Annotated in this window: 62 protein-coding genes (2 of these 62 running past the window's edge); 31 read left to right on the forward strand and 31 right to left on the reverse strand. The window is 68.5% G+C overall.

Annotated elements, in window-relative coordinates; translation table 11 throughout:
* Positions 1-1,161, forward strand: the 3' portion of a protein-coding gene (locus RF701_RS09600) for a lipopolysaccharide biosynthesis protein (RefSeq protein ID WP_308814797.1). Its footprint begins 321 nt before the window's first position; the window shows 1,161 of its 1,482 coding nt (coding positions 322-1,482); the start codon falls outside the window, past its left edge; it ends in the stop codon at positions 1,159-1,161.
* A gap of 4 nt (positions 1,162-1,165) precedes the next feature.
* On the opposite strand, the gene RF701_RS09605 is transcribed toward RF701_RS09600, so the two are convergent.
* Complete coding sequence (locus tag RF701_RS09605; protein ID WP_308814798.1) at positions 1,166-1,591, reverse strand: CBS domain-containing protein; 426 nt, start codon at positions 1,589-1,591, stop codon at positions 1,166-1,168.
* Positions 1,592-1,680: 89 nt separating this feature from the next.
* Between RF701_RS09605 and RF701_RS09610 the strand changes: the two genes are divergently transcribed.
* A complete protein-coding gene (locus RF701_RS09610; RefSeq protein ID WP_210357761.1) occupies positions 1,681-1,962 on the forward strand; it encodes a hypothetical protein in 282 nt (93 codons plus the stop codon).
* An 80-nt stretch (positions 1,963-2,042) separates the two neighbouring features.
* On the opposite strand, the gene RF701_RS09615 is transcribed toward RF701_RS09610, so the two are convergent.
* The 4 genes from RF701_RS09615 to hisS form a co-directional block, all read right to left on the reverse strand.
* Complete coding sequence (locus tag RF701_RS09615; RefSeq protein ID WP_210357760.1) at positions 2,043-2,882, reverse strand: DUF4167 domain-containing protein; 840 nt, start codon at positions 2,880-2,882, stop codon at positions 2,043-2,045.
* 290 nt (positions 2,883-3,172) lie between these two features.
* Positions 3,173-3,994: a peptide chain release factor N(5)-glutamine methyltransferase gene (prmC, locus tag RF701_RS09620; RefSeq protein WP_308814799.1), complete on the reverse strand. Its 822-nt coding sequence runs from the start codon at positions 3,992-3,994 to the stop codon at positions 3,173-3,175.
* A 153-nt stretch (positions 3,995-4,147) separates the two neighbouring features.
* The gene (gene prfA / locus RF701_RS09625) at positions 4,148-5,221 is read right to left on the reverse strand and encodes a peptide chain release factor 1 (protein ID WP_210357758.1); all 1,074 of its coding nucleotides are present in this window, start codon (positions 5,219-5,221) and stop codon (positions 4,148-4,150) included.
* Positions 5,222-5,342: 121 nt separating this feature from the next.
* Complete coding sequence (gene hisS / locus RF701_RS09630) at positions 5,343-6,587, reverse strand: histidine--tRNA ligase (RefSeq protein ID WP_308814800.1); 1,245 nt, start codon at positions 6,585-6,587, stop codon at positions 5,343-5,345.
* A gap of 49 nt (positions 6,588-6,636) precedes the next feature.
* On the opposite strand from hisS, the gene RF701_RS09635 reads away from it, so the two are divergent.
* The 3 genes from RF701_RS09635 to ppa all read left to right on the forward strand — a co-directional run bounded on the left by RF701_RS09635 (position 6,637) and on the right by ppa (position 9,886).
* The gene (locus RF701_RS09635) at positions 6,637-7,290 is read left to right on the forward strand and encodes a DUF1345 domain-containing protein (RefSeq protein ID WP_210357756.1); all 654 of its coding nucleotides are present in this window, start codon (positions 6,637-6,639) and stop codon (positions 7,288-7,290) included.
* Positions 7,291-7,355: 65 nt separating this feature from the next.
* Positions 7,356-9,275, forward strand: coding sequence for a peptidase M61 (locus RF701_RS09640; RefSeq protein WP_308814801.1), 1,920 nt, complete (start codon positions 7,356-7,358; stop codon positions 9,273-9,275).
* Between the two features lie 29 nt (positions 9,276-9,304).
* Positions 9,305-9,886: an inorganic diphosphatase gene (gene ppa / locus RF701_RS09645; protein ID WP_210357755.1), complete on the forward strand. Its 582-nt coding sequence runs from the start codon at positions 9,305-9,307 to the stop codon at positions 9,884-9,886.
* A 114-nt stretch (positions 9,887-10,000) separates the two neighbouring features.
* Here ppa and RF701_RS09650 read toward each other — a convergent pair whose 3' ends face one another.
* From RF701_RS09650 to RF701_RS09660, 3 genes are all read right to left on the reverse strand, one after another.
* Positions 10,001-10,861 (reverse strand): S1/P1 nuclease, encoded by an 861-nt coding sequence (locus RF701_RS09650; protein ID WP_308814802.1) that lies wholly within the window; start codon positions 10,859-10,861, stop codon positions 10,001-10,003.
* Between the two features lie 134 nt (positions 10,862-10,995).
* Complete coding sequence (locus RF701_RS09655; protein ID WP_308814803.1) at positions 10,996-11,925, reverse strand: isoaspartyl peptidase/L-asparaginase; 930 nt, start codon at positions 11,923-11,925, stop codon at positions 10,996-10,998.
* A complete protein-coding gene (locus tag RF701_RS09660; RefSeq protein WP_308814804.1) occupies positions 11,922-13,130 on the reverse strand; it encodes an acyltransferase family protein in 1,209 nt (402 codons plus the stop codon). The genes RF701_RS09655 and RF701_RS09660 overlap by 4 nt, the downstream gene beginning before the upstream one ends.
* Positions 13,131-13,193: 63 nt before the next feature.
* Between RF701_RS09660 and ispG the strand changes: the two genes are divergently transcribed.
* The 5 genes from ispG to RF701_RS09685 are packed head-to-tail and all read left to right on the forward strand — an operon-like array spanning position 13,194 to position 16,353.
* Entirely contained in the window at positions 13,194-14,321 is a 1,128-nt protein-coding gene (ispG, locus tag RF701_RS09665; RefSeq protein WP_308814805.1) for a flavodoxin-dependent (E)-4-hydroxy-3-methylbut-2-enyl-diphosphate synthase, read from the forward strand.
* A 52-nt stretch (positions 14,322-14,373) separates the two neighbouring features.
* Positions 14,374-14,619 carry an AbrB/MazE/SpoVT family DNA-binding domain-containing protein gene (locus RF701_RS09670; RefSeq protein ID WP_203311380.1) on the forward strand — a complete coding sequence of 82 codons (246 nt, stop codon included), beginning with the start codon at positions 14,374-14,376 and terminating at the stop codon, positions 14,617-14,619.
* Positions 14,616-14,996, forward strand: coding sequence for a type II toxin-antitoxin system VapC family toxin (locus RF701_RS09675; protein WP_210357751.1), 381 nt, complete (start codon positions 14,616-14,618; stop codon positions 14,994-14,996). The genes RF701_RS09670 and RF701_RS09675 overlap by 4 nt, the downstream gene beginning before the upstream one ends.
* The gene (locus tag RF701_RS09680; protein WP_308814806.1) at positions 14,993-15,886 is read left to right on the forward strand and encodes a DMT family transporter; all 894 of its coding nucleotides are present in this window, start codon (positions 14,993-14,995) and stop codon (positions 15,884-15,886) included. Before RF701_RS09675 ends, RF701_RS09680 begins: the two co-directional genes overlap by 4 nt.
* Positions 15,883-16,353, forward strand: a complete 471-nt coding sequence (locus RF701_RS09685) for a GNAT family N-acetyltransferase (protein ID WP_210357750.1) — start codon at positions 15,883-15,885, stop codon at positions 16,351-16,353. The genes RF701_RS09680 and RF701_RS09685 overlap by 4 nt, the downstream gene beginning before the upstream one ends.
* A 2-nt stretch (positions 16,354-16,355) precedes the next feature.
* Here RF701_RS09685 and pal read toward each other — a convergent pair whose 3' ends face one another.
* The 6 genes from pal to RF701_RS09715 form a co-directional block, all read right to left on the reverse strand.
* Positions 16,356-16,886, reverse strand: a complete 531-nt coding sequence (gene pal / locus RF701_RS09690) for a peptidoglycan-associated lipoprotein Pal (RefSeq protein WP_203311384.1) — start codon at positions 16,884-16,886, stop codon at positions 16,356-16,358.
* 52 nt (positions 16,887-16,938) lie between these two features.
* The gene (gene tolB / locus RF701_RS09695; protein ID WP_374758607.1) at positions 16,939-18,348 is read right to left on the reverse strand and encodes a Tol-Pal system beta propeller repeat protein TolB; all 1,410 of its coding nucleotides are present in this window, start codon (positions 18,346-18,348) and stop codon (positions 16,939-16,941) included.
* A gap of 167 nt (positions 18,349-18,515) precedes the next feature.
* Positions 18,516-19,541, reverse strand: coding sequence for a cell envelope biogenesis protein TolA (locus tag RF701_RS09700; protein WP_308814810.1), 1,026 nt, complete (start codon positions 19,539-19,541; stop codon positions 18,516-18,518).
* A complete protein-coding gene (gene tolR, locus RF701_RS09705; RefSeq protein ID WP_308814812.1) occupies positions 19,541-19,996 on the reverse strand; it encodes a protein TolR in 456 nt (151 codons plus the stop codon). The genes RF701_RS09700 and tolR overlap by 1 nt, the downstream gene beginning before the upstream one ends.
* Positions 19,997-20,009: 13 nt before the next feature.
* Positions 20,010-20,702, reverse strand: a complete 693-nt coding sequence (gene tolQ / locus RF701_RS09710) for a protein TolQ (RefSeq protein ID WP_203311388.1) — start codon at positions 20,700-20,702, stop codon at positions 20,010-20,012.
* Positions 20,699-21,163: a YbgC/FadM family acyl-CoA thioesterase gene (locus RF701_RS09715; RefSeq protein WP_308814814.1), complete on the reverse strand. Its 465-nt coding sequence runs from the start codon at positions 21,161-21,163 to the stop codon at positions 20,699-20,701. Before RF701_RS09715 ends, tolQ begins: the two co-directional genes overlap by 4 nt.
* 128 nt (positions 21,164-21,291) lie before the next feature.
* Here RF701_RS09715 and RF701_RS09720 point away from each other — a divergent pair, with 128 nt between their 5' ends.
* From RF701_RS09720 to RF701_RS09730, 3 genes are read left to right on the forward strand one after another with little or no spacing between them, the layout of a single operon-like run.
* On the forward strand, positions 21,292-21,711 hold the full coding sequence (locus tag RF701_RS09720; protein ID WP_203311390.1) for a hypothetical protein: 420 nt from the start codon (positions 21,292-21,294) through the stop codon (positions 21,709-21,711).
* Between the two features lie 40 nt (positions 21,712-21,751).
* Complete coding sequence (locus RF701_RS09725) at positions 21,752-22,186, forward strand: hypothetical protein (RefSeq protein ID WP_210357746.1); 435 nt, start codon at positions 21,752-21,754, stop codon at positions 22,184-22,186.
* Positions 22,183-22,392, forward strand: coding sequence for a helix-turn-helix transcriptional regulator (locus RF701_RS09730; protein ID WP_203311392.1), 210 nt, complete (start codon positions 22,183-22,185; stop codon positions 22,390-22,392). The genes RF701_RS09725 and RF701_RS09730 overlap by 4 nt, the downstream gene beginning before the upstream one ends.
* Here the strand turns inward: RF701_RS09730 and RF701_RS09735 are convergent.
* From RF701_RS09735 to RF701_RS09745, 3 genes are all read right to left on the reverse strand, one after another.
* The gene (locus RF701_RS09735; RefSeq protein WP_308814815.1) at positions 22,386-23,141 is read right to left on the reverse strand and encodes a hypothetical protein; all 756 of its coding nucleotides are present in this window, start codon (positions 23,139-23,141) and stop codon (positions 22,386-22,388) included. The two genes, RF701_RS09730 and RF701_RS09735, sit on opposite strands and share 7 nt — an antisense overlap.
* A 148-nt stretch (positions 23,142-23,289) precedes the next feature.
* A complete protein-coding gene (locus RF701_RS09740) occupies positions 23,290-24,276 on the reverse strand; it encodes a nitronate monooxygenase (RefSeq protein ID WP_308815647.1) in 987 nt (328 codons plus the stop codon).
* A 139-nt stretch (positions 24,277-24,415) separates the two neighbouring features.
* Positions 24,416-25,672 carry an aspartate kinase gene (locus tag RF701_RS09745; RefSeq protein WP_210357744.1) on the reverse strand — a complete coding sequence of 419 codons (1,257 nt, stop codon included), beginning with the start codon at positions 25,670-25,672 and terminating at the stop codon, positions 24,416-24,418.
* 53 nt (positions 25,673-25,725) lie between these two features.
* On the opposite strand from RF701_RS09745, the gene ubiG reads away from it, so the two are divergent.
* The 3 genes from ubiG to RF701_RS09760 are packed head-to-tail and all read left to right on the forward strand — an operon-like array spanning position 25,726 to position 28,712.
* Positions 25,726-26,487, forward strand: a complete 762-nt coding sequence (gene ubiG, locus RF701_RS09750; RefSeq protein WP_210357743.1) for a bifunctional 2-polyprenyl-6-hydroxyphenol methylase/3-demethylubiquinol 3-O-methyltransferase UbiG — start codon at positions 25,726-25,728, stop codon at positions 26,485-26,487.
* A 60-nt stretch (positions 26,488-26,547) separates the two neighbouring features.
* Positions 26,548-27,990: a hypothetical protein gene (locus RF701_RS09755; RefSeq protein WP_308814816.1), complete on the forward strand. Its 1,443-nt coding sequence runs from the start codon at positions 26,548-26,550 to the stop codon at positions 27,988-27,990.
* Positions 27,987-28,712 carry a DUF2334 domain-containing protein gene (locus tag RF701_RS09760; RefSeq protein ID WP_203311397.1) on the forward strand — a complete coding sequence of 242 codons (726 nt, stop codon included), beginning with the start codon at positions 27,987-27,989 and terminating at the stop codon, positions 28,710-28,712. The genes RF701_RS09755 and RF701_RS09760 overlap by 4 nt, the downstream gene beginning before the upstream one ends.
* Here RF701_RS09760 and RF701_RS09765 read toward each other — a convergent pair.
* Genes RF701_RS09765 through RF701_RS09775 form a run of 3 tightly spaced genes read right to left on the reverse strand, consistent with a single transcriptional unit; the run spans position 28,688 to position 31,372 of the window.
* Positions 28,688-29,884: a glycosyltransferase gene (locus tag RF701_RS09765; RefSeq protein WP_210357740.1), complete on the reverse strand. Its 1,197-nt coding sequence runs from the start codon at positions 29,882-29,884 to the stop codon at positions 28,688-28,690. The genes RF701_RS09760 and RF701_RS09765 overlap by 25 nt on opposite strands.
* Before the next feature lies 1 nt (position 29,885).
* The gene (locus RF701_RS09770; protein ID WP_210357739.1) at positions 29,886-30,422 is read right to left on the reverse strand and encodes a DUF2141 domain-containing protein; all 537 of its coding nucleotides are present in this window, start codon (positions 30,420-30,422) and stop codon (positions 29,886-29,888) included.
* Positions 30,419-31,372 (reverse strand): hypothetical protein, encoded by a 954-nt coding sequence (locus tag RF701_RS09775; RefSeq protein WP_246848045.1) that lies wholly within the window; start codon positions 31,370-31,372, stop codon positions 30,419-30,421. The genes RF701_RS09770 and RF701_RS09775 overlap by 4 nt, the downstream gene beginning before the upstream one ends.
* A 114-nt stretch (positions 31,373-31,486) precedes the next feature.
* Between RF701_RS09775 and RF701_RS09780 the strand changes: the two genes are divergently transcribed.
* A complete protein-coding gene (locus RF701_RS09780; protein WP_210357738.1) occupies positions 31,487-32,584 on the forward strand; it encodes a glycosyltransferase in 1,098 nt (365 codons plus the stop codon).
* Here the strand turns inward: RF701_RS09780 and RF701_RS09785 are convergent.
* The 6 genes from RF701_RS09785 to pyrE are packed head-to-tail and all read right to left on the reverse strand — an operon-like array spanning position 32,529 to position 37,489.
* A complete protein-coding gene (locus tag RF701_RS09785) occupies positions 32,529-33,587 on the reverse strand; it encodes an AI-2E family transporter (protein WP_308814818.1) in 1,059 nt (352 codons plus the stop codon). The two genes, RF701_RS09780 and RF701_RS09785, sit on opposite strands and share 56 nt — an antisense overlap.
* Before the next feature lie 10 nt (positions 33,588-33,597).
* Entirely contained in the window at positions 33,598-34,563 is a 966-nt protein-coding gene (gene lepB, locus RF701_RS09790; RefSeq protein ID WP_308814819.1) for a signal peptidase I, read from the reverse strand.
* Complete coding sequence (gene acpS, locus RF701_RS09795) at positions 34,560-34,970, reverse strand: holo-ACP synthase (RefSeq protein ID WP_308814820.1); 411 nt, start codon at positions 34,968-34,970, stop codon at positions 34,560-34,562. Before acpS ends, lepB begins: the two co-directional genes overlap by 4 nt.
* A 10-nt stretch (positions 34,971-34,980) precedes the next feature.
* Entirely contained in the window at positions 34,981-35,724 is a 744-nt protein-coding gene (locus RF701_RS09800; RefSeq protein WP_308814821.1) for a pyridoxine 5'-phosphate synthase, read from the reverse strand.
* Complete coding sequence (locus RF701_RS09805) at positions 35,721-36,911, reverse strand: serine hydrolase (protein WP_210357733.1); 1,191 nt, start codon at positions 36,909-36,911, stop codon at positions 35,721-35,723. The genes RF701_RS09800 and RF701_RS09805 overlap by 4 nt, the downstream gene beginning before the upstream one ends.
* A complete protein-coding gene (gene pyrE / locus RF701_RS09810) occupies positions 36,908-37,489 on the reverse strand; it encodes an orotate phosphoribosyltransferase (protein WP_210357732.1) in 582 nt (193 codons plus the stop codon). Before pyrE ends, RF701_RS09805 begins: the two co-directional genes overlap by 4 nt.
* A 258-nt stretch (positions 37,490-37,747) precedes the next feature.
* On the opposite strand from pyrE, the gene coxB reads away from it, so the two are divergent.
* The 4 genes from coxB to RF701_RS09830 all read left to right on the forward strand — a co-directional run bounded on the left by coxB (position 37,748) and on the right by RF701_RS09830 (position 43,944).
* Positions 37,748-38,923: a cytochrome c oxidase subunit II gene (gene coxB, locus RF701_RS09815; RefSeq protein ID WP_308814823.1), complete on the forward strand. Its 1,176-nt coding sequence runs from the start codon at positions 37,748-37,750 to the stop codon at positions 38,921-38,923.
* Between the two features lies 1 nt (position 38,924).
* Positions 38,925-40,595, forward strand: coding sequence for a cytochrome c oxidase subunit I (ctaD, locus tag RF701_RS09820; protein ID WP_203311407.1), 1,671 nt, complete (start codon positions 38,925-38,927; stop codon positions 40,593-40,595).
* Between the two features lie 252 nt (positions 40,596-40,847).
* Positions 40,848-42,560, forward strand: coding sequence for a DUF1800 domain-containing protein (locus tag RF701_RS09825; RefSeq protein WP_308814825.1), 1,713 nt, complete (start codon positions 40,848-40,850; stop codon positions 42,558-42,560).
* Between the two features lies 1 nt (position 42,561).
* Positions 42,562-43,944 carry a DUF1501 domain-containing protein gene (locus RF701_RS09830; protein WP_308814827.1) on the forward strand — a complete coding sequence of 461 codons (1,383 nt, stop codon included), beginning with the start codon at positions 42,562-42,564 and terminating at the stop codon, positions 43,942-43,944.
* Positions 43,945-43,972: 28 nt separating this feature from the next.
* Here RF701_RS09830 and RF701_RS09835 read toward each other — a convergent pair whose 3' ends face one another.
* The gene (locus RF701_RS09835) at positions 43,973-44,866 is read right to left on the reverse strand and encodes an iron-containing redox enzyme family protein (RefSeq protein ID WP_308814829.1); all 894 of its coding nucleotides are present in this window, start codon (positions 44,864-44,866) and stop codon (positions 43,973-43,975) included.
* A 150-nt stretch (positions 44,867-45,016) separates the two neighbouring features.
* Here RF701_RS09835 and RF701_RS09840 point away from each other — a divergent pair, with 150 nt between their 5' ends.
* The 8 genes from RF701_RS09840 to RF701_RS09875 are packed head-to-tail and all read left to right on the forward strand — an operon-like array spanning position 45,017 to position 50,873.
* Complete coding sequence (locus tag RF701_RS09840; protein ID WP_210357727.1) at positions 45,017-45,922, forward strand: heme o synthase; 906 nt, start codon at positions 45,017-45,019, stop codon at positions 45,920-45,922.
* On the forward strand, positions 45,919-46,053 hold the full coding sequence (locus RF701_RS09845; RefSeq protein WP_282596416.1) for a hypothetical protein: 135 nt from the start codon (positions 45,919-45,921) through the stop codon (positions 46,051-46,053). The genes RF701_RS09840 and RF701_RS09845 overlap by 4 nt, the downstream gene beginning before the upstream one ends.
* Positions 46,050-46,607 carry a cytochrome c oxidase assembly protein gene (locus RF701_RS09850; RefSeq protein WP_203311412.1) on the forward strand — a complete coding sequence of 186 codons (558 nt, stop codon included), beginning with the start codon at positions 46,050-46,052 and terminating at the stop codon, positions 46,605-46,607. The genes RF701_RS09845 and RF701_RS09850 overlap by 4 nt, the downstream gene beginning before the upstream one ends.
* Positions 46,608-46,644: 37 nt before the next feature.
* The gene (locus RF701_RS09855) at positions 46,645-47,577 is read left to right on the forward strand and encodes a cytochrome c oxidase subunit 3 (RefSeq protein WP_203311413.1); all 933 of its coding nucleotides are present in this window, start codon (positions 46,645-46,647) and stop codon (positions 47,575-47,577) included.
* A gap of 23 nt (positions 47,578-47,600) precedes the next feature.
* Positions 47,601-48,005: a DUF983 domain-containing protein gene (locus tag RF701_RS09860; protein WP_308814832.1), complete on the forward strand. Its 405-nt coding sequence runs from the start codon at positions 47,601-47,603 to the stop codon at positions 48,003-48,005.
* 5 nt (positions 48,006-48,010) lie between these two features.
* Positions 48,011-48,613 carry an SURF1 family protein gene (locus RF701_RS09865; RefSeq protein ID WP_308814833.1) on the forward strand — a complete coding sequence of 201 codons (603 nt, stop codon included), beginning with the start codon at positions 48,011-48,013 and terminating at the stop codon, positions 48,611-48,613.
* Positions 48,613-50,007, forward strand: a complete 1,395-nt coding sequence (thrC, locus tag RF701_RS09870; RefSeq protein WP_308814834.1) for a threonine synthase — start codon at positions 48,613-48,615, stop codon at positions 50,005-50,007. Before RF701_RS09865 ends, thrC begins: the two co-directional genes overlap by 1 nt.
* Positions 50,004-50,873, forward strand: a complete 870-nt coding sequence (locus tag RF701_RS09875; protein ID WP_308814837.1) for a class I SAM-dependent methyltransferase — start codon at positions 50,004-50,006, stop codon at positions 50,871-50,873. Before thrC ends, RF701_RS09875 begins: the two co-directional genes overlap by 4 nt.
* A 126-nt stretch (positions 50,874-50,999) precedes the next feature.
* Here RF701_RS09875 and RF701_RS09880 read toward each other — a convergent pair whose 3' ends face one another.
* The 3 genes from RF701_RS09880 to RF701_RS09890 are packed head-to-tail and all read right to left on the reverse strand — an operon-like array spanning position 51,000 to position 52,590.
* Complete coding sequence (locus tag RF701_RS09880; RefSeq protein ID WP_210357901.1) at positions 51,000-51,626, reverse strand: heme exporter protein CcmB; 627 nt, start codon at positions 51,624-51,626, stop codon at positions 51,000-51,002.
* A gap of 2 nt (positions 51,627-51,628) precedes the next feature.
* Positions 51,629-52,183, reverse strand: a complete 555-nt coding sequence (gene ccmA / locus RF701_RS09885; protein ID WP_308814839.1) for a heme ABC exporter ATP-binding protein CcmA — start codon at positions 52,181-52,183, stop codon at positions 51,629-51,631.
* The gene (locus RF701_RS09890; protein ID WP_374758608.1) at positions 52,180-52,590 is read right to left on the reverse strand and encodes a metallopeptidase family protein; all 411 of its coding nucleotides are present in this window, start codon (positions 52,588-52,590) and stop codon (positions 52,180-52,182) included. Before RF701_RS09890 ends, ccmA begins: the two co-directional genes overlap by 4 nt.
* Before the next feature lie 47 nt (positions 52,591-52,637).
* Between RF701_RS09890 and RF701_RS09895 the strand changes: the two genes are divergently transcribed.
* On the forward strand, positions 52,638-52,943 hold the full coding sequence (locus RF701_RS09895; RefSeq protein WP_308814841.1) for a 4a-hydroxytetrahydrobiopterin dehydratase: 306 nt from the start codon (positions 52,638-52,640) through the stop codon (positions 52,941-52,943).
* Positions 52,944-52,998: 55 nt separating this feature from the next.
* On the opposite strand, the gene RF701_RS09900 is transcribed toward RF701_RS09895, so the two are convergent.
* Positions 52,999-53,787: an SDR family oxidoreductase gene (locus tag RF701_RS09900; protein ID WP_308814843.1), complete on the reverse strand. Its 789-nt coding sequence runs from the start codon at positions 53,785-53,787 to the stop codon at positions 52,999-53,001.
* Positions 53,788-53,841: 54 nt separating this feature from the next.
* Here RF701_RS09900 and RF701_RS09905 point away from each other — a divergent pair, with 54 nt between their 5' ends.
* On the forward strand, positions 53,842-54,405 hold the 5' portion of the coding sequence (locus RF701_RS09905; RefSeq protein WP_308814845.1) for an ATP-binding cassette domain-containing protein. 189 nt of this gene lie beyond the right edge of the window; the window shows 564 of its 753 coding nt (coding positions 1-564); it begins with the start codon at positions 53,842-53,844; its stop codon lies off the right edge, out of view.

Here is a 54,405-nt window from a genome sequence, read left to right on the forward strand (position 1 = left end):
CTCGCGCTCGCGCCCGTCGCCGCCCGCTATTACGGCCAACCCGCTGTCGCTCACCTGCTGCGGGTGCAGGTGCTGATCTACTTCATCACACCGTTCGCCGCGCTGCCCTATGCGCTGCTCAGCCGCACGATGGACTTCCGCCGGCAAGCGACGGCCAACGTCGCCGCCTCGATCGTCGGGGCTTGCACTGCGCTGGGCGGCGCGCTCGCCGGCTGGGGGGTCTGGGCGCTCGTCGCCGCGCCGATCGCGCTCTTCGCGGCGCGCGCCATCGTGCTCACCTGGAATGCGCATTCGCTGATGTGGCCGAGCTTCGACTTCCGCGGCGCGGGCCATCTAGCCCGGTTCGGGGGGATCATGGCGGCCGGGCAGTTCTTCTGGTTCCTGCAGAGCCAGGCGGATGTCTTCATCGCGGGCCGTCATGTCACGCCGCATCTGCTGGGCATCTATACGACGGCGCTGTTCCTTGCGCAGATCTTCGTGTCGAAGTTCGTGCCGCCACTCAACGAGGTCGCGTTCAGCGCCTATGCGCGCATGCAGGATGACGCCGCGGCGATCCCACGCGGCTTCCTGCGCGCGCTCCGGGTCATCATGCTAGTGGCGATGCCCTTCTACATAGGACTGGCGACGACCGCGGACCCGCTGGTCCTCAGCGCGCTCGGCGACAAATGGGGCGAGGTGGCACCGATCGTGCGCCTGCTCGCACTCGCCATGCCGCTGATGACGCTGCACGTCCTCTATGCCCCCGCCTGCGATGCGCGGGGGCGGCCAGATATCAGCGCGGGGAACGGCGCCTTCGCCGCGGGCGTGCTCACGATCGCCTTCCTCGTCAGCATCCGCTGGGGCATCACGGGACTCGCCTGGAGCTGGATCGCGTCCTACCCTCCCCTGCTCGCGATCATCAGCTGGCGCTCGATACCCGTGATCGGCGTCTCCGCGCGCGATGTCGCGGCGGCTGTCGCACCCTCCGCGATCGCGGCGCTCGGCATGGGGGCGGTGGTCCTCATGGCCGACCGCGCGCTCCCCGCCATGCCGCCGCATCCCCATCTGGCGATCCTCGTTGCGACCGGTGCGGCGACCTACGGCCTGTGGCTCGCGCTGTTCGCGCGCGGTACGTTGCGCGAGCTGGTGGCGCTGGTCCGCAAGCGACCGCTGCCGGCTTGAGGCGCTATTGCTGGATATAGTCGCGCATCGCCGAGGCCTCCGCCTCGATGCGATCGATGCGGTATTTGACGAGATCACCGATCGATACGAAGCCGATCATCCGGCCGTCCTCCACGACGGGCAGGTGCCGGATCCGCCGCCGGGTCATCAGCGACAGGGCCGCGATCACCGCCTGATCGGGTGCGACGCTTTGGACGGGACGGGTCATCACCTCCGCCAGCGGGCGATCGAGCGCGGCCGCCCCATCCCGCGCGATGCCATGGACGAGGTCGCGTTCCGAGAAGATGCCCGCCACCAGGTCGCCGTCCATCACGGGAACGGCGCCGATGCGCCGCTCCGCCAGCAGCGCCACCGCCGCCGCGACGGTGGCCGTCATCGGGAGCGATGCGACCTCATCGCCCTTCGTCCGCAGGATTGCCGCAATCGTCATCCTCGCCTCCTCCGTTCGCCGGCGACCGGTACGCGCCGGCCTGCTTCAGGTGATTGAGCAAATCACGTTTTGACGGCACATGCAAAGCCATGGATTATCCCGGCCTCGACGATCCCTATCAGGCGGCACACGCCTGGACCCGCTTCCGCACGATCATGGCGTGGATGACGCTGGTCGCTGCGATCGCGAGCGCCGGGACGATCGTCACGCTCGCCTGGGTCCAGGGGCCGCTCCATCTCGTCACGATGCTCGCGGTTCTGGGCGGCGTCGGCGGTTCGATCATGATGGCGGGTGCCCTGATGGGTCTCGTTTTCCTCAGTTCGGGCACGGGACACGACGAGTCGGTCCAGCGTTTCGACAAAGACGCCTGACCGAAGGCTTGATACAAAAAGGGCCGGTCCTCCCGCGACGGGAGAACCAGCCCCTTGGCCAAACCGGACCGACGGACCGCTTATTCCGCGGCGGGTGCCTCCACCGCGCGGGTGGTGCGGCGGCGCCGCGGCTTGGGCGCGTCGTCCGCATCGTTGGCGACCAGGGTCAGCGACGGCGGAAGGCGATCGGCATCGACCCCGTTGCTTTCGCCCTCGGCCTGCGCCGCCTCGACCTGCGCGTCGCGGCGCGGACGGCCGCGACGGCGCGGCGCCGCCGGCGCATCGGCAGCGATCACCGCCTCGCTGCGCGCCTCGGGCGTTTCGCCCTCCGCGAACGGCTCGGCGCGATGCTGCCCCGCGACCTCGACCGGCCGCTCGTCTGCCGAGGGGTCGGCCGCGGCCTCCGCGCGACGCGGCCGGCGCTCGTCCCAGTTGCGGCCCTGACGCGTCTCGCCCTCGTTGCCCCGCTGCTCGCCACGGTCGTTGCCGCGCTCGCGGCGACGCTGCTGCCGATTCTCGTCGAACCCGCGCTCGGTCTGGCGGAACTCGCCACCGTCCTGCTCACCCACACGGATCGGCTCGCCCTCGTCGCCGAACTCGTCGTCGCCATCGAGATCGAACGGCTGCTGGCGACGCGGCTGCTGGTCCTCGAACCGGCCGCGCTGATCGGCGAGCACGCGGAAATAATGGTCGGCGAACTGCAGATAATATTCGGTGTTGATCCGGTCGCCCTGACGCTGCGCCTCGGCCGCCAGGTTCTTGTACTTCTCGAGCAGCTGATTGGCGTTGCCGCGCGCGCGGCTGTCGATGCGGTTGCCGTTGTCGGGACGCCCCTGGCCACCGCCACCCTGGCGCGGACCATTGTTGTTGCCACCACCACCACGGCCGCGACGACGACCGTTCTGCCGATTGTTTATCAAGCTACTGTCCTATGATCCGAGTATGTGGTCCGTGAAACCAAACTGGTCCAAGCTCCTGCCCACCAAGGGCTTCCCGACCCGATGGCGCAAACCTCCGGCACCGGCGCCAGGTTCACCGCGACGCGCGGGCCTTGCCAGGGCCGCTGGATCGCAGCGGCTTCCATGACGAAGGATGCGGGCCATCGCCCTGCAATCAACCACATGACGGTGATGATGCGTGCCCCGACGCTTGCAATAGCGGCCGGCAGGGCGGTCCTACAAGCGAAATATGCGTCCTGGCCCGGCAATATTCAAGTCGTGACCAGCAGACAGCGGTCGTGCCCGGCGAGGTCGCGATGGACCCGGCAGTCGAGGCCCGCGTCACCGAACAGGCCGGAGACGGCCGCAGCCTGCCGATGGCCGATCTCAACGGCGGCGCAGCCGCCCGGCGCGATCAGCCGCGGCAGCTGCTGCGCCAGGGTCCGATAGTCGTCGAGGCCATCACTACCCGCGAACAGCGCCGCGGCGGGCTCGTAGGCGCGGACCTCGTCGGGCAGCGGCTCGTCCGTGCCGATATAGGGAGGATTGGCGAGCACCAGGTCGAACCGCGCCGCGATCGCCGCCGCCCAGTCTCCACGTGCGAAGGTCGCACGGTCGGCCATGCCGAGCGCCGCCGCATTGGCCCGCGCATAACGAAGCGCGATGTCGGAACGATCGACACCCAATCCCCGCCCCGGCCATTCGTCGAGCGCGGCCAGCAGCAAAGTCCCCGGCCCCGTACCCAGATCGAGGATGCTGCCGGGCGGGCGGCCGGCGAAATGCGACGCGGCGGCGACGAGCAACGTCTCGCTGTCGGCGCGCGGCACGAGCACGCCCGGCCCGACCTTGAGGTCGATCGTCCAGAAACCACGCGTGCCGACGATATAGGCGACCGGCTCCTGCGCCTCGCGCCGCGCGACGAGGTCCCAGAATGCGGGGGGAACGGCGCGCTGCATGTCGAGAAGCAGCGCGTTGCGATCGATGCCGAGCGCATGCGCAAGAAGCAGCTCGGCGTCGAGCCTGGGCGTGTCGGAGAAGGCGAAGCGGGCGGCGGCCTCGGCGAGGGCGGTGCTGGCCGCGTGAGACGCGCTCATCTCCCTTCGTCATCCCGGCGAAACCCGGGACCCATGGGCTCGGAATGGCGCACGGAATCACGCACCATCGGCCGTTCGCGGCCATGGGTCGCTGCTTTCGCCGGGATGAGGGGGAAGGACGGAGCGCCGCCGGCTCTCAGCCCTCGCACACCCTCACGCATCCAGCGCCGCCAGCCGCTCCGCCTCGTCCTCGGCGATCAGTGCGCCGAGCAATTCCTCCATCTCGCCCTCGATGATCTCGGGCAGGCGGTGCAGAGTCAGATTGATACGGTGGTCGGTGACGCGCCCCTGCGGAAAGTTGTAAGTGCGGATGCGCTCCGATCGGTCGCCCGACCCGACCATCGCCTTGCGCGTGCCGGAGCGTTCCGCCGCCAGCCGCTCGCGCTCCGCCTCGTACAGGCGCGTGCGCAGAACCTTGAGCGCCTTGGCCTTGTTCTTGTGCTGCGACTTTTCGTCCTGCTGGATGACGACGAGACCGGTAGGCAGGTGCGTGATGCGCACGGCGCTGTCCGTGGTGTTGACCGACTGGCCGCCCGGCCCTGACGATCGATAGACGTCGATGCGCAGGTCCTTGTCGTCGATCTGCACGTCGACCTCCTCGGCCTCGGGCAGAACCGCCACCGTCGCGGCGGAGGTATGGATGCGCCCGCCGCTCTCCGTCGCCGGCACGCGCTGGACGCGGTGCACGCCGCTTTCGAACTTGAGCTTCGCGAATACGCCCTGCCCGGTAACGGAGGCGACGACTTCCTTGTATCCGCCCGCATCCGAGCTGGAGGCGCTGATCAGCTCGACCCGCCAGCCCTGCGATTCCGCATAGCGCTGGTACATGCGAAAAAGATCGCCGGCGAACAGCGCCGCCTCGTCGCCACCGGTGCCGGCGCGGATTTCCAGCATCGCTGCGCGGCTGTCGGCCGCGTCGCGCGGCAGCAGCGCGAGCGCCAGGCTGCGATCCGCGCTTTCCAGCGCCGCCTTGTTGGCGTGGAGTTCCTCCGCCGCCATGGCGCGCAGTTCCTCGTCGCCATCTTCCGCCATGAAGGCGAGGCTGTCCGCCTCCTGCCGCAAGCGCCGGACTTCGGCCGCCGCGCGAGCGACGGGTTCCAGCTCCGCATATTCCTTCGACACCTGCACGAAGCGGTCGGAGGGCAGGTCGCCGGTCGCCATCAGCGCCTGCAGCTCGTCGCGGCGCGCCTCGATCTGCGCGATCCGTTCGGCAGAGATAGTGGTCATGCGCGCGGCACCCCCGCTCCGTCATTCCCGCGCAGGCGCGAATCCAGGCGCGCGGACGGCGTGGCCCTTGCGGCGTGACAGCGGCTCTGGATCCCCGCCTCCGCGGGGATGACGAGCGGGGTCACCGTAACGCCTCCGCCACCGCGTCCAGCGGCACCTGACGCTGCTCGCCGTTCGACAGCGTCTTCACCGCGACGACGCCTGCCGCCAGCTCATCGTCGCCGAGGATAAGCGCATGGCGCGCGCCCAGCGTATCGGCTTTCGCCAGACGCTGCTTCATCTTGCCCTTGTACGCCATGTCGACCGCCAGTCCGCAGCGTCGCAGCTCGGCGAGCAGTCCGGTCGCGCGCACTTCGGCGGCCTCGCCCATCGGTACGATGACCGCGTCGATGGTGGGCCGGGTCAATTCGTCCAGCAGCATCGCGAGCCGCTCGACGCCCGCCGCCCAGCCGACGCCAGCGGTCGGCGCGCCGCCCAGGCTCTCGATCAGCCCGTCGTAGCGGCCGCCCGCCAGCACCGTGCCCTGCGCACCCAGCCGGTCGGTGACGAACTCGAAGGCCGTATGCCGATAATAGTCGAGGCCGCGCACAAGTCGCGGATTGCGTGTCCAGGCGACGCCTGCCGCGTCGAGTCCCGCGGTCACCGCGTCGAAGAAGGCACGCGCTTCGTCGGTCAGGAACGCGTCGATGTCCGGCGCGGCATCGGCGATCGGTCGGTCGCGCGGGTCCTTGGAATCGAGGATGCGCATCGGATTCTTGTCGAGCCGGACGAGGCTGTCCTCCGACAATGTGCCGCGATGTGCCTCGAAATGCGCGACCAGCGCACTACGCCAGGCGTCGCGGGTTTCGGCGTCGCCCAGCGTGTTGAGCTGCAGCGTCACGCCGTCCGCGATGCCGAGCTCGCGCAGCAGCTGGTCCGCCATCACCAGCAGCTCGACGTCCGCCGCGGGTTCCGCCGCGCCCAGGATCTCCGCATCGATCTGGTGGAACTGGCGGTACCGTCCCTTTTGCGGACGCTCGTACCGGAAGACGGCGCCGCTGGTGGCCAGCTTGAGCGGCACATATTGCTGCCACCCTTCCGTCAGGAAGGCGCGCGCGATGCCGGCGGTGAATTCGGGCCGCAGCGTCAGCGAGTCGCCGCCCCGGTCCGGAAAGGTGTACATCTCCTTGGACACGACATCGGTCGTCTCGCCGATCGAACGCGCGAAGACCGCGGTATCCTCGAAAACCGGCACGTCGACGCGGCCGAAGCAATAGAGGCGCCGGACGCGGTCGAACGTGTCGAGCACGTGCCCGAATCGCCGCTGGTCCTCGCCGAAGATGTCCTGGGTGCCGCGTATGCGTCGCGGAGTTTCTATTCGGGCCATGATCGGCGGGTATCTAGGCGAGGCGCGCCGGAAGCGCTAGCGCCACCATATGACAGAAAGACCGCGCTGGTGGGGAATCGGCAAACGGGTGGCGCCGCCGCGCTTCGCCCTGTTCGCATTGCTGTTCGCGGTCGGGCTGGTTCCGCTGATCCCGTGGCTGGGACGGGCACGGGGGTGCATGATCGCCTTCGACATCGCCAGCGCGGTGTTCCTCGTCTCGCTGATCCCCCTGTTCAGACGCGGCAGCGTCGAGCACATGCGCCGTGCCGCTCGCGACAATGACGCCAATCGCGCGGTGCTGCTCGGCATCACGGGGGCGACGATGCTGGTCATCCTGGTAGCGGTCGCGGACGAGCTGAAGGGCAAGAACGACGCGATCGCCATCCTCATCGTGATCGTCACGCTCGCCCTCGCGTGGCTGTTCTCGAACATGGTCTATGCGCTGCACTATGCGCATCTGTTCTACAGCGCGAACGAGGAGGGCAAGGACGCGGGCGGCCTCGACATCCCCGAATGCGGCCAGCCCGACTACTGGGATTTCCTCTATTTCAGCTACACTTTGGGCATGACCTTCCAGACCTCGGACGTACAGATCACCTCCCGTCGCATCCGCCGCGTGGCGATCGGCCAGTGCCTGGCGGCGTTCGTGTTCAATCTCGGCGTCATCGCCTTCACGATCAACGTACTCGGGGGAGGGAGCTAAGGGGCTGGACGGCTGACGTTTTCCGCGCAACATTCGTACATCGTCTTCAGCCGCAAAGGCCTTCCATGCACGCCAAGCTTTTCGTCGCCTCCCTTCTTGCGTCCGCCATCGCCGTTCCCGCGATCGCGCAGGTGCCCACCGGCAACACCGCGCCGCAGCCTATTCCCTTCGTCGACACCATCCCCGTCGCCGTCGACGCGCCTTATCCCGGCACGATCAAGCTGGACGTCGACGCGACCGACACGGAACGCGGCATCTTCCGCGTGAAGGAGACGATTCCCGTGACGAAGAGCGGGCCGATGGCGCTGCTCTATCCGAAGTGGCTGCCCGGCAATCACGCGCCGCGCGGAGAGATCGAGAAGCTGGCCGGCCTCGTCATCCGCGCGAACGGCAAGGTGCTTCCCTGGACGCGCGATACGGTCGACGTCTACGCCTTCCACATCGACGTGCCTGCGGGCGCCAAGTCGCTCGACGTCGAATTCCAGTTCATCTCGGCGACGCAGGGCAACCAGGGCCGCATCGTCGCCACGCCGAACCTGATCAGCCTGCAGCCCAATTCGGTCAGCCTTTATCCGGCCGGCTATTTCACCCGCCAGATCCCGATCCAGATGACCGCGCGCTTCCCGACGGGCTGGACCGCGGCGGGCGCGGTGCCGGCGAACGCGAACGGCTCCACCTATGCCTATCAGACGACGAACTACGAGATCCTCGTCGATTCGCCGGTGCTCGCCGGCCGCTATGGCAAGACCTGGCCGCTGTCTTCGCGCGTCAACCTCAACGTCTTCGCCGACTCGCCCGAACTGCTCGCCGCCACGTCGGAGCAGATCGACGCGCACAAGCGTCTCGTCGATCAGGCGGTGAAGACGTTCGGCGCGCAGCATTACGACCATTACGAATTCCTCGTCTCGCTGAGCGATCAGCTCGGCGGGATCGGCCTCGAGCATCACCGCTCGTCGGAAGACGGGACGGCGAAGACCTATTTCACCGAATGGGATTCGAACGTCGCCGCACGCAACCTGCTGCCGCACGAGTTCACGCACAGCTGGGACGGCAAGTTCCGCCGCGGCGCCGACCTGTGGACCCCGGACTTCCGCACGCCGATGCGGGACTCGCTGCTGTGGGTGTACGAAGGGCAGACGCAATTCTGGGGCTATGTGCTCCAGGCGCGCTCGGGCCTCGTCAGCAAGCAGGATACGCTCGACGCCTATGCCGCGATCGCCGGCTCCTATGCGCTCGCGCCCGGCCGCCAGTGGCGCGACCTGCTCGACACGACCAACGATCCGATCATCTCGGCGCGGCGGCCGAAGGGCTGGACCAGCTGGCAGCGCAGCGAGGATTATTACAACGAAGGCCTGATGGTGTGGATGGAGGTCGACGCGATGCTCCGCCAGAAATCCGGCGGGACCAAGTCGATCGACGATTTCGCGCACGCCTTCTTCGGCATTCGCGACGGCGACTGGGGCGAGGTCACGTACACGTTCGATGATGTCGCGCGCACGCTGAACGGCATCGTTCCCTACGACTGGGCCGGTTTCCTCAACAAGCGGCTGACGGAAACGGGCAAGCCCGCGCCCGTCGACGGTTTCGCGATGGACGGCTACAAGCTCGTCTATACCGACACACCCACCAAATATTTCAGCAGCCTGGAAAAGACCCGCGGCACCGACGTCACCTATTCGATCGGGCTCAACGTCGCGCCGGACGGCAACGTCAACGGCGTGATCTGGGATTCGCCCGCGTTCAAGGCGGGACTGGACGTCGGCACCCAGATCCAGGCGATCAACGGCGAGGCCTATAGCGGCGACAAGCTCAAGGCGGCGATCCTCGCGGCCAAGACGTCGAAGGAACCGATCCGCCTGTTGGTCAAGAACGGGCCACGCTTCCGCGATGTCGCCATCGACTATCACGGCGGCCCCCGCTATCCGCGGCTCGAGAAGGTCGGAACCGGCGAAGGCGGTCTCGATCGTCTTCTCGCCCCGCGGTAAGCGGCGGCAGGTCTTAACAAGGGAAAAGCATGCGCATCGATCTGATCCCGGTCGGCAAGTCGCCGCCCGACGACCTCAACGTCATCATCGAGGTGCCGACCGGCGGCGAGCCCGTGAAATACGAGTTCGACAAGGCAAGCGGCGCGCTGTTCGTCGACCGCATCCTGCACACGCCGATGCGCTATCCCGCGAACTACGGTTTCGTGCCGCACACGCTGTCGCCGGACGGCGATCCGCTCGACGCTCTGGTGATCGCGCGCTCGCCGTTCATCCCGGGCTGCGTCGTCCGCGCCCGGCCGATCGCCGTCCTCAACCTCGAGGACGAGGCGGGCGGCGACGAGAAGCTGGTCTGCGTGCCCGTCGACCAGGTCTTCCCTTACTATTCCAATGTCGGCGAACGGGCCGACGTGCCGGAGATCGTCTTCGAGCAGATCGAGCACTTCTTCACCCACTACAAGGACCTGGAGAAGAAGAAGTGGGTGCGCGTCGGCACCTGGGGCGACGCCGCCGAGGCGCGCCGCATCACGGTCGAGGCGATCGATCGCTACAACGCCGCCAAGGCGAAGGGCGAGGAACCGCACGATCACGACGTGCCGGGCCGCGAAGGATAACGACGTCGTCCTCCCCGCGCGCGGGGAGGAGGTCGCCTGCCGTACTTTGTGGAGGGACGGTTCGTCGGCGCACCGCCGCGCGTCCCTCCGCCCCCTCGTTCGCGGCAGGGTCGATCAGCCGAGCGCCTCGTCGAGCAGCTTCGCCAGCCTCAGCCCGCCGCGCTCGACCTCGAGCCGTGCGACGGGCACGATCTTCGCCACCGTCGCATCGTCCAGCGTCACTTTCGCGGGGGTGGGGCCGCAGGGGTCGCCGTGCAGCGCGCTGGCATAGACGACGTCGTGCGCGACCTGCCACGATTCGCGGCTCCAGTCGTCGACACCGCCCCGGGCGATCCGCGCCTTCTCCGCAGGCGAATACCGCCGGACGAGGTTCGGCCCGCTGGTGATCGCACGTTCGGCCAGCGTCCCGTCCCAGACGGAGTGCAGGTTGAACCGCTTGGGGCTGTACACGCCGTAGGCCGCTGCGACGTCGTTGCCGCCCTTGTCGCCCTTCTCGCCGGCATGCAGCGGCTGGTGCAGGTCGCCGACGAAGTGGATCAGGAAGACCAGTGCCTGCGCCCGCTCCTTCGCTCCGGCACGCTTGTCCTTGAGCACTGCGACATCACGCTTGATCTGCGCGGAGACGCAATTGCCGTCCTTGCACGCCTCCTCCAGGCTGAACGGCGCGCAGATGTTCACGTCCTGGAAGTGCCAGTTGTAGGCATAGCCGAACCGCGGCTTGCCTTCGGCAGTCTTCAACGGCTTGACGCAATCGGCCCAGGTGCTCGCCCCCTCGATGGTGGTCGCGGGACAGGTGGGCGTATCCAGCTTCGGCGTATCGGCAAGGATGCGCCGGATGGCCGCGCGCGTCCGCGGCGCGACATTGGCGTATGCGATCCGCGCCACCGTCTGATGCCCGAATTCCCAATAGGCGTGGGCCGGTGCGGCGACGACGAGCGCAGGCAGCGCGGCGAGACAAAAGCGAAGCGTTTTCATGGACTCACGCTGTAGCGAGAAGCGGCCCCGGACAGAAGGGTCAGGATCGCTGAAGCGCTTGCGCCAGAGTTTGAATTACGGGCGTGGAAGCGGCACCGCCCCGATCCAGCCGCGCCGGATCGCACGCCAGCCCCTCATGTCGCGCTTTCGCCATACAGCGCCACGTCGCGCACCCCCGCCGAGGTGGCGCGGGCACGGTACATGCCGGGCGTGGTGAAGTGCCACAACGCCTCGCCCGATGGCGTGACGACGATGACGCCGCCCGTGCCGCCCAGCGCCCGGACGTCCGACAAGGCGGCGGCGGCGGCGATCGCGGCGGCGTCTCCGGCCAGACGGATGCGCGCGGCGATCTCGTGCGCGACGCCCACCCTGATGAACTGCTCGCCCGACCCGGTGCAGGAAACCGCGCAGGCGCGATCGTCGGCGAACGTCCCGGCGCCGATCAGCGGCGAATCGCCGATGCGCCCCCAGCGCTTGCCCGTCACACCGCCGGTCGAGGTCGCCGCGGCGAGATGGCCGTGCACGTCGCGCGCCACGGCACCGACGGTGCCGTATTTCATATCGACGTCGAACGCGTTGCCGCCGCGTGCGACCAGTTCATCGAGCTGCCGTCGCCGCTCCGTCACCGCGAACCAGGCGGGATCGACCGTCTCGACTCCCAGCGTCGCGGCGAAGGCTTCCGCGCCGTCTCCCGACAGCAGGACGTGCGGGCTGTCGCTCATCACGCGGCGGGCCAGCGTGATCGGGTTGCGGATGCGCGTCAGTCCCGCGACCGACCCTGCCGCGCGCGTCGTGCCGTCCATGATGGCGGCGTCGAGCTCGATACGTCCGTCCAGGGTGAAGGCGGCCCCGCGCCCCGCATTGAAGTGCGGATCATCCTCCAGCACCCGCACCGTCGTCTCGACCGCGTCGAGCGCGCTGCCGCCGCCGGCCAACACCGCCGCCCCGGCGTCGCGCGCGCGGGCAAGTGCCTCGCTCGCTCCGGCTTCGGCCGCGCCACCGATCCGCGCGGGGGTGATCGTGCCTGCGCCGCCGTGCAGGACGAGGCTCCAGGTCTGGGTCATGATGCGGGCACCTTGTGCTGGGAAAGACGGCGAAGCCCGATCAGCGGGCGCAACGGCTCGACCTTTCGGCCGATCAGATAGAAAGCGAGCGAACCCAGCACCGTGGCGGCGACCAAAATCGCGAATTCCGCGCCCCCGGCCAAACCGGCCGGGATCAGCCAATAGGCGACGACGACGATGATCGTCTGGTGGACGAGATAGAAGGGGAAGACCGCCTCGGTAAGAAGCGGTCGCAAGCGGTGATCGCGGTTCCAACGCCGTTCGGCATGCCCGATCAGCGCGACGATCGCGCCCCATTGCTGGATCGCATGCGCGGCGCCGTAGGTGGGGTAGAGCCAGCGCGGCGGCTCGGCCGCATCGGGGGAAAGTTCGATGCCGACGATCATCGCATAGCCGAGGATCGCCGCGATGCCCGCCGGCCAGCGATAGCGCACGCAGGCGGCCAGCACGCGCGGGGCGCCGGCCAGTGCGAAACCGAACAGGAAGGCGGGCAGATAGATCAGGTGCGCCATCAGGTCGTGCGCGGGATCATGCGTTTCATAGCCCATCGGAAACCACCAGGCATGGACGCCGATCAACCATGCCGTCGGGACCAGAAGCACCAGCGGCCCGGCGAAGACGCGCTCGAACAGGTGCTGCATGGTGCCTGCGCGGACCAGCGCGCCGTGGGCCGGTCCGGCCGCAGTCACGCTCGCCACCCCGACCAACGCGGCGAGCACGACCGTATACAACCAGAGATAGAGCACGAACCAGAGGTGGTTGAGCGCCGGCAGGCCGATGCCCGCGAGCTTTCCGAAGCGGAAATAGTCGTGAAGCCAGAAGGTCGCAAAGCTCGCGCGATAGCCGTGCTGGGTCACCAGTTCGACGAAGGATTGCGGCGGCACGAGGACAGCCACGCCGAACGCCAGCGGCACGAGCAGCCGCATCGTCCGTTGCCCCAGGAACCCGCCGACGCCCGTCGCACGCCCGAGCAGGGCCCGGCTGGCATAACCGGAGACGACGAACAAAAGGCTGAGCCGCCAGGCGTTGACCGCAAGCATGGGCAGCACCGCCCAATCCGCGCCATGCGGGCTCTTCGCATGGAAACCCCATGGCACGAACACCATGCCGACGTGATAGGCGATCAGGATCGCAAAGGCCGCGATACGCAGCCAGTCCAGGCCGAAATGCCGTGGGATCGGCGATGTGGGAAGGGGGCGCGCCATGGCAGGCGTGCTTCCCTACACCAGCGTCTTTGAACCGCAACCCGCGCGCTGTATATGAGGGCCATGTCAGTACGTCCGTGGCGCGACATCGTCCGCCGTCCGAGCCGCCAGATCATGGTCGGCAATGTTCCCGTCGGCGGCGATGCGCCGGTCACCGTCCAGACGATGACCAACACGCCCACGCCCGACATCCGCGGCACGGTCGATCAGATCCGCCGCTGCGAGGAGGCGGGCGTGGACATCATCCGCGTATCCTGTCCGGACATCGAATCGACGACCGCGCTGAAGCAGATCGTGCGCGCGAGCCACGTGCCGATCGTCGCCGACATCCATTTCCACTACAAGCGCGCGCTGGAGGCGGCGGACGCGGGCGCCGCCTGCCTACGCATCAATCCGGGCAATATCGGCAGCAACGAGCGCGTTGCGGAGGTCGTGCGCGCCGCCAAGGCGAACGGCTGCGCGATCCGCATCGGGGTCAACGCCGGCAGCCTCGAGAAGGACCTGCTCGAAAAATATGGCGAGCCCTGCCCCGATGCGTTGGTCGAAAGTGCGCTCGACCACATCAAGCTGCTGCAGGATCACGACTTCCACGAATATAAGGTCGCGGTGAAGGCGTCGGACGTCTTCCTGGCGGTCGCCGCCTATCAGGGTCTGGCCGAAGCGACGGACTGTCCCCTGCACCTGGGCATCACCGAGGCGGGCGGCCTGATCGGCGGCACCGTCAAATCGTCGATCGGCATCGGCAGCCTGCTCTGGTTCGGCATCGGCGACACGATCCGCGTGTCGCTGTCGGCGGAGCCCGAGGAGGAGGTCCGCGTCGGCTTCGAGATCCTCAAGGCGCTCGGCATCCGCAACCGCGGCGTGCGCGTGGTGTCCTGCCCAAGTTGCGCCCGACAGGGATTCGACGTGATCCGCACCGTGCAGGCGCTGGAGGAACGGCTGCAGCACATCCGCACGCCGATGAGCCTGTCGGTGCTGGGCTGCGTCGTCAACGGCCCCGGCGAGGCGCGCGAAACCGACATCGGCATCACCGGCGGCGGCAATGGCAAGCACATGGTCTATCTGTCCGGCGTCACCGACCATCACGTCCAGGACGCCGATATGATCGACCATATCGTCAAGCTGGTCGAGGCGAAGGCGGCGGAGATCGAGGCTGCGTCGGTACCGTCGGAGCCGGTCGCAGCGGAATAGTCCTGACGCCCCTTGGTACCTATGCTATGATACAGGTACTGGAGGCTTCGACATGACCTATCATGCCAAGGTGATCGCGGGCGGCAAAGTGGTGATTCCGGCGGATATCCGCCGCGAACTCGGCATCAAGGACGGCGATTCGCTGGTCGTCGACCGCACGGATGATGGTGGCGTCAGATTGATGACGTTCGATCAGTCGGTCCGCAACGCGCAGGCCAAAGCGCGCGCCATCTTCGGTGAGGATTATACGGTCGATACGTTTCTGAGGGAACGACGCGCCGACTGGGGCGAGGAATGAGCGCGGTCGTCGATGCATCCGCGGTGATGGCGCTGATGCTCGGCGAAACGGGGGCAGATATCGTTGCCGGGATCGTCCGGGGCAGCCGGATGTCGACCGTCAACGTCGCCGAATGCTGCGCACGTGGGGTGGAACGTGGCGCGAGCGCCGAGGCGGTGCTGGCTATCCTCGGCAGCTACGAGATCGCGGTCGTCCCCTTCGATCTGCCGATGGCGCTCGAGGCGGCACGGCTGCGGGAGCCGACCCGCGCGCAGGGCGCGTCGCTCGGCGATCGGGCATGTCTGGCCCTGGGTCTTCTGCACCGCCTGCCTGTCTATACGAGCGATCGCCGTCTCGCGGAGGTCGATCTCGACATCGACATCCGGCTGATCCGGTGACCCGCGCCGCATCGCCCCTTCTCGCCTTCGGCGTCGCCGCCGGGGGGATCGCGGTCTATTCGGCGATGGACGCGCTGATGAAAGGGCTGTCCATCACGAGCGGCGCTTACAATGCCGTGTTGTGGCGCTCGATCGCGGGGGTGGCGCTGATGCTGCCGGTGTTCCTCGTCCGGCGGCGCCCCTGGCCGACGCGCGCGGCGCTGAAGCTTCACGCGGCACGTGGATCTGTAGCCGGAGCATCCGTGCTGCTGTTCTTCTGGGGCCTGGTGCGCGTGCCGATGGCGCAGGGCGTCGCGCTGACCTTCCTCGCGCCGCTCATCGCGCTGTTCCTCGCCGCGCTCACCCTGGGCGAGCGGATCAGGCGCGCCGCGATCGGTGGTTCCCTTGTCGCCAGCCTCGGCGTCCTTGCCATCGCGATGGGCGAGGTCCAGGCGCGCGCGTCGCAGGACGCAATATTCGGCAGCGTGGCGGTGGTCGCGGCGAGCATCCTCTACGCGGGTAGCCTGATCCTGTTGCGTCGTCAGGCGCAGGTGGCGGACCCGCTGGAAGTCGCGCTGTTCACCAGCGTCGTGCTGAGCCTGCTGCTGCTCGTCGGCGCGCCCTGGTTCGGCAGCATGCCCGCCGCCGGACAATGGCCCGAAATCCTGGTCGCGGCGCTGCTCGGTTCGGCGTCGGCGGTCGCGCTCGCCTGGGCCTATGCGCGGGCGGAGGCGCAGGTACTCGCGCCGGTCGAATATACCGCCTTCGTCTGGTCGGCGCTGTTCGGCTGGCTCGTTTTCGCCGAGGTCGTCTCGGCATGGACGGTGGCGGGGGCGGCACTGATCATCGCGGGCTGCATCGTCGCCGTGCGCCGCCCCTTCCCCGCCCCGCAGACCGAGGCTTCCGCATGATCCGACCCGCCACATCCGCCGACATTCCCACGATCCTCCACCTCGTCCGCGAACTGGCAGCCTTCGAGCGCGAGCCCGATGCCGTCACCGCGAGCGAGACGGACCTGCATGCCGCTCTGTTCGGGCCACGACCCGCCGCTGAGGCCGTGATCGCGCAGGAGGACGACGCCGTGCTCGGCTTCGCGCTCTTCTTCCACAATTTCTCGACCTGGACGGGGAAGCGCGGCCTCTACCTGGAGGATCTGTACGTCACGCCCGCCGCGCGGGGCCAAGGTATCGGCACGGCCCTGCTCCGCCATCTCGCGCAGGAAGCAGTGGCGCGGGGCTGCGCACGATTCGAATGGTCGGTGCTCGACTGGAACGCCGACGCCATCGCCTTCTACCGGGCGATGGGCGCGGTCGGCATGGAGGAATGGACGATCCAGCGCGTGACGGGCGAAGCGCTGGAGCGCCTCGCCCGCGGCTGAATTCAGCCGACCACGACGGTCACGGCGCGCCGGTTCTGCGCCCAGGAGGCGTCGTCGGACCCGAGCGCGACGGGGCGCTCCTTGCCGTAACTGATCGTGGTCAGGCGCGACGGGTCAATCCCCTTGGCGACCAGATAGTTCTTGGCCGCATTGGCGCGACGATCGCCGAGCGCCAGATTGTATTCGCGCGTGCCGCGCTCGTCGCAATGGCCCTCGATCGTCGCGCGGACGTTCGGGTGGCTCGCCAGCCACTGTGCCTGCGTGTCGAGGATCGTCCGTGCTTCCGGATCGATGTCGTACATGTCGAGGCCGAAATGCACCGTGTTCGAGCTGACCGAGCGGCGGAAATCCGCGTCGGAGCCCGGCACCGTCGCGTCGCCGACCTGACCATTGTTCGACGGCGGCAAGTTGCCGGTGTTCATCCCGCCAGTGTTGTCGACCGGCGGCGGCGGCAGCTGCTTCGGCTTGTGCGCGCAGGCGGCGAGCGACAGCATCGCCGCAGCGGTCATCAGCGTCGTGGAAAGCTTGGCCATCATCGTATCTCCCTAAGAATCGTCCCGCCCCCGAAACGCCCCCAATTCGGCGTCACGGCCTGATCGGCCCCCAGGCCGGATCCGAGCCGTCGAGCGGCGTCGGGATCTTGCGTTCGACCTGACCGGTCAGGTCGACCATCCACAGATCCGCCTTGCCCGATCCGCCCTGCGTCGAGCGGAAGAAGGTGATGGCGCGGCCGTTCGGCGACCAGCTCGGCCCCTCGTCCTGCCAGCTGTTGGTGAGCAGCTTCTCGCCCGACCCGTCCGGCGCCATGATGCCGATCCGGAACGCGCCACCCAATTTGGTGAAGGCGATGAGATCGCCGCGCGGACTCCACACCGGCGTGCCGTAGCGGCCGCCGCCGAAGCTGATGCGATGCTGGTTCGACCCGTCGGCGTTCATCACGTAGAGCTGCTGTCCGCCGGAGCGGTCGCTCTCGAACACGATCCTCGATCCGTCGGGCGAATAGCTGCCGCCGGTGTCGATGCCGGGCGAGGTCGTCAGCCGTTGCGGCGTGCCGCCGCTCGCCGCGACACGGTAGATGTCGGTATTGCCACCCTGCGCCATCGAGAACAGGATCCAGCGACCGTCCGGCGAGAAACGCGGCGCGAAGGTGAGCGACACGTTCTGCACGACCCGGCGCGGCCGGCCCGAGCCCAGGTCGTAGACGTAGATCGACGGCCGGTTGTCCTCGTAGCTCATGTAGACGATCGACTGCTGGTTCGGTGCGAACCGCGGCGTCAGCACGATCGCCTGGCCGTTGGTCAGGAAGCGGTGGTTGAAGCCGTCCTGGTCCATGATCGCCAGCCGCTTGATCCGCTTCGCCTTCGGCCCCGTTTCGGAGACGTAGACGATGCGGCTGTCGAAATAGGGGCCCTCGCCGGTCAGGCGCGCATAGACCATGTCGGCGCATTTGTGCCCCGCGCGACGCCAGTCGGCCGGCGGCACGACGAAGCCGGTGCGCGTCAGCTCGACCTTGGAGAAGACGTCGTACAGGTAGCAGCCGACCGTCAGATTGCCGTCGGCACCGGCGCGCACGAAACCCTGCACCAGCGCCTGCGCGCCCGTGCCGCCCCAATAGTCGAACGCCGGCGCGTTGACCTCCTGGAAGCCGACCGGCCGCAGCTTGCCCGGCGCGAGCGGGGTGAAAAGCCCCGAATTCCTGAGGTCGTTGGCGACGATGTCGGCCAGCTGCCGGCCGAGCACGTCGGTCGATCCCGCCGGCGTGTCGACCACCTGCGCGGTGGGCATCACGGGGATGGCGATCGGCATCGGCTCGGACACGCCGCCGGTCACCGACACTTCGAGCGGCGCGGCGTTCTGATCCTGCGGCTGGCCCGCCGGCTGCTGCTGCTGCGGCGGCGTGGAGGCGGGTGCCGTCTGCGCCGCTGCCGGAAGAGCAAGGGCCGAGAGGGCCGCGGTGGCGGCCAGCGCCGCGAAGACTTTTCCAATCATGGGCATGTTCCTGTTGGCATCCCGGCCTGTACCACTTCCGGCGGGTCCGGACTTTCCTGCTGCATCCGCGCCAGATCCGCGCCGCGCGTGTCGAAGCCTCGCTCTTCCACGCGACGAGGAGGAAAGCCCGTCGACGGACGCACGGCGAACGGCCGGAAGATGCCCTCGGGCCATCACCGGATCGTCCAATGGAAGTTGATGTTATTCCACCCGCCGGTTGGCGTCGAATAATATTCGGCCGGGAGCTTCAGTGGCGAACATGCCTTCAAGGCAGCGATGCCGAGATCGATCACCCGCTGCTTATACCGATCGTTTTCGTCGGTGACGCCGGTCTGGCGCACCATCCGCGGGGTCGCCGCGAGCGAGCCGTCCTGATTGAGTCGCAGATTGAGGACGGACACGATGGAATTCGCCCCGGGCATGCCCGTGGTCGCCTGCCGGTCCGCGCACGGCTGGATCTGGCGCTTGATGGCGTCCTCGATCCCCGCCATCGCTCGCGCATCGATCTTCGCTGCCTTCGGCGCGGGCGACGTGCTCGTCGACGCCTCGCTGGTCAGGCCTTTCAGAAAGTCGCTGCCGAGCCGCGAGCCGCGAGGACGCTCGGCCTTGCTCGCCTCATCGCTGCCGCGACCCGCCTTGGCGGCAGGCTTGGCTGCGGCTTGTGGCTTGGCCGCCGGCTTCGACGGCGCTGGACGATCGGCCGGCTTCGCTTCCGCTCTCGGCTTGGCGGCGGCCTTGTTCGGCTTGGGCGACCGCTTGGCCATTTCCTCCGCCGCCTCGGGCTTCGGCTTGGGTTCGGGTTTCGGCTTGACCGGGGCCGGCTTGGGCTTCGGCTGGGGCTTGGCCGGCGCGGGCTTCGGCTCAGGCTTCGGTTCAGGCTTGGGCTGGGGCTTCGGCGGCGCGGGCTTGGGTTCGGGCGGCGCGGGTTCGGGCTCCGCCGCCGGCTCCGGCTCGGCCGCCGCGGGCGGTGCCGCATCCTCGGGCTCGCCGGCGTCGGGCGCCCTGGATTGCGCCGGCGGGGTCACCGCCTGTGGCGCGGTCGCCTCCAGCGCGACGTCCTTGACCAGGCTGACCTCCATCGGCGTCTGCTGGAGCTTCGCCGGATTGGGCGTGGCGAGGAAACCGACCGACAGCAGGCCGAAGAGCACGACATGCCCGACGACCGCCACACCAAGGCCGATTTTCTCCGCCCGATCCATCAGCGCGTTCCGCCGCCCTCACCGGTGCCCTCGACGGTCAACAGCGACACGCGATTCAGCCCTGCCCGGTTCAGCTCGCCCATCACCCGCATCACGCGGCCATAATCGAGCGCGCGGTCGGCGCGCAGGAATATCTGCGGCGGCTGGCCTCCGGCCTCCGGCTTGGCCGCGATCGCTTCGAGCCGCTGCGGCAGCGCGTCCTCGGCGACTTCCTGGTCGTCGATATACAGCCGCCCTTGCGCGTCGAGCGAGATCTGCACCGGCTTCTGGTCCTGATCCAGCGCCTTGGCCCGGCTGTCGGGCAGGTTGACCGGGACGCCCGCCGTGAGCAGCGGCGCGGTGACCATGAAGATGATCAACAGCACCAGCATGACGTCGACCAAAGGGGTGACGTTGATGTCCGCCACGGGCGCCCGGCGTCCACGTCCGCGCTGCGAGGGAAGGTTCATCGCCATGGCGCGCGCTCCCTTACCGGCCCGAGTCCAGCTGGCGGCTGAGCGTCGTGTGGAAGCCGTCGGCGAAGCGGCCCAGCGCCGCCTCGATCCGGTTCACGCCATGGCTGAAGCGATTGTAGGCGATCACCGCCGGTATCGCCGCGAACAGGCCGATGGCGGTCGCGAACAGCGCCTCGGCGATCCCGGGCGCGACGACCGCCAGCGAGGAATTCTGCGCCTGGGCGATGCCGGTGAAACTGCGCATGATGCCCCAGACGGTGCCGAAGAGGCCGACGAAGGGCGCGACCGAGCCGATCGTCGCGAGGATATTCAGCTTGTCGCTGATCCGGTCGATCTCGCCCGCCGCCGCCGCGCCCATCGCGGTCGCCAGCCGTTCGCGGGTGCCGCCCTTGTCGATGCTGCCGCCCGCCGTCGACCGGCGCCATTCCTTGACGCCGGCGGCGAACACCTTGGCGGACGGAAGATCCTGATCCGCCTCCGCCTTGTAGAAGGCGTCGATATCCTCCGCCTTCCAGAAATCGCGTTCGAACCGCGCCATGCCCTTGCGGATACGCCCCAGCCGCCGCCAGAAGGCGACGATCAGCGTCCAGGTCCAGATGCTGGCGACGAGCAGCCCCGCCATCACCACCTTCACGACGACGTCGGCCTGCAGGAACAGGGCGACGGGCGACAGGGTCGCCGCATCCATGTTGAACACCGGATTCATTCGTTGGTCCCCTGCCACACCAGGCGTTGATAGATGTCCGTCCACGCGGCCGGCTGGCGACGGGGGCGGCCGTTCGCGGCGACGAGCGCCGCTGTCACCTCCGCCTCCGTCAGAACAAGCGGACCGCGCCTGACTGTCTGATGAATGACGACGCTGGCCGCGCGCACGGACGTCACGCGGCTGACCACCAGCAGCGCGTCGTCGAGATGCGCGGGCGCGCGATAGCGGATGGTCAGATCGGCGACGGCATAGGCGCCCTCGCCCGCATCGAACACGGCGCGCTGGTCGATCCCCGCCAGCCGCAGCATCGCGGAGCGCGCGCGCTCCATGAAGCGCAGGTAATTGGCGTGGTAGACCACGCCCGAAAGGTCGGTGTCCTCGAAATAGACGCGCACCGGGAACAGGTGCTCGCGCCCCTCGAACCGTCCCGCCGTCGGCTGGTCGATGCTGTCCTCCCGCATAGGCAAGCGCCGTTAACCTAACCGCGCGACTCGGGGAAGCCCGTTGCCGCGCGTGACGCGACGGAAAGCGCTTGACGGATGTAACGCATGGGTTACATGTAACCCGCAGGTTACAGGAGGGTGCGATCATGGACTCGATCGAATTGGCCGAACGCAAGAGCCGGGCGTGGGCGGTGATGCTCTACGTGCTCGGGGCGGTGCTGCTGCTGTCGGAACTGATCGGCATGACCGTATTGCAACGCGATTTCGTCGACGGCTTCTGGCTGGGCGTGGCGCTCGTCTGCGCCGTGACGCTGCTGCCCTGGCGACGCTGGCTGAAGCCGGACAGCCCGATCAACCGCCTGCTCGAGGACGAGGTGGTTCGCGAGCATCGCCGCATGAGCTGCGTGGCCGGGTTCTGGGCCGGCCTGGCGTCGGCGCTCGGCACCGCGCCCTTCGCACATGACGGAATGCTGTCGGCCTATGACGTATCGCGCGTCGTCGCCACCGCGGCGCTGTTCGCGGCGATGGTCAGCTTCGCCACGCTCGAACTGCGGGCAGCGCGATGAGCGCCGGCGGCACGCGCAATCCGAACGCGGGAGCAGAACGATGGGCATGATCGAGAAGGCGGAGCGCAAGGGACGGGCACGCGCGGTTCTCTTCTACATGATGGGCGGCATATTGACGGTGAACGTCCTTCTGCCGCTGCTCCCGTTGGAGAGGGACGGTGATCCGGCGTCCAAGGCGGTCGTCCTCGGGTCTTGGCTGGTGATGATCGCGCTGACGCTGTGCAATTTGCTGCCGATCGCCCGCCTGACGCGTCACCCGCTTGCCGCCTTCATGGACGATGAGGCGACCGCCGCGCATCGCATCAAGGCCCTCGCGGCGGGCTTCTGGGCCGCCATCCTGTCCGGGGCAGTGCTGGCGATCGTCGCATCCTATCGCACGGTCGGCGCGGTCGACGCCGCCAAGCTGATCATCACGGCCGCCATGGTGGTGGCGCTGTCCAGCTTTGCGACGCAGGAGCTGCGGGCGACGCGATGAGCGAGTTGCTCAACAGCCTGAAGGACGAACGCGAGCGGCTGGGCCTGACGCAGGCGGGGCTGGCCGAGCGCGCGGGCGTCAGCCGCAAGACGATCAACACGGTCGAGAACGGCGTCTTCGTGCCGTCCACCACGCTTGCGCTGCGACTGGCACGCGTGCTCGGGCGGCCGGTCGAGGCGATATTCCGCCTCGCCGACGATCAGTGAGCGACGGCGGTGTCGAGCAAGGCGCGGACGTCGACCGTCAAGCGCGGGCGCACGGCGGGGGTCGCGGCCGGCACCGCCTGCACCGCGACGACATTCGCCGGCACCGGCATGCTCGCCATGGCCAGCTGGTCGAGGCGGGCGCGATCCTTCCGCCAGCCATCATAAGCGGCGTAGAAGTCGGTGAAGGGCTTTTCGAGCACCGCCAGGCGCCCTGCGGCGAAGGCGGGCAATTCGGCGGCCGTCACCGTCTGCGAATCGGCCAGCGTCGCGGCGGCGGCGCGGCAGAAACCGTCGCGCGCGGGTGATTGCGAGAAGAAATTGTACAGCCGCGTCATCGCATCATCATACCGGTCCTGCCAATCGCCGCCGGCAGCTTTCCATTCGGCCGCATAGCGTTTCTGCGCGTCGGCGAGCGGCAGCTTCTGCGCGGTCAGCAATGCGTTGTAATCGGCGACGATCGCGCCGGCATCCGCGCCGCGACAGGCCAGCGCCGCGACGTTGAGCGCGGCCCGCAGGTGCCAGACGGTTCCGGCCTGCGAGAGGTCGCGATTGGGGGTGGCGTATCGGCCGTCGGCGAGCAGCGCGGGTACCGGCATTCCGGGATATGCGCCCTTCGGCATCGGCACCGCGGCAACCGCCACTGGCGGCGGCAGGGTCGCGACGACGGCGGGCGCCTGCACGGCGCGGCGGGTGGCACAGCCGGCGGTCAGCGCCAGCGCGGTCATGGAGATGGCAATCGAGCGGCGCATGGCTCCGGCGTCCTTCCTGCCCCCCGGCTGATGGAGGCAAGCTTGGCCGCGCGATGGTTAACGCCAGGTAATCACCGCGGCGAACCGACGCTCGTCCGGTCGCACGGCGGGCATGGACGCGCGCACGCGGGACCGGACAAGGGATGCGTCAGGCCGTCCGCGCCTCGAACGCCGCCGCCGCTTCCGCCATCAGCGACGCGATGATGTCGGCGAGCGGCTCCTCCTTCGTCACCATGCCGACCGACTGGCCCGCCATGACGCTGCCGTGCTCGACGTCGCCCTCGATCACCGCGCGGCGCAGCGCACCTGCCCAGTAATGTTCGATCTGTAACTGCGCCTCGGCCATCGCGACGCGGCCTTCGTCGAGGCTCTGCGCGACCTCGCGCTGCTTGGCGGTGAACAGTTCGCCGCCGGCATTCTTGAGCGCACGCACGGGGATCACGGGCAGGCGCGGATCGATCTGCACGCTCGCCACCGCGTCGCGCGCGGAGGCGCGGATGAACGCCTTCTTGAAATTGGGATGCGCGATCGATTCGGTGGCGCAGACGAAGCGCGTGCCGAGCTGGACGCCCGCCGCGCCCATGTCGAGATAGCCCGCGATCGCCTCGCCACGGCCGATGCCGCCGGCGACGAACACCGGCACGTCCGCCGCGATCTCGGGCAGCATCTCCTGCGCGAGCACGCTGGTGGAGACGGGACCGATATGGCCGCCGGCCTCCATGCCCTCGATGACCAGCGCATCGACGCCCGACCGGATCAGTTTCTTGGCGAGCGCGAGCGTCGGGGCGAAGCAGATCAGCTTGGCGCCCATATCCTTGATCGCCTCGAGCGAGCCCTTGGGCGGCAGGCCGCCGGCGAGGACGACATGGCCGACCCGGTGCTTGGCGCACACCGCGATCAGGTCGAACAGCGCGGGGTGCATGGTGATCAGGTTGACGCCGAACGGCTTGTCGGTCAGCGCCCTGGTGCCGGCGATCTCGGCATCGAGCAGGTCCGGCGTCATGGCGCCGCAGGCGATCACGCCGAAGCCGCCGGCATTGGACATGGCGGCGACGAGGTTGCGCTCGCTGACCCAGGACATCGCGCCGGCCATGATCGCGACCTCGCTGCCCAGGAACGCGGCGCCGCGCGCCATGCGACGGTCGAGCCGCTGATGGCCGCTGGACGTGGGAGCGCGATGGTCGGCCCGATCGGCCGTTTCGGAGACGGAGACTGTCATGCCATGCGCCATGCCCGTCCCCGGCCCCTCCCGCAAGCGGGAGGGCAAAGGAAGCCTATGCCGCCTCGGCGTCGAGTCCGTAGGCGGTGTGCAGGACGCGCACCGCGAGTTCGGTCTCGTCCTCGTGAATCAGCACGCTGACCTTGATCTCGCTGGTCGAGATCGCCTGGATGTTGATCCCGCGCTGGCCGAGCACGGTGAACATCGTGCTCGCGACGCCGGCGTGGCTGCGCATGCCGACGCCGACGACGGAGATCTTGGCGACGCGCGTGTCGTGGACCAGTTCGCCGAAGCCGATCGCCTCGCGCGCCTGGTTGAGCGATTCGAGGCTCCGCGCCAGATCGGCCGAGGGCACGGTGAAGGTGACGTCGGTCGACCCATGGTTGTGCGCGATGTTCTGGATGATCATGTCGACGTTGATGTTCGCGTTCGCCAACGGCTCGAAAATCGCCGCCACCGCGCCCGGCTTGTCGGGGACGCTGGTCAGGGTGATCTTCGCCTCGTTCTTGTCGTGCGCGATGCCGGTGATCAGCTGGCGTTCCACGTCTTCTATCTCCTCTTCGCCGACGATCATCGTCCCCGGCAACGTGTCCGCCATCGGCGCGTCGTCGCCGGTGAACGACGAGAGCACCTGGACGCGGACCTGTTCCTTCATCGCCAGCCCGACCGAACGGGTCTGGAGCACCTTCGCGCCGACGCTGGCGAGTTCCAGCATCTCTTCGTAGGTCACCTTGGCGAGCTTGCGTGCGCGCGGGACGATGCGCGGATCGGTGGTGTAGACGCCGTCGACATCGGTATAGATGTCGCACCGGTCGGCCCGCACGGCCGCCGCCACCGCGACCGCCGATGTATCCGAGCCGCCCCGGCCCAGCGTCGTCACGCGGCGATCCTCCGCCAATCCCTGGAAGCCGGGGATCACCGCGACCTCGCCCGCCGCCATGCTCGCGATCAGCGCGTCGGTCTCGATCCCGCCGATCCGCGCCTTGGCATGCGCATCGTCGGTATGGATCGGCAGCTGCCATCCCAGCCAGGAGCGCGCCTGCACGCCCGCCGCCTGCAGCGCGATGGCGAGCAGCCCGCTGGTGATCTGTTCGCCCGCCGAGACGACGACGTCATATTCGCGCGGGTCGTAGAGCGACGACGCCTCGCGACAGAAGCCGACCAGCCGGTCGGTCTCGCCGGCCATGGCGGAGACGACGACCGCGACCTCGTTGCCCGCCGCCACTTCGCGTTTGACGCGGGCGGCGACGCTCCGGATGCGCTCGATCCCGGCCATGGAGGTGCCGCCGAACTTCATCACGATCCGCGCCATCGTCGTCTGCCAAACTCCTTGGGTGAATGGGTGCGCCCTGATAGGTAGCGCCCATGGCAAGCGCAAGCAGCACGAACGACGGCATCGACAGGGCTACCGCGATCACCACGATCGACCCGCGCGAGGCCGCGCATTTCGGCCGCATGGCCGCCGAATGGTGGGATCCCAAGGGCTCGTCGGCGATGCTGCACAGGCTCAACCCGGTTCGCCTGCGCTACATCCGAGCGGCGATCGACCTGCACTGGGATGGCGACGACACCAGCTTCGCCCCGCTTGCCGGCAAGACGGCGCTCGACGTCGGCTGCGGCGCCGGCCTTCTCGCCGAACCGCTCGCCCGTCTCGGCGCGACCGTGACCGGGCTCGACGCCGCCGCGGAGAATGTCGCGGTAGCCCAGGCCCATGCCGCCCAATCCGGCCTTGCCGTGACCTATCGCGCGCATGGCATCGAGGCGGAGACGGGGCGCTATGATCTCGTTTCGTGTCTCGAGGTGGTGGAACATGTCGCCGATCCCGCCGGCTTCGTCCGCGGCCTGGCGGCGGCGCTGGCCGACGACGGCCTGCTCGTCATGTCGACGCCGAACCGCACGCCGCTGTCGCGCCTCGCCCTCATCGGCCTCGCGGAGGGCACGGGCCGCATTCCGCGCGGGACGCACGACTGGAACAAGTTCCTCACGCCCGACGAACTGACCGCTTTGCTGCGCGACGCCGGGCTCGAGGTGACGGACGTCACCGGCCTGTCCTTCTCCCCCGCCAAGGGGTTCGACCTGTCGAGCTCGACCGCGCTCGATTACCTGCTCACCGCGCGGCACGCCTAGCAACATCCGGACATCGATCTGTATTTGGCAAGCGGTGGGCGTGCCGCTACCGACCCGGCCATGGCGGCCCTGACCCATCCGCGCGCCCGGCTCGCGATCCTCGTCCTCGTCGCCCTGGCGGCACGCGCGCTGACGTTCGGCAATCCGGTCGTCCATGTCGACGAGGAATTCTATTATTTCACCGGCAGCGCGCTGTGGCACGGCCAGCTGCCGTTCGTCGACGTGTGGGACAGGAAGCCGATCGGGCTTTTCCTGCTCTACGCGGTGCCGGCCGGACTGGGCTTTCCGTCCGGCATCTGGGCCTATCAGCTGCTCGCGCTCGGCGCGACGATCTGGGCCGCGATGCAGGTCGCCCGGCTCGCGACCCGCGCGGGATTCGCGCGCGGCGCGACGGCGGGCGGCATCGCCTATATCCTCTGGCTCGACCTTCTCGGCGGACAGGGTGGCCAGTCGCCCGTCTTCTACAACCCGCTCGTCGCCGCCGCCGCGCTGCTGATCCTCGGCGCGGCGGCATCGCCCCATCGGCGCGTACGGGGCGCGATCGCGATGACGCTGATCGGCATCGCGCTGCAGATCAAATATTCGGTGCTGCTGGAGGGCATGTTCTTGGGCCTGTGGCTGCTCGCCGACGAATGGCATGCGACGCGCCGCCCGATGGCGCTTGTCGGCCATGGCGCCGCGCTGGTCGCGCTGGCCGTGCTGCCGACGGTCGCCGCCGGCGTCGCCTATGCCGCGATCGGGCAGTGGGACGCGTTCGCCTATGCCAATTTCCTGTCGATCTTCCACCGCAACCCCGACCCGCTGAAGGAGCTGGCGGGCAATCTGGGACAGATCGTCCTCATCACCTCTCCGCTGGTGGCGCTGGCGATCCTCGCCCTTCGCCGTGCGCCGCGCGCGGCCGACCGCCACCACGACCGGACGCGGCGATTCCTCGCGTGGTGGCTGGGCGTGGCGTGCCTCAGCGTGCTCGCCTTCCGGCCGTGGTTCGATCATTACAGCCTGCCGATCCTGCTCCCCGCCTGCGCCGCGGCGGCGGGCATGCTGGGCAGCGCCGCCTGGCAGCGATGGCGGACGCCCGCGCTGCTGCTCACCGCGGCGCTGGCCGGACAGATCGTCCTCGTCGCGCTACGCGCGGAGCGTGGCGAAGCGCGGCAGTTCGCGGCGCTGGCGCAGGCGGTAGGCGATGGGCCGGGCTGTCTCTACGTCTATTCGGGCAGCACCATGCTCTACGTCGCCACCGGGCGGTGCGCGCTGTCGAAGTACATCGTCCCCGCCCATCTCGGTCGCGCACGCGAGGCGGGCGCCACCGGCGTCGACCAGCAGGCCGAAATCGCGCGCATCCTGGCGCAGCATCCGGCGGTGGTCGTGATGCGCCCACCCTATGGCGGCGAGCGCCCCGCCGCCCACGCCTTTGTCACGGCGGCGCTCGCGCCGGACTATCGGCAGACCGCCGCGCTGCCGATGGGCAACGAGACGATCCGCGTCTATAAGCGCGCGCGATGAAACGCCTGCTCGCCTCGATCCACGACGTCTCGCCCCGGTTCGAGGGCGAGGTCGACCGGCTGCTCGATCACCTGGCCCCGCATGTCGGACGGCGTCTGGCGATGCTGGTCGTGCCCGATCACTGGGGCGGCGCGCCGATCACCCCGGCGTTCGCGCAGCGGCTGCGCGGCTGGGCGGACGAGGGCGTGGAGATGTTCGTCCACGGCTGGTTCCATCGCGACGACACGCCGCACCAGGGCAAGGTCGCCGCGCTCAAGGGCAAGCACATGACCGCGGGCGAGGGCGAGTTCCTTGGCCTCAGCCATGCCGACGCGCTCGACCGGATGCGCCGCGGCAAGGCATTGGTCGAGGACATCATCGGCCGCCCGGCGGCCGGCTTCATCGCCCCAGCCTGGCTCTATTCGGACGGCGCGAAGACGGCGCTCGCCGACGCCGGCTTCGCGCTGGCGGAGGATCACGCGCGCGTCTGGGTGCCCGCTGACGGACGCGCGCTCGCCAAGGGGCCGGTGATCACCTGGGCCAGCCGCTCCCGGCCGCGCCAGCTGTCGTCGCTCGCCGCCGCGGCGGTGTTGCGCCCGCTGCTCCAACCGCTCTCGACCGTGCGGATCGCGGTGCATCCGGGCGACGTACGCGTTCCCGCACTGCTCGACAGCATCACGCGGACCTTCGCCGCCTTTCGCCGCCACGCGCCGGCGCGTTATGCGGACCTTCTCGCCGCCTGATCCTGGCCCGCCTTCGCGGCGATCACCGCTTCGTAATGCGCGACGAGTTCGGCGGCATGCGCCTCGTCGGTGCGCACCTTGCCCGACGCGACGGCGGCGGCGCGGCGGACGATCGCCGGATCGCGCGCGCACATGCGCAGGATGGCGTCGGCGCAGGACACCGCGTCACGTTCCCGGAAGCTTTCGGTATACAGCGGGTTGGCAAGTTCCGCCGCGCCGCCGCTGTCGGGCAGGATCAACGGCGCACCACAGGCGAGCGCCTCCGCCGGCACCAGCCCGAACGTCTCGGTGCCGCAACCGTGCACATAGGCATCGCAGCTCGCCATGATCTTCGCCAGGCGCGCACGGTCGTAGACCGGATGGAACAGGCGGATGTGCGGGCTGCTGCCGATGTGGCGTTCCAGCGTCTTGGTATCCATGCCCTGCCCCAGGATGACGAGGCCGACCGGCACGCGCGCGCCCGCGCGCTGCACCGCGTCGATCACCATCGGCCAGCGCTTTTCCGGATGATGCCGGCCGACCCCGAGCAGCAGGTGCGCGTCGGGCGGCAGGTCGCATTGCGCGAGCAACGCGGCGCGCAGCTGCTCGTCGCGCAGGGCGGGCGAGAAGGGCGTCCGCTCGATACCCAGCGGCACGGTCGTGTCGACGCGCACGCCGCGCGCGGTCAGCTGCCGCGTCAGCGCCGGGCCGTTCGTGACGACGGTATCGAATTCGCGCAGGAAGCGCTGGAGGTAGCGGTCATACCAGGAGAACGCGCGCTCGATCCGCCCCTCCGACGCCAGCCGGTTGAACCAGCGCTTGGCATAGGCTTCGAGATTGTCGTTGTGCATGAAGAAGGACCGGATCGCCCGCCCCTTCCAGTTGAGTACGATCCAGGCTGAACGCCACGGCGAGCAATTCTCGATGACATCGGGGTCGAGCGCGTCGAGCCGCGCGTGGATCGGCGCCGGATCCCAGAACAGGCCGTAGTTCGAATCGAACGGCATGCCCCGAGACTTGATATAGTGGATCGCGCCGCCGCCGGGACGATGCTCGATCCGATCCTCCTTGCCGGGGGCGAGCACGATCAGCTCGTGCCCCATGCCCGCGAGCACGCTGATCTTGCGGTCGATATACGTCCGCACGCCGCCGCCGGTCGGTGAATATATCTCGTTGACGTCGACGATCCGCATATCAGTCGCCCTTGATCGGCCCGAACCCGCCCAGGCCCCGCAAATATTGCATGCGGATATTGGTGGTCGCCACGCCGTTGCCAACCTCGATCAGCGCCTGCGGCAACTTGGGCCGCGACATGCCGAGCCGCGCGCCGCCGGGAAAACCGGCGCCGTCCTGGAAGAAGTTGAACTTGTTCTTGCCGTCGCGGTCGTGGGTCGCGAACAGCGCATAGCGGCCGGGATGCGGCACGCGGATGCAGATGTCGACGGCACCCGACGGCGGCGTTTCGACCCAGACGCGGCGGAAGGTCTTGCCCTGCGCGACCAAATCGCGGTCGTCCTTCAGGAAATCGTCCTCGTTCGCCGGGTAGAGTTCCAGCTTCAGCCGGCCCTTGCGATCCTTCAGACCCGTGATGTTAGCCAGGATGGCCGGTCCCTCGCGGCTGGTGCAGGCGGCCGCATCCATGCCGATCACCTGCGCCGACGCCTGCACGGGCGCCAGCACCGTCATGGCCGCGGCCAGCGCCGCGCAAGAGGCCAATCCTGCCGTCTTCATGCCTGCCGTTTCCTCATCACCAGTGATTCGACCGCGAACCCTACGATCAGCACCGCATGGACCAGCAGCACTGCAGCGGCGGTGAACGCGATCAGTTCGGACAATTGCTGATCCTGCCCGATCATCAGGATCGCAAAATTGGCAAAAAGCAGGTCCTTGTTGGGCAAAAGCGGCAATCGTGAGAACAGCATCCGCCCGGCGGACAGGAAGATCCACGTACCTACCGACACGGTCGGCATCGCCAGTGCCCAGGCGATCGCGAGGAACAGGGCGCCGCCGATCAGCCGCCCGCAATGGACGATGAACACGAACCAGAGGTCACGTCGGGAAAGCGAAAAGACGCGCTTCGAGAAGATCAGGAACGGCAGCGACGTACCGAAGATGACGACGAGCGAACCATAGACGTAGCGCATCATCTCCGGCGGGATCAGCGCGCGTCCGACCGGCAGCGCCATCGCGATCATCGCCAGCGTCACCGCATTGCCCGCGATCGCCGACAGGATCGACACGTCCTTGACCGCGCCGAACGGCGCTGCAACGAGATGCGCCCGCGCCCGTGCCCAGGCGTAGAAATACGCCTCGCCCGAATAGCCCATGACCACGTCGTTCGCGATCCGCTTCTTGATCAGCGCGATCAGCCCCGCGGCCGGAATGCCCCAGAGACGGCGGAAGATCAGGAAATCGGCGAGCGGCGGGATGAAATAGAGCGCGGCGAACGCACCGTAGAACAGCGGATTGCGCGGCACCGACTGTTCCAGACCCTTGAGGCCCGAACTCAGCAGCTCATGCGCCAGGCCGCCGAGCATCGCCAGCGTCAGCAGCCCGCCGATGATGGTCGGCCAGCGGCTCTTGATCGTGGCAAGCGGCTCCAGGCCGGGAATGGGGGCGCCGGGGGCGGGATCGGCGTCGGGACGCTCGGATGGCCGGTCTGTACGCTGGTCGATCTGCAACCCGTTGGTCCGCTTTGTGTTGGGGCGCCCTTAGCTGTATCGCATGTGGGGCGCACATGAAATCGCCGTAACTTTCGTATGTGGCCAAGCTGTGGCAGGAGGGCGGCACCACCGATGATCGCCCACCACATCCTCACCTATGCCTGTGACCTTTCCGGCGGCGGCGTCGAGCGTGCGCAATTGCGTCTCGCGCGAAGCTGGCTAGCCGAAGGACGCCGCGTCACCTTCGTTGTCGGAAACACCGACGGACCGCTGGCGGCCGAAATGCCGCACGGGCTGGAGGTCGTATCGCTCGGGTCTGCCGCCTACATGGCGCAATTCCGCCTGCCCGCCATCGTGCGCGAGACACGGCCGGACGTCATCTTCTGCGCCGGCAACTTCTATACGGCCATCGCCGCCTGGACGAAGCTGAGGCTGGGGGCCGACTGTCCGCCGATCGTCGGCAAGATGTCGAACGCCGCCGCGCGTGGCGACCACGGCGCCATCCTGGATCTCGGCCACCGCGCCTGGCTGACGCAGCACGGCTGGTTTCTCGACCATCTCGTCGCGATGACGCCCGCCACGGCGGCGGAAGCGGGGCGGCTGACCCGGATGCACGACCGCACCAGCGTGATTCCCAATCCGCCGGCCCCGCCGGTCGCCGACGCGCCGATGCCGCCCCTGCCCGACGGACGCTTCGTGCTCGGCGTCGGCCGGCTCGTGCCGCAGAAACGATGGGATCGCCTGATCGCCGCGCTGCCTGCGCTGCCGCGCGACGTCCATCTCGCGATCCTGGGCGAGGGCGAGCTGCGCGCGACGCTGGAGCGGCAGGTCGCGGAGCTCGGCCTGACCGGGCGCGTCCGCCTGCTCGGCCATGCCGCGGACCCGCTGCCCGCGATGGCGCGCGCATCGATGCTGGCCTTGCCGTCGGACTATGAGGGCGTGCCCGGGGTGCTCCGCGAGGCGCTGTCGGTCGGGACGCCCGTCGTCACGACCGATTCGAGCCCGGCGGTGGCGGAGATCGTCGGCGATCGGCGGCTCGGCAGCATCGTCGCGCGCGACGACGCGGATGCCCTTGCCGCCGCCCTGTCGCACTGGCTTGCGGCGCCGCGCCCCGACCCCGTGCCGCAACCGGGCAGCGACTCCGCCGCGCGCTATCTGCGGCTGTTCGACTCGCTTATTCGCCCGCCTGTTCGCCTTCGCGCTCGGCGCTACGCTCCAGCGCAGTCTTGACCATCGCGGTCATCGGATCGGCAAGCGCCAGCCCGAGGATGCCGAACAGCGCGCTCGCCATGATCTGCGTGCCCAGCGTCAGCGCGGGCGGCAGGTCGACCGTGCGGCGCGCGACCATCGGCACGACGACATAACCGTCGATCGTCTGGACGACGAGATAGGTGACCAGCGCCCAGATGCCGGTGTGCGTTCCTGCACTGAAGCCGACCGCGACCATCAGGACGCCGGTGATGATGGCGCCGATATTGGGGATGAAGGCGAGGATGCCGGCAATGATGCCGAGCAGCATCGCCATCGGCACACCGCCGATGGCGAGCGCGATGCCGGTGAACACGCCCTCGAACGCCATGCCGACGAGCCGGCCGGCGAGCAGCTTGCGCAGGGTCACGCCCATGCGACGGATGGTGCGCGCGAATTCGGGGCGGGCGTCGGTCGGCACCAGCCACTGCAGCCCGCGTTCGTAGACGCCGGGTTCGATCGCCAGGAACAGGCCCAAGACCAGCATCATGAACAGGCTGGTGATGGCGCCGATCGCCGTGCCGACCCAGGAGGTGACGCGCCCGACGGACCCGAGCGCCTGCTTGGCGATGCCGTTCAGGTCCGACGCGCCGGGCATCAGCCCCTGCTTGCTGAGGAAGCCGGTGAAGCGATTGGCCTGTGCCTCCAGTGTCGAGCGCAGCTGCGTCACCTGTTCAGTGACCTGCACGCCGGTGAGGTAGAAGGTGCCGAGCAGAAAGGCGACGACGAGCAGCACGACAATCAGCAGCCGCCATCCGCGCCCGATCGGCAGCACCTTGCCGAGCAGACGGACGCCGCCGTCGAGCAGCGCCGCGAAGACGATGCCCGCGAGGATGATGAGCAAAGGCTGGATCAGCAGCACGGTGAGCGCGATCGCGCCGGCCATGCCGAACCAGACGCTGGCGCGCTTCAGCTCCTGCCGGACGAACGGATCGCGCAGCTCGTTAGGGCTTGGCTCCTGCACGAGCGGCGTATCCGTGGCCATCGGTATCCCCTTATTGCGTCTGCTGCGGATGCAGCGAAATTCCCGCCCGATGCGAACGGATCGAACCCCACCAGGTCAGCGGGTTGAACGTCGCGTCGCCGTCGAGGCTGAACGTGATGAACTCCGCACGGCCGCCAAGGTTCTCGTAGGGCACCGGTCCGCCGAGTCCGAGCTGGCTCAGCGCGAAGCGACTGTCCGCCGAACGGTCGCGATTGTCGCCCATCAGGAAGACGTGATCAGCGGGGATCGTGATCGGCCCGTAATTGTCGCCGGGGCTGTCGGGCTCAAGGTCGACGGTGTCGTAGCGGCGACCGTTGGGCAGGGTTTCCGTGACGATCGGCAGGTGACAGACGTAGCCGCCGCCCGGGGCGGGACGCTTCGCGCCGAAATAATCGGTTTCGCTGCACGGGCTGTTGGTGTCGACGGGCAGGTCGACATAGTGGAGGGGGCCGCGGGCGACGGGTTTGCCGTTCAGGATCACCGTGCCGCCGCGTACCGCCAGCGTGTCGCCGGGCAGGCCGATGACGCGCTTGATATAGTCGTTGTGCGTCCCCGGCGGCGTGACGATGACGACGTCGCCGCGCGTCGGCAGCCGGCCGAACAGGCGCCCATGGATGAAGGGCAGGCCAACGCTCCAGCTTTCGACCGGCTTGCGGAGTACAACCGATTCGAAGATCGCGACGGGATCGGGAATCGTCGGCGAGACGAACGACCATCCGTACGCGAATTTCGACACGACCAGACGATCACCGATCCGCAGTCCGGGCAGCATCGATTCGGACGGGATGTAGAACGGCTTGGCGATGAAGCTGTGGAAGCCGAGCACGATCAGCACCAGCCAGAAGATGCCCTTGATCTCCCCCCACCAGTCCGTGCCCTTCTTCGCGGGGGGCGTGTCGGTCGTCGCTGCGACCGGGGCCGGGGTCGGGGCATTGCGCTCGGCCGTTTCGCTGGTGTCCAACACCGCTTCCTTCATGCCTTGGGGTCGGGGATCGCCTCGATCACCACGAAGGCCTGCGCCCAGGGATGATCGTCGGTCAGGGTCAAGTGAATGCGGGCGACGTGGCCCTCGGGGACCATCGCGTCAAGGCGTTCCTTCGCACCGCCCGTCAGCGCCAGCGTCGGCGCGCCGGAAAGGGCGTTCACGACGCCGATGTCCTTCATGAACACGCCTGCCTTGAAACCGGTGCCGACCGCCTTCGAAAACGCCTCCTTGGCGGCAAAGCGCTTGGCGAGCGTACCGGCTCGGGTGAACGGCCGTCGCGCCGCGCGGGCCAGCTCCTGCTCGGTGAACACGCGCTGCTCGAACCGCGCGCCGAACCGGTCGAGCGATGCCTGGATCCGCTCGATGTTGCACAGGTCGGAGCCGAGACCGACGATCACGCCGCCATCCTCACCGCGCCGCATCCATCTCGGCGCGCATGCGGCGGACCGCCGCGTCGAGCCCGACGAACAGCGCCTCGCCGATCAGGAAATGACCGATGTTGAGCTCGCGCACCTGGGGGATCGCCGCGATCGGCCCGACATTGTCATAGGTCAGGCCATGGCCCGCGTGCACCTCGATCCCGTTCTTCGCCGCGAGCGCCGCGGCGTCGGACAGGCGACGCAGTTCCTCGCTGCGCGTTTCGCCATCCAGTTCCGCGTAGCGCCCGGTGTGCAGCTCGACGACCGGCGCGCCGAGCCGGATCGCGGCATCGATCTGCGCGGCGTCCGGCTCGATGAACAGCGAGACCCGCACGCCCGCCTCGGCCAGCGCGGTGACCATCGGCGCCAGATGATGGAACTGTCCCGCCGCGTCCAAGCCACCCTCGGTGGTCCGCTCCTCGCGCTTTTCCGGCACGATGCACGCCGCGTGGGGGCGATGGCGCAGCGCGATGCCCAGCATCTCGTCGGTCGCCGCCATCTCGAGGTTGAGCGGGATCGTCAGTTCGGCCGCCAGCCGCGCGATATCCGCGTCGGTGATATGGCGGCGATCCTCGCGCAGGTGTGCGGTGATCCCGTCCGCGCCGGCCTCTGCCGCGAGCAGCGCGGCGCGAACCGGGTCGGGATAACCGCTACCGCGCGCGTTGCGCACGGTCGCGACGTGATCGATGTTGACGCCCAGCCGTAGAGGATCGGGCCGCGGGTCGCGCGTCATGAACAGGCCGCCGCGGATAGCATGTCGAAACTGAACCCCTTGCCCTGCCAGATTTCGCCGAACTCGAATTCGGCCCGGTCGACGAACGCTATCACGACCACATCCTTCTCCGGAATCATGATGTTGCGGACCTGCACCCCGCCGATCTGTCCCCGCCGCTCGACGATGCGGACCGGCGCGTCACAGCCCTTGAGCGATGCGGGAAAGACCCATTGCCCCAAAGCGATCCAGCCGAGCTTCGCCTGGCCGTCCCACATCTCGGCACGCGCCCGCGCCGACATCAGCTTGCCGCCGAGCAGGGCCCGGTCGAAGGCGAGCAGGTCCTGGGCGGTACCGAACAGCCCGGCGGCGGCACCAAAGGCGGCAAGATCATAGTCGCTGTCGGGACGGCCACTCACCGATCCCTGCACCGTCGCGCGCTTGGTCGGAAAGGCGCCGAGCGATTTCAGGCCGAGCGGCCGTGCCAGTCGTTCGTCCACCAGGGTCTGCCAGCGCTTGCCGGTCACCGCTTCCAGCAGCGCGCCCGCGACGACATAGTCGCAGTTGTTGTACGACCAATTGCCGCCCGCCGCCTCCTTCACCGGTCCCGCGCAATAACCGGTGAGGGGATCGCGGCTGCCGGTATAGTCGGGGCGGTCATATGCGGGCACCGCATCGGGAGACGGGGCGGTGTCTTCGGGATTCGGCAGGCCGGACTGATGCCGGAGCAGCTGCCGGACCGTGACCCGCGCGGCGTTCGCACTGGCGAAACGGGGCAGATAGGTGGCGACGGATGTGTCCAGGTTTATCCGGCCGGCGTCGACCTCCTGCATGATCAGGGTCGCGACGATCTGCTTGGTGACGGAGGCCCAGCGCCACACCACGGGAGCGCCCGCCGCGCGGATGTCCGCGTCGGTACGCAGGCGCTTCAAGGGGCCGGCACGGACGATCGTGTCCACGTCCCAGCTGTTCGGGCCGCGGGCGATGACATATTCCCCACGGAAGCCGTGGCGCGCCTCGACGGCGGCGAAGCGCGTGCCGGCCCTGTCGTTGTCGGTTTCCGGCAGCCGGTCGACCCACCGGATCGCCATCGGCGCTTGCGGCGCGACGGGTGCCTGCGGCGCGACGGGTGGTTGCTGGACGGCGGGCGCGGCCTGCCCCGCAGGGACGGCAGCGGCCAGGAGCGTCAGGGCCGCCCGCAGCGTCATGCCGCCCGGCTCCCCGGCTTGATCGCGGGGATCGCCGCCAGTTCGGGCGGCAGCGCGTCGGGCTCATAGGTCGGCACGTCCAGCCGGATCAGCGGGAAGAAGGGCACGCCGATGTCGGCCTGGCCGTTCGACCGGTCTACCAGAGCGGCGCCCGCGATCACGCGGCCGCCAGCCGCCTCGATCGCCTTGATCGCTTCGCGGCTCGACAGGCCGGTCGTCACGACGTCCTCCATCATCAGCACCGCCTGCCCCTCGTCGAGGCGGAAGCCGCGGCGCAGCTCGAACGTGCCCGTCGGCCGCTCGACGAACATCGCCGGGACGCCGAGCGCGCGCGCCATTTCATGGCCCGCGATGACCCCGCCCATGGCCGGCGAGACGACTGCGGTGATCCGGTCGCGCAGGTCCGCGGGGATGCGCGCGGCGAGCGCCTCGCTCAGCCGCGCGCCGCGGCGCGGGTCCATCAGCACGCGCGCGCACTGGAGATAGCGCGACGAGCGCAAACCGGACGAAAGGATGAAATGCCCCTCCAGCAACGCATCGGCGGCACGGAATTCGGCGAGGACGTCGTCGTCGGTCATCGGCTTTCCTTATAGCGGCGGGCGAGCCGTCGCGCGCGTCCATAGGACCGCGCCGGCCGCGCGCCAAGCGGGCCGACGCGTGCTTTTCGACGGCGGCGCTTGAGGCGGGCCTAGCCGCCGCGTATAGGCCGTGGCAAAAGGGGCGCGAAAGGCGTGCCGCAAACGGCCGAGGGCCGACCGGACGACGGGCACCAGCGGCTCCGAAGGCCGCTTAGGACGAGGGCACTGAACGGGGTGACGACACAGATGCGCAACAGGATGAGGGGGATGGCCGTGGCCGCCGGGCTGGCGCTGGCCGGTCTCGGAACGGTCCCGGCAGGAGCGGCGGCGCCGCAGGCGGGTGCCACGGCGCAGACGGCCCCGGCCCCGCAGGCCGCGGCCGGTCCCGGCAAGGTTTCGAACATCGCGCCGACGACGGCAAACGCCACGCCGCCCGCCGCGCCCGCCTCGCCGACGCTGGCGATGGACGGCGCCCCCGCGATGACCGCGGCGCCCGACGTCGGCCATCCCATCGACGGCCGCATCGGCCTGCAGCCCCAGGTGACGACGAACGGCCAGTTCGCGCACTGGATGCACGACAGCATCCTGCTGCCGCTGATCTCGGTGATCTCGATCTTCGTGCTGCTGCTGCTCGTCTGGGTGGTGATCCGCTATCGCCGTGCGGCGAATCCGGTGCCGTCGAAGACCAGCCACAACACCTTCATCGAGGTGATCTGGACGCTCGCCCCGGTCGTCATCCTGGTGCTGATCGCCATTCCGTCGATCGGGCTGCTCCAGGCGCAGTTCAAGCCGGCACCCGCCGGCGCGGTGACGCTGAAGGCGATCGGCAACCAATGGTATTGGAGCTACCAATATCCGGACAACGGCGGCTTTGAGATCACCGCCAACATGCTGAAGGAAAAGGGTGATCCCACGCTGGCGCCGGGCGCCCGCTACCGCACCGACGCTGACGGCCCGCGCCTGCTCGCCGCCGACAACCGCATCGTCCTGCCGGTCGGCGTGCCGATCCGGCTGATCACCACGTCGCAGGACGTGATCCATAGCTGGGCGGTTCCCGCCTTCTGGATCAAGCTGGACGCGGTGCCCGGCCGCCTCAACGAGACGAGCTTCACGATCAAGCAACCCGGCCTTTATTTCGGCCAATGCTCGGAACTGTGCGGCGCGCGCCACGCCTTCATGCCGATCGCGGTCGAGGCCGTGCCCCCGGCGCAGTTCGCGGCCTGGGTCAAGGCGAAAGGCGGCACGATGCCGGGCGGCAAGGCGCCGTCCGACAAGGTGATCCCGCAGCCGGGCGCCGACGGCTCCGCCGCCAAGCAGGCGGAGGCCAAGGCCGCCGACGCCGCCACCGGCCCGGTCGAGAACACGACCGCCGCCGCTCCCACTTCATCGCAAGGTGCGACCGCCAACGGGGCGGTCGGCAACGCGGGACAGTAAGATGACAGATACCGCACTCCACGCCCCCCACGGCGCGCATTTCGTCGCCCACGACGATCATGCGCACCACGATGCCGACCATAAGCCCGGCTTCTTCGCCCGCTGGTTCATGTCGACGAACCACAAGGACATCGGCACGCTGTACCTGATCTTCGCGATCGTCGCGGGGATCATCGGCGGCGCGATTTCCGGCCTGATGCGCGCCGAACTCGCCAAGCCCGGCATCCAATATCTGGTCGGCTGGGCGAACTGGCTGCCCGGCGGCGACGGCGGACTCGACCACGCGCTCCACCTGTGGAACGTGCTGATCACCGCGCACGGCCTGATCATGGTCTTCTTCATGGTCATGCCGGCGATGATCGGCGGCTTCGGCAACTGGTTCGTGCCGATCATGATCGGGGCGCCCGACATGGCCTTCCCGCGGATGAACAACGTCAGCTTCTGGCTGCTCATCCCGGCCTTCTCGCTGCTGCTCGCCTCGCCCTTCTTCGGCGGTGCAGGCACCGGCTGGACGGTGTACGCCCCGCTGTCGACCTATGGCGAACCGGGCCCCAGCGTCGACATGGCGATCCTGTCGCTCCACCTTGCCGGCGCCTCGTCGATCCTCGGCGCGATCAACTTCATCACCACCATCTTCAACATGCGCGCGCCGGGCATGACGCTGCACAAGATGCCGCTGTTCGTCTGGTCGGTGCTGGTCACCGCCTTCCTGCTGCTGCTCGCGCTGCCGGTGCTGGCCGCGGCGATCACCATGCTGCTGACCGACCGCAATTTCGGCACGACCTTCTTCGACCCGGCCGGCGGCGGCGACCCGATCCTGTACCAGCACCTCTTCTGGTTCTTCGGCCACCCCGAAGTGTACATCATGATCCTGCCGGGCTTCGGCATCGTCAGCCAGATCATCGCCACGTTCAGCCGCAAGCCCGTCTTCGGCTATCTCGGCATGGCCTATGCCATGGTCGCGATCGGCGTGGTCGGCTTCGTCGTCTGGGCGCACCACATGTTCGTCACCGGCCTGTCGGTGAACGTGAAGATGTACTTCACCGCCGCCACCATGGTGATCGCGGTGCCGACCGGCATCAAGATCTTCAGCTGGATCGCCACGATGTGGGGCGGCTCGCTGTCGTTCAAGACGCCGATGGTCTGGGCGATCGGCTTCATCTTCATGTTCACCGTCGGCGGCGTGACCGGCGTCGTGCTCGCCAACGGCGGCATCGACGACTATATGCAGGACACCTATTACGTCGTCGCCCACTTCCACTACGTGCTGTCGCTGGGTGCGGTGTTCGGCCTGTTCGCCGGCTTCTATTACTGGTTCCCGAAGATGTTCGGGAAGATGTACAACGAGTTCCTCGGCCAGCTGCATTTCTGGGTGTTCTTCATCGGCGTGAACCTGCTGTTCTTCCCGATGCACTTCCTGGGCCTGCAGGGCATGCCGCGCCGCTATCCGGACTATCCGGACGCCTATGCGACCTGGAACGCGCTGGCGAGCCACGGCTATGAGATCATGGCCGCGGGCATGGCGATCTTCTTCGTCAACGTGATCTATTCGCTGATCGCGGGACCGAAGGCGCCGGACAATCCCTGGGGCGAAGGCGCGACGACGCTGGAATGGACGTTGTCCTCTCCCCCGCCGTATCACCAGTTCGAAACCCTGCCGAAGATCGACTGACGGATCGGAAGGCACGGGGCAGATAGCGACGCCCCGCCCCTTCCGATCGTCAACCATTTCCGGCCTGCTCGAAGACGCCCCGGCACCACTGCCGGGGCGTTTTTCGTTACGCCTACGACCAGCCCGGCCCTTTTTGCGGCGAGCGGTAAGTCGTTCACCTTCTTCGTTAACGTCTGCACGGCTAGGGTCTGGCGTATCTCGGGTGCGCCGGCGGGAGGGTCGCCGGCGCGCGGGGTGGGGACCAGAGACGACATGTTGGACGCGGATGGCGCGGGCGGATCGACGCCCGTCGAGGAGGCGGGTGTAACGGCAGCGGCGGGAGCGACCGCCTTGTCGGCGAAGACTGCGACCGTGATCGGCGCCGCCACGCTGCTGGCGGCATGCGGCGGCAGCGACGGCGGCACCAGCGCGACGGCGCCGAGTGCCCCCGTCGTCGTGGCGCCCGCGGCGATCACCACAGCGCAGGCAAGCCGCTTCCTGGTGCAGGCGACGATGGGCGCCACGCGCAGCATGATCGACACGGTCGTCAGCCGACGGTTCGAAGGCTGGATCGACGATCAGTTCGCGATGCCGCGTGCGACGTCGCACTGGGACTGGCTGGTCGCCAACGGCTATAACGTCGCCGCGAACATCAACAGCGAGGCCGGCTTCGACGCGACGATGTGGCGCCAGCTGATCGCGGAGCCGGACCAACTGCGCCAGCGCGTCGGCATGGCGCTGCTCGACATGCTGGTCGTCGGCATCGGCGGCGTGAACCTCAACTGGAAACAGTTCGCCACCGCCGCCTATGTCGACGTTCTGCTCGACAATGCGTTCGGCAACTATCGCACGTTGATGGATGCGATCACGAGCAATGCGGCGATGGGCTCGTTCCTCACCTTCCTCGCCAACCGCAAGGCGAATCCGGCGACGGGCGCGCAGCCGGACGAGAATTACGCACGCGAGCTGATGCAGCTGTTCACGCTGGGCCTGTACCAGCTCAACATGGACGGCAGCGTCAAGACCGGCGCATCCGGAACGCCGCTCGAAACCTATACGCAGGCCGACGTCACCGGTCTCGCCCGTGTCTTCACCGGCCTCAGCCTCGCCAGCTCCGTTTCCACGACACCTGATCGGTATCGCCAGCCACTGGTGATGAACGCCGCGATCAACGAAACCGGCAGCGCGAGCTTCCTCGGCACCAGCGTCAGCGGCGGCGGCATGGCGGCGGTCAAGACCGCGCTGGACACGATCTTCGCCCATCCCAACATCGCGCCGTTCGTATCGAGGCAGCTGATCCAGCGGCTCGTCACCAGCAACCCGTCGCCGGCCTATGTCGGCCGGGTCGCCGCCACGTTCGCCGACAACGGATCGGGCGTGCGCGGCGACATGAAGGCGGTGATCAAGGCGATCCTGCTCGATACCGAAGCCCGCAGCGATGCGGCACTGACCAGCGCGACCGCCGGCAAATTGCGCGAGCCGGTCATGCGCCTCACCGCCTGGGCACGGGCATTCGGCGTCGCCTCGCCCTCCAATGCCTGGGCAATCGGCGATACGTCGAACATGTCCAGCCGGCTGGCCCAGTCGATGGGCCGCAGCCAGACCGTCTTCAATTTCTTCAGGCCCGGCTACGCGCCGCCGGCGACCGCGATCGCCAGCGCGGGCCTGGTCGCGCCCGAATTCCAGATCACCAACGAACAGAGCGTCGTCGCCTACGTCAATTATATGCAGGGACTGGTCGCCAACGGCACCGGCGACGTGAAGGCGGACTATACGGCGATCCTGACCAAGGCGTCGGACAGCGCCGCTTTGGTCGACGAGGTCAATCTGGTCCTGGCCGCCGGCCAGCTGAGCGGCACGACCGTCACCGCGATCCGTGCCGCGGTCGACAGTATCGCGACCACCGCCACCAATGCCGCGCAGAACCGCGTGAACGTCGCGATCCTGCTGACCCTCGCCTCCCCCGAATTCATCACGGTGCGCTGACATGGATCATGATTGCCAAAGCCGCCGCGCCTTTCTGAAGCGCGGCGCCGCGCTCGGCCTCGCCGGGGTCGCCACGCCCTTCGTCACCAGCCTCGCCGCGATCGGCGAAGCCGCGGCGGCGACCGCGACCGATTACAAGGCGCTGGTCTGCATCTTTCTCTACGGCGGCAACGATTACGCCAACACTTTGCCGCCCTACGACCAGGCCAGCTACAACCAGTATCTCGCCGCGCGCGCCAATATCGCGCTGACCCGCGATTCGCTGGCCAATACCGTGCTGTCGCCCGCGGCGGACCTGGCGGGGGGGCGCCAATATGCGCTCGCGCCGACGATGGGATCGCTGATGCCGCTGTTCAATCAGGGCAAGCTGGCGGTGGTCCTCAACGTCGGCACGCTCGTCCAACCGACGACCAAGGCGCAATATCAGGCGAACAGCGTCAGGCTGCCGCCGAAGCTGTTCAGCCACAACGACCAGCAAAGCTATTTCCAGGCGTCCAATCCGGAAGGGGCGACGTCGGGCTGGGGCGGCCGGATGGGCGATCTGTTCCAGAGCGGCAACGGCGCCTCGACGCTGACCTGCATCAACACCAGCGGCAACGCGGTCTATCTGACCGGCAAATCGGCGGTGCAATATTCGGTCGGCACCGGCGGCCCGGTCGCGCTGATCAACAATGCGTCCAGCCTGTACGGGTCGACCACCGCGGCGGCGACGCTGCGCAGCCTGATGACGGGCAGCAACGCCAACATGTTCGCGAGCGAACATGCCCGCGTGGCGAAACGGGCGCTCGACACCTACACGCAGGTCGCCGGCGCGCTGGCCAATGCGCCGGCCAGCGGCTTTTCGCTGTTCCCGAGCGGCAACAGCCTTGCCGATCAACTCAAGATGGTGGCCCGGATGATCTCCGTCTCGTCCGAACTGGGCGCAAAGCGGCAGGTATTCTTCGTCTCCATCGGGGGTTTCGACCTGCACGACAATCTCGTCGCCCAGCATCCGGGGCTGATCGGCAAGGTCGCCGATGCGATGCGCGCCTTCTACGACACCACCGTGGCGCTCGGCGTCGCCGACAAGGTGACCAGCTTCACCGCCTCCGACTTCGGCCGGACGCTTCAATCGAACGACGACGGTTCCGACCACGGCTGGGGCAGCCACCATTTCGTCATGGGCGGCGCCGTGAAGGGCCAGCGCTTCTACGGCACGCCGCCCGCGATCGGGAACGGCACCGCGGACGACGTCGGCCAGGGCAGGCTGCTGCCGTCGATCGCCGTCGACCAATATGCCGCGACGCTGGCGAGCTGGTTTGGCATCGCCAATGGCGACCTGTCGACGGTGTTGCCCAACATGGGCAATTACAACGCGTCGAGCTGGAACCTGGGCTTCGTATAAGGCTGGAGCAGGCGGGAGCCCGCTCGAATCACTGCATGAGCACAGCGCGATAGGCTGCGAAGCAGCGCTCGCCGCACTTGAGGCGGATCAGCGCGCCCTCGGCCATCGCGGTCGCGCGACGCGGATCCTCCTCAACCGCGGGGCGGATCGCCTCGCGGTTCCAGTCCTCCGAATGCTTGACGTCTAGCACCGCGTGCAGGTCGAAATATCGGCGCTCCTTCGTTGAGAAGCCGAGCCGCTTGAGGCCCTTCGCCGTTGCGGCCGAACGATCCGGCGCAGTCAGCTCGATGACGCCGAGCGCGCCGACCGACTGCCATGCGTAGCGGCGGCTGGTCGCCATCGCCGTCATCGCATTGGCCAGGCACAGGCTTTGCCACAGCGTGTTCTCGATGACCGGATGGACCTCCAGCGTCTCGACGAGCGCGTTCAGCATCGGGCCATGCATGCCGGCGGCCTGACCCCGGCCCATCTCGTCCCAATAATTCCGCGCCAGCTCCAGCTTGGGAAGCTTCGGCAATTTGACCTGCGTCATCGCGACGAGGTCGTCGAAACCGGCCTCGCCCGCCGCTTCCTGTTCGAAGAACCAGCGGAGCTGGTGGAGATCGGCATGGTTGGCGAGCCAGGGGAACAGGGGGTCGTGCTGACCGGGCCCGTTGGCCTTCAGCGCCTCGAACCAGGCGATGAAGCCGTCCACGTCAATCGGCGCGGCGGCGGCTTCGTCCGCCACCTCCTCGCGCAGCTCCTCGAGGAAACCGCCTTCGAGCCGCTGCATCCGCACGTCGCGATCGAGCGTCCGCTGCCAGTCGGCATCGGGAAAGCCCGGTTCCAGCCGTTCGCGGTTCCAATGCGCGAGACCACGCTGGAAGCTGTCCGTGAGGAATTGCGAGCCTCGTGAGGGCGCGTCCGCGATCCGCGTTGCCATAAGTGATCTCTCCCGTATCGACCCGGGCAACCCGTTGTTTTCGCGATCGTTCCAGCGCGACTCGGCGCCGTTGACCTCGATCAGCACGTTCGTGAGCCGCGGGCGGCAGCGCCCTTCCCCCACCTCCCCTGGATGCGTATAGCCGCTGCCATGACGACGGCCGAGACGCCTCTCCTGATCCCCGCCGACTGGCGCGATTTCCTGGCGCTGACCAAGCCGAGGGTGATGACGCTCGTCGTCTTCACCGGCCTGTGCGGCATGCTCGCGGCGCCCGTGCCCATTCATCCCGTGCTGGGCTTCACCGCCATCCTGTGCATCGCGCTCGGCGCCGGCGCGGCGGGCGCTCTCAACCAATGGTATGAGGCCGACCTCGACGCCGCGATGCGACGCACGCAGCAGCGCCCCCTGCCCGCGGGCCGCATGGACCGGCAGTCGGCACTGCATTTCGGCGTCGGTCTGGCCGCCTTCTCGGTCATCCTGATGGGATTTGCGGTCAACCTCGCCGCCGCGGCGATCCTGACCGTATCGATCCTGTTCTACGTCCTCGTCTACACCGTCTGGCTGAAGCGGCGGACGCCGCAGAACATCGTCATCGGCGGCGCGGCGGGCGCGTTTCCGCCGCTGATCGGCTGGGCGGCGGCGACGGGCGACGTGGCGTTGCTGCCCGTGCTGCTGTTCGGCCTCGTCTTCCTGTGGACGCCGCCGCACTTCTGGGCGCTCGCGCTGTTCGTGAAGACGGATTATGCCAATGCCGGCGTCCCGATGCTGCCCGTCGTCGCGGGCGAGCGCGTCACGCGCCACCAGATCGGGCTGTACACCATCCCCATGGCGCTGGCGGCGATCGCGCCCTGGCCGCTGGGTCTGACCGGCGCGATCTATGGCATCGTCGCCACCGTGACGACGCTGGTCTTCGCGCTGCTGGCGCTGCGCGTCGCGACGCGGCATACGCAGGCGGACGATCGCATGAAGCCGGAGAAGCGCTTGTTCAGCTATTCGATCCTGTATCTTTTCGTGGTGTTCGGCGCGCTGGTCGTCGACCGCTGGGTGATGGCATGACCCCCGACGACCAGGATCTGATCCGCCGGCGGCAGAAGTCGCGCGCGCTCGTCATGGCCTTGTTGCTGGGGGCGTTCGTGATCCTCGTCTTCGCGATCGCGCTGACCAAGATCCGGCAGGGCATGGTATGAGCGCGCCGGCGGATCCGACGACCCGCCGCCAGCTGCGCACCGCGATGTTCGCCGTGCTCGGCATCTGCCTGATGACGGGCGTCGCCTGGGCCAGCGTCCCGCTTTATCGATTGTTCTGCCAGGTGACGGGGCTGAACGGCACGACGCAGCGCGGCCTCGCGGCGCCGGGCGCGGTCAACCACAAGATCCGCATCGACTTCGACACCAACGTCGCGCCTCACATGCCGTGGCGGTTCCGCCCGGAGAATCCGTCGGACACGGTCGACATCGGTGCGCGCGACATGGCGTTCTTCCTCGCCACCAACACCAGCGACAAGCCGATCACCGGCAGCGCGACGTTCAACGTCACGCCTTCGCAAGCGGGGAAGTATTTCACCAAGATACAATGCTTCTGCTTCACCCAGCAGACGCTCAAGCCCGGCGAGACGGCGCGCATGCCGGTGATCTTCTTCGTCGATCCGAAGATCCTTCAGGACCCGGATGCCAGCGACGTCGAGACGATCACGCTGTCCTACACGTTTTACCCGGTAGATTCCGGCAAGACGCCAAGCTAGGGTCGCCGGCAAGAGAGGGTATAACAGGGACACGACGATGGCCGGCGCCAAGAACCACGACTATCACATCCTGCCACCCAGCATATGGCCCCTGTTCGGCTCGCTGTCCGCGCTCGTCATGGCGTCGGGCGCGATCATGTGGATGCACGGCGGCCATCTGGCGGCGGACAAGGCCAACGGCGGCGGCTGGATCTTCTTCGCCGGCCTCGCGGGCGTGCTGTTCACCATGTACAGCTGGTGGGCCGACGTGGTGCGAGAGGCGCATCACGGCGACCATACGCCCGTCGTGCAGCTGCACTTCCGCTATGGCATGATCCTGTTCATCGCCTCCGAGGTGATGTTCTTCGTCGGCTGGTTCTGGGCGTTCTTCGATTTCTCGCTGTTCCCGACCGCGATGAGCTTCGTCGACGGCCAGGTCGAGCGCGCGGCAGAGGGTGCTGCGGCGATCGCCGCGCAATGGCCGCCCAAGGGGCTGGAGGTGATCAACGCCTTCGAGTTCCCGCTGCTCAACACGCTGATCCTGCTGACCAGCGGCACCACGGTGACCTGGGCGCATCACGCGCTGATCCACAACCAGCGCGGCGGCGAGAAGACGGGCCTATGGGGCCTGCTCGGCGTGGGAAATCGCGACGGCGTGCTGAAGGGCCTGTGGCTGACGGTCGTGCTGGGCGTGCTGTTCAGCTCGATCCAGGCTTATGAGTATGCGCACGCTCCCTTCCCCTTCAAGGGGCTGAACTACGGCGCATCCTTCTTCATGGCGACCGGCTTCCACGGTTTCCACGTGCTGATCGGCACGATCTTCCTGATTGTCTGCCTGATCCGCGCCTACAAGGGCGACTTCACGCCGCGCCAGCATTTCGGCTTCGAGGCCGCAGCCTGGTACTGGCATTTCGTCGACGTCGTCTGGCTGTTCCTGTTCGTCACCATCTACGTCTGGGGTGGCTGGGGCGCGCCGGTCCACGGCGGTTGACGGCATGAGCGGGTGACGATCTGATGGACGATCCGTCACCCGCGCCGGTGGCGCAAAGCGCGGCACGCGCCGTGCTTGAAGCCGGCGCCAGGGGCCTTTGCCCGCGGTGCGGCAAGCCCGCGATCTTCGACGGCTGGATCCGTTTCGCGCCGCGCTGCCGTGCCTGCGCGCTTGATCTCACCCAGTTCAATGTCGGCGACGGCCCCGCCGCCTTCCTGACGCTGATCCTCGGCACCATCGTCGTCGCCATGGCGATCATCGTCGAAATCAAGTTCCACCCGCCGCTCTGGCTGCACATGCTGATCTGGATCCCGGTGACGCTCGCGGGCGTGATCTGGAGCCTGCGCCTCGCCAAGGCCGCCCTGCTCGCCGCCGAATATCGCAACGCCGCGCGCGAGGGTCGGATCGATACAAGCGTCGGGGAGTGATCGCCGTGAAGCGCCTGCCTGTCATCCCGACGCTGGTCGTCGCGCTCGCCGTTGCCGCGATGGTCGGTCTGGGCCTGTGGCAATTGCTCGACCGTCTGCCGAAGAAGGAAGCGTATCTGGCGCAACTGGCGCAGAACCCCGCCAAGCCGCCGGTCGCCTTCCCCCGCTTCCCCGACGACCGGCTGCTGTTTCGCCGCACCAGCGCGATGTGCCTGCAACCCGTCGGGCAGCGGCTCGCCGGGGCGGGCTCCGCGGGGTATCGCGTCATCGTCGCTTGCCGTACTGGCGCGGAGGGCCCCGGCTTCGCCGTCCAGCTCGGCACGACGCACGATCCCCGGTTCCACAGCGACTGGCGCGGCGGCATGGTGACGGGCTTCGTCAGCCATGCGCCGGACGCGCGTCCGCTGCTCGCCACCCTGTTCGATCATCGCCTGCAGGACATGCTCCTCGTCGCCGATCGCGCGCCGCCAGGGCTTGCTCCCAATGGCAAACCGGACCTATCGAGCGTGCCGAACAACCATCTCTCCTATGCGGTGCAGTGGTTCTTCTTCGCTGCCATCGCCGCCGTGATCTATGCACTCGCGGTCAGCCGACGCCGGAGCCGTTGATGCGTTACGTTTCCACCCGCGGGTTCGCGCCCGCGCTCGACTTCCGCGAGGTCACCCTCGCCGGACTGGCCAGCGACGGCGGCCTCTACGTGCCCGAAGCCTGGCCGACCCTGAGCCCGGAGGCGATCTCTGGCCTGCGCGGCCTGTCCTATGTCGACACCGCCGTCGCGGTGATGGCGCCGTTCGTCGCGGGGAGCCTGAGCGAGGCCGACCTGCGCGCGCTATGCACCGCCGCCTATGGCCGCTTCGCGCATGCCGCGGTGACCCCGCTGGTCCAGCTCGACCACGACCAATGGCTGCTCGAGCTGTTCCACGGTCCCACGCTGGCGTTCAAGGACGTCGCCCTGCAATTGCTCGGTCAGCTGTTCGAGCGCTTCCTCTCCGGCGGCGAGGCACCCGTGACGATCGTGGGCGCGACCAGCGGCGACACCGGATCGGCGGCGATCGACGCGGTCGCGGGCCGCGCCGGCATCGACATCTTCATGCTGCACCCGGCGGGGCGCGTGTCCGACGTCCAGCGACGCCAGATGACGACGGTGCTGGCGCCCAACGTCCACAATATCGCGATCGACGGCGACTTCGACACGGCACAGGCGCTGGTCAAGGCGATGTTCAACGACACCGGTTTCGCCAGCCGATTCCGCCTGTCCGCGGTCAATTCGATCAACTGGGCGCGGCTGATGGCGCAGGTGGTCTATTACTTCCATGCCGCCGTCCGCCTCGGCGCACCGGAGCGGGCGATCGCCTTTTCCGTCCCGACCGGCAATTTCGGCGACGTCTTCGCCGGCTACGTCGCGGCGCGCATGGGTCTGCCCATCGCGAAGCTGATCGTGGCGACGAACGTCAACGACATCCTCTATCGTGCCCTCTCCGCCGCGGACTACAGCCGCGGCACCACCGTTCCGACCGCGACACCATCGATGGACATCCAGGTTTCGTCCAATTTCGAACGGCTGCTGTACGATGCCAACGGTCGCGACGGGCATGCCCTCGCGACGCAGATGGCCGGCTTCGAGCGCGACGGCACCATGCGGCTGACCAACGCCCAGGCCGATTTCGCGCGCAACCTGTTCGTGCCCGCGCGGATCGATGCGGACGGCATGGCCATGGCGATGCGCTGGGCGGCCGAACAGGGCGGCGAGATCCTCGATCCGCACACCGCGATTGCATTCGCCGCCGCGCGCGAAGCCGGGCTGGACGTACCGGTCGTGACGCTGGCGACCGCCCATCCGGCCAAATTCCCCGACGCCGTGGAGCGCGCGACCGGGGCTCGTCCGACGTTGCCGGCACGGCTCGGCGACCTGTTCGACCGCGAGGAGCGCTATGCGTCGCTGCCCGGCACGTTCGACGCCGTCACGGCCTATATCGCGCAGCGGGCGACGCCGCGCGCATGAAGATCGAGACGATGATCGGCGCGCCCTGGTCCGACTATGGGCTGCTCGATTCGGGCCACGGCCGCAAGCTGGAGCGCTACGGCCGCTTCCGCTTCGTGCGTCCGGAACCGCAGGCGATGTGGGCGCCGGCGACCACCGATTGGCGCGCGCAGGGCGAGTTCGTGCCCGGCTCCGACGAGGAAGGCGGCGGCCGCTGGGTCTTCGCGGAGCCGGTGCCGCGCGACGGCTGGCCGATGAAGTGGGAGCAGGTCCGCTTCACCGCGCAGACGACGCCCTTTCGGCACCTTGGCTTCTTCCCCGACATGGCGCCGGTGTGGCGGTGGATGCGCGAACGCGTCGACGGCATGGACGCGCCGGAATGCATGAACCTGTTCGGCTATACCGGCGTCGGCACGCTGGCGATGGCAAGCATCGGCGCCAGGATGGTGCACGTCGACGCGTCCAAGAAATCGGTCGAGGCGGCGCGCGGCAATGCGGCGCTGTCCGGCCTGTCCGACGCGCCGATCCGGTGGATCATCGACGACGCGGCGAAGTTCGTCGCGCGCGAGGTGCGGCGCGGTCGTCGGTACGACGGCATCCTGCTCGACCCGCCCAAATACGGCCGCGGGCCCGAGGGCGAGGTATGGCGGCTGGAGGAGGATCTGCCGCGCCTGATCGCGGACTGCCGCAAGTTGCTCGACGCCGAGTCGCGGTTTCTGTTTCTCACCGTGTATGCCGTGCGCATGAGCGCGCTTGCGATCGGCGAGATGGTGCGGCAGGTCTTCGCAGATTTGCCCGGCACGGTGGAGGCGGGGGAATTGGGCGTCCGCGAGGAAGCCCGCGGTCTCACGCTACCCACCGCGATCTGGGCGCGCTGGTCCCGATAGGCCGCTGCCGCTCCTTCCGGCAGAGCGCAGTTCGATCCTCCGGCGCCGGGCGATCCTGATGCTCCGTCGCTTGTCCGGCGGGTGGGCGTGAGGGCCGGCACTGCCGCCGCCCTCGTGGATCAGGCGCTAATCCAGCCCGGCGCGCATCGCCGCGGCGGTGACGAACGGTGCACCGGCGACCAGCAGCAGGCTCGTCGCGCCGAGCAGCTTCAGCGCGCCCGCACCCTCGCCCGTGCCGAAGATCAGCAGCGGCACGGCGAGCGGCAGCATGACGAGCCCCGCGATCGCGCCGGCGCCGCGCAGTCCGGCGACGAGCGCCCCCGTCGCGAGGCCCAGCGCCGCTAGCCCCGGCGTACCGAGCAGAAGACCCAGTTCGACGCGCATCAACGTCGCCGCCGGAAGGTCGAGCAGCGCCGCCGCCACGACCGCGGCCAGCATCAATGCCGGCGCGAAGCCGAGCCAATGCGCGGCCAGCTTCGCGGCGGCGACCAGCGCGAGCGGCACGTCGCGGACGGCGAATTGGTCGATGACGCCGCCCTCCAGATCGGGCGCGACCAGCCGCTCCGCCGGCAGCAAGGCGGCCAGCAGCGCCGCCGCCCAGATCACGCCGCCGCCGATGCGTCCCAGCAGTGCCGCATCCGGCCCGACCGCGAACGGGAAGAGGATCGCAACCAGCAAGAAGAAGGCGATCGGCCAGAGCAGACCGCCGCCCGCCCAGGCGCGGCGGAGATCGCGTGACACGAGACGCAGCATGCTCATCCGCCCAGCACCACCGCCTGCGCGCCGGGCAGCGTGACGACGGCGTGGCTGGCGACGACCGCAATGCCGCCGGCGGCGCGATGCGCGGCGAGCAGCCGGTCGAGGAGCGCCATGCCCTGCGCATCGAGACCATTCGTGGGCTCGTCGAGCAGCCATATCGGCGTGCCGCTTCCCCAGATGCGGGCAAGCGCGGCGCGCCGACGCTGGCCGGTGGACAGCATCCGCACGGGAACGGAGGCCACGCCTGCCAGACCCAAAGCGTCGAGCGCCGCCAGGGGCGCCGCGATCCAGAAGGCCAGCGCACGGCCCAGGGGAAGGTCGGGATCCAGTGCGTGGGCCTCGGTCAGCAGCGCGACCGCGCCATCGCGCGTCACCTGTCCCGCGGCGGGTCGCAGCAGCCCCGCGAGGATGCGCATCAGCGTCGACTTGCCGGTTCCGTTCGGCCCGGTCACGAGCGCGGCGTCGCCCGCCGCCAGGGCAAGATCGACATGGTCGAACAGGATCCGCCCCCCACGCGCGGCCGCGACGTCGACGAGGGTCAGCGCGGTCAATCCGCCACCGCGTCCTCGAGCGCATGCATGTCGTCGTCGGACAGCCCGAAGTGGTGGCCGATCTCATGGATCGTCACATGGCGGACGAGATCATCGAGCCGCACGTCCGTCTCGACCCATTCGTCCAGGATCGCGCGGCGGTAGAGGTGGATGCGATCGGGAAGCGCACCGGAGTCGAGCGACGACTTCTCGCCGATCGGCCGCCCATGGTAGAGACCGGTGAGATCGAGCGGATGGTCCAGCCCGAGTGCCGAGAGCGTCTCGTCGTCGGCGAACTCCTCGACGATAAGGACGATGTCGCCCAGATGCGCGCGAAACGGCGCGGGCAGCCGCGCGATCGTGTCGCGCGCGATCCGCTCTATCGTCTCCGCATCGGGGGCCGTGCCCAGAGCCTCTTGCCCGTTCATGATCCACGCCATACCCCGTATGCTCCCGCCGCAGCAAGGACGACACCGTGACCGACGCCCCCATCGAAGCGCTGAGCGAAGCCGAGCGCGCCGACGCGCTCGATGGGCTCCCCGAATGGGACTATGACGAGGCGCGCGACGCGATCACCCGCAGCCTCGTGTTCGCCGATTTCGTCGAGGCGTTCGGCTTCATGACGCAGGTGGCGCTGATGGCGGAAAAGGCCAATCACCATCCCGAATGGAGCAACGTCTACAACCGCGTCGAAATCCTGCTGACCACGCACGACGCCGGCGGCCTGTCGGGCCGCGACATCGAGATGGCGGAGGCGATCGACGCGATCGTCGACGCGTGATGCTCGCGCCGGCGGCCCGGATCACCGCCGGCCCGCTCCCCTCGCCGAAGAACGATCAGCGCAGCGCCTTGCGCATCCGCTTGCGGAGTTGGCCCGGCATCCAGCGCGCCGCGAAGCGAAGGCGATCGGCGGTCTTGCCGACATAGGTGTGGACCGCATCGCCATGGACCGCCGCCCAGGCGGCCTCCGCGACGCGGTCGACCGGCGTCAGTTCCAGGCCGGCGCCCGTCACACTCTCGCGGATCGTGCGGTTGGTACCGCCGGCGACGCCGTCGAGCAGCGGCGTCTCGATGAAGCTCGGCAGCAGGTCGCGCACCTTGATGCCCTCGCGATACCATTCGCCGTCCAGCGCCTCGGTCAGGCCGCGCACCGCGAACTTGGTGGCCGAATAGGTGGCGAGACCCGACGATCCGTAGATGCCGGACGCGGAGGAGGTGTTGAGCAGCACGGACCCCGGCGTCTTCGCCAGATAGCCATGGCCGATCCGCGCGCCGTTGAGCACGCCCGTGAAGTTGATCGCGACGGTGCGATCGATATCCTCGAAGCTCGCCTCCGCCAGCGGGCCGCCGGTACCGATGCCGGCGTTGTTGAACAGGACGTCGAGGCGCCCGCCGCTCTTCTTCGTGAAATCGTCGAGGCTCGCGCGCCACGCATCGCGGTCGCGCACGTCCATGACATAATGTTCGGCCAGCCCGACGGGCAGTTGCGCCGCCGTTTCGGCGAGAAGGGCGGCGTTGACGTCGGCGAGGCCGACGCGCCAGCCGCGGCTGGCGAAAAGCCGCGCGACCGCGCGGCCGATGCCCGACGCCCCGCCGGTGATGAAGATCGCGCGTACCTCGCTCAACCGTCCTCTCCCTCCATTTGCCTTTGCGACAGGCATCCCGCATCCTCGTGAACGATGCCAGCAGAATCGCTCCGCCTTGATCATATTGCCAAGCGGTTCGGCGATACGCCAGCGGTGGACGACGTCACCCTCGGCATCGCGAAGGGCAGCTTCGTTGCGCTCGTCGGGGCGTCGGGGTCGGGCAAGTCGACGCTGCTCCAGACGATCAACCGGCTGATCGTACCCGACAGGGGCCGCGTCCTGATCGATGGCGTGGATGTCGCCACCGGTCCCGCTCATCTGGTGCGCCGCCGCATCGGCTACGTTTTCCAGGGGATCGGCCTGTTCCCGCATATGACCGTCGCGGAAAACATCGCGATCGGCGCCCGCATCGCCGGTCAGCCGATACCCGACGTCGCCGCCCTGCTCGACCTCGTCCGGCTGCCGGGCGCCATCGCCGACCGGATGCCCGATGCGCTGTCGGGCGGCCAGCGTCAGCGCGTCGCGATCGCCCGGGCACTCGCGCCCGGTGCCAGGCTGCTGCTGCTCGACGAGGCGTTCGGCGCGCTCGATCCGGTGACGCGCGACGCATTGGGCCGGGAAATCCGCGACCTGCACGACCGGCTGGGTCTGACCACC

The sequence above is a fragment of the Sphingomonas sp. GV3 genome (genome assembly GCF_031082075.1).
Classification (GTDB): domain Bacteria; phylum Pseudomonadota; class Alphaproteobacteria; order Sphingomonadales; family Sphingomonadaceae; genus Sphingomonas; species Sphingomonas beigongshangi.

Coding starts and splice junctions, on each gene's coding strand:
- RF701_RS09605 (WP_308814798.1), bottom strand. CDS start 1,591: ATGACGATTGCGGCAATCCTGCGGACGAAGGGCGATGAGGTCGCATCG.
- RF701_RS09610 (WP_210357761.1), top strand. CDS start 1,681: ATGGATTATCCCGGCCTCGACGATCCCTATCAGGCGGCACACGCCTGG.
- prmC (WP_308814799.1), bottom strand. CDS start 3,994: ATGAGCGCGTCTCACGCGGCCAGCACCGCCCTCGCCGAGGCCGCCGCC.
- prfA (WP_210357758.1), bottom strand. CDS start 5,221: ATGACCACTATCTCTGCCGAACGGATCGCGCAGATCGAGGCGCGCCGC.
- hisS (WP_308814800.1), bottom strand. CDS start 6,587: ATGGCCCGAATAGAAACTCCGCGACGCATACGCGGCACCCAGGACATC.
- RF701_RS09635 (WP_210357756.1), top strand. CDS start 6,637: ATGACAGAAAGACCGCGCTGGTGGGGAATCGGCAAACGGGTGGCGCCG.
- RF701_RS09640 (WP_308814801.1), top strand. CDS start 7,356: ATGCACGCCAAGCTTTTCGTCGCCTCCCTTCTTGCGTCCGCCATCGCC.
- ppa (WP_210357755.1), top strand. CDS start 9,305: ATGCGCATCGATCTGATCCCGGTCGGCAAGTCGCCGCCCGACGACCTC.
- RF701_RS09650 (WP_308814802.1), bottom strand. CDS start 10,861: ATGAAAACGCTTCGCTTTTGTCTCGCCGCGCTGCCTGCGCTCGTCGTC.
- RF701_RS09655 (WP_308814803.1), bottom strand. CDS start 11,925: ATGACCCAGACCTGGAGCCTCGTCCTGCACGGCGGCGCAGGCACGATC.
- RF701_RS09660 (WP_308814804.1), bottom strand. CDS start 13,130: ATGGCGCGCCCCCTTCCCACATCGCCGATCCCACGGCATTTCGGCCTG.
- ispG (WP_308814805.1), top strand. CDS start 13,194: ATGTCAGTACGTCCGTGGCGCGACATCGTCCGCCGTCCGAGCCGCCAG.
- RF701_RS09670 (WP_203311380.1), top strand. CDS start 14,374: ATGACCTATCATGCCAAGGTGATCGCGGGCGGCAAAGTGGTGATTCCG.
- RF701_RS09675 (WP_210357751.1), top strand. CDS start 14,616: ATGAGCGCGGTCGTCGATGCATCCGCGGTGATGGCGCTGATGCTCGGC.
- RF701_RS09685 (WP_210357750.1), top strand. CDS start 15,883: ATGATCCGACCCGCCACATCCGCCGACATTCCCACGATCCTCCACCTC.
- pal (WP_203311384.1), bottom strand. CDS start 16,886: ATGGCCAAGCTTTCCACGACGCTGATGACCGCTGCGGCGATGCTGTCG.
- tolB (WP_374758607.1), bottom strand. CDS start 18,348: ATGCCCATGATTGGAAAAGTCTTCGCGGCGCTGGCCGCCACCGCGGCC.
- RF701_RS09700 (WP_308814810.1), bottom strand. CDS start 19,541: ATGGATCGGGCGGAGAAAATCGGCCTTGGTGTGGCGGTCGTCGGGCAT.
- tolR (WP_308814812.1), bottom strand. CDS start 19,996: ATGGCGATGAACCTTCCCTCGCAGCGCGGACGTGGACGCCGGGCGCCC.
- tolQ (WP_203311388.1), bottom strand. CDS start 20,702: ATGAATCCGGTGTTCAACATGGATGCGGCGACCCTGTCGCCCGTCGCC.
- RF701_RS09715 (WP_308814814.1), bottom strand. CDS start 21,163: ATGCGGGAGGACAGCATCGACCAGCCGACGGCGGGACGGTTCGAGGGG.
- RF701_RS09720 (WP_203311390.1), top strand. CDS start 21,292: ATGGACTCGATCGAATTGGCCGAACGCAAGAGCCGGGCGTGGGCGGTG.
- RF701_RS09725 (WP_210357746.1), top strand. CDS start 21,752: ATGGGCATGATCGAGAAGGCGGAGCGCAAGGGACGGGCACGCGCGGTT.
- RF701_RS09730 (WP_203311392.1), top strand. CDS start 22,183: ATGAGCGAGTTGCTCAACAGCCTGAAGGACGAACGCGAGCGGCTGGGC.
- RF701_RS09735 (WP_308814815.1), bottom strand. CDS start 23,141: ATGCGCCGCTCGATTGCCATCTCCATGACCGCGCTGGCGCTGACCGCC.
- RF701_RS09740 (WP_308815647.1), bottom strand. CDS start 24,276: ATGGCGCGCGGCGCCGCGTTCCTGGGCAGCGAGGTCGCGATCATGGCC.
- RF701_RS09745 (WP_210357744.1), bottom strand. CDS start 25,672: ATGGCGCGGATCGTGATGAAGTTCGGCGGCACCTCCATGGCCGGGATC.
- ubiG (WP_210357743.1), top strand. CDS start 25,726: ATGGCAAGCGCAAGCAGCACGAACGACGGCATCGACAGGGCTACCGCG.
- RF701_RS09755 (WP_308814816.1), top strand. CDS start 26,548: ATGGCGGCCCTGACCCATCCGCGCGCCCGGCTCGCGATCCTCGTCCTC.
- RF701_RS09760 (WP_203311397.1), top strand. CDS start 27,987: ATGAAACGCCTGCTCGCCTCGATCCACGACGTCTCGCCCCGGTTCGAG.
- RF701_RS09765 (WP_210357740.1), bottom strand. CDS start 29,884: ATGCGGATCGTCGACGTCAACGAGATATATTCACCGACCGGCGGCGGC.
- RF701_RS09770 (WP_210357739.1), bottom strand. CDS start 30,422: ATGAAGACGGCAGGATTGGCCTCTTGCGCGGCGCTGGCCGCGGCCATG.
- RF701_RS09780 (WP_210357738.1), top strand. CDS start 31,487: ATGATCGCCCACCACATCCTCACCTATGCCTGTGACCTTTCCGGCGGC.
- RF701_RS09785 (WP_308814818.1), bottom strand. CDS start 33,587: ATGGCCACGGATACGCCGCTCGTGCAGGAGCCAAGCCCTAACGAGCTG.
- lepB (WP_308814819.1), bottom strand. CDS start 34,563: ATGAAGGAAGCGGTGTTGGACACCAGCGAAACGGCCGAGCGCAATGCC.
- RF701_RS09800 (WP_308814821.1), bottom strand. CDS start 35,724: ATGACGCGCGACCCGCGGCCCGATCCTCTACGGCTGGGCGTCAACATC.
- RF701_RS09805 (WP_210357733.1), bottom strand. CDS start 36,911: ATGACGCTGCGGGCGGCCCTGACGCTCCTGGCCGCTGCCGTCCCTGCG.
- pyrE (WP_210357732.1), bottom strand. CDS start 37,489: ATGACCGACGACGACGTCCTCGCCGAATTCCGTGCCGCCGATGCGTTG.
- coxB (WP_308814823.1), top strand. CDS start 37,748: ATGAGGGGGATGGCCGTGGCCGCCGGGCTGGCGCTGGCCGGTCTCGGA.
- ctaD (WP_203311407.1), top strand. CDS start 38,925: ATGACAGATACCGCACTCCACGCCCCCCACGGCGCGCATTTCGTCGCC.
- RF701_RS09825 (WP_308814825.1), top strand. CDS start 40,848: ATGTTGGACGCGGATGGCGCGGGCGGATCGACGCCCGTCGAGGAGGCG.
- RF701_RS09830 (WP_308814827.1), top strand. CDS start 42,562: ATGGATCATGATTGCCAAAGCCGCCGCGCCTTTCTGAAGCGCGGCGCC.
- RF701_RS09835 (WP_308814829.1), bottom strand. CDS start 44,866: ATGGCAACGCGGATCGCGGACGCGCCCTCACGAGGCTCGCAATTCCTC.
- RF701_RS09840 (WP_210357727.1), top strand. CDS start 45,017: ATGACGACGGCCGAGACGCCTCTCCTGATCCCCGCCGACTGGCGCGAT.
- RF701_RS09845 (WP_282596416.1), top strand. CDS start 45,919: ATGACCCCCGACGACCAGGATCTGATCCGCCGGCGGCAGAAGTCGCGC.
- RF701_RS09850 (WP_203311412.1), top strand. CDS start 46,050: ATGAGCGCGCCGGCGGATCCGACGACCCGCCGCCAGCTGCGCACCGCG.
- RF701_RS09855 (WP_203311413.1), top strand. CDS start 46,645: ATGGCCGGCGCCAAGAACCACGACTATCACATCCTGCCACCCAGCATA.
- RF701_RS09860 (WP_308814832.1), top strand. CDS start 47,601: ATGGACGATCCGTCACCCGCGCCGGTGGCGCAAAGCGCGGCACGCGCC.
- thrC (WP_308814834.1), top strand. CDS start 48,613: ATGCGTTACGTTTCCACCCGCGGGTTCGCGCCCGCGCTCGACTTCCGC.
- RF701_RS09875 (WP_308814837.1), top strand. CDS start 50,004: ATGAAGATCGAGACGATGATCGGCGCGCCCTGGTCCGACTATGGGCTG.
- RF701_RS09880 (WP_210357901.1), bottom strand. CDS start 51,626: ATGCTGCGTCTCGTGTCACGCGATCTCCGCCGCGCCTGGGCGGGCGGC.
- RF701_RS09890 (WP_374758608.1), bottom strand. CDS start 52,590: ATGAACGGGCAAGAGGCTCTGGGCACGGCCCCCGATGCGGAGACGATA.